Below are 56,969 nucleotides of genomic sequence, written 5' to 3' on the forward strand. Positions count from 1 at the left end.
ACGCTACTTGGCTGGTTCAGGCTCTCGCCCATTGACCAATATTCCTCACTGCTGCCTCCCGTAGGAGTTTGGACCGTGTCTCAGTTCCAATGTGGGGGACCTTCCTCTCAGAACCCCTACTGATCGTTGCCTTGGTGGGCCGTTACCCCGCCAACAAGCTAATCAGACGCATCCCCATCCATCACCGATAAATCTTTAATCCCATTCGGATGCCTTCGTGGGATATCATTGGGCATTAGTCTTACTTTCGCAAGGTTATTCCCAAGTGGTGGGCAGGTTGGATACGCGTTACTCACCCGTGCGCCGGTCGACGCCCATCAAAAGCAAGCTTTCGATGTCGTTTCCCCTCGACTTGCATGTGTTAAGCCTGTAGCTAGCGTTCATCCTGAGCCAGGATCAAACTCTCCATTGTAAAATATCATTTTTACTCTGCCCGTTCCGAAAAACAAGCGAAGTGTTTGTTGTCTGTACTTAGGACGAATATCCTTTTTCGTTTATTGAAGCTTAGTAAAGCTGATGTCAATTTCTTGACGGTTCGTTTCTTTTACCCAGTCTCTTCATACTCCTTATATATAATAAGGTGTAATCCAAAACCGCTTCTTGTACTACTTGTCTGTTTATGTAAAATCTTTCAAAGAACTCTTTCTTTTGTTGCTAAGAGAAAGCGTATTTCTCAAAAGCGAGTGCAAAAGTACTAACTATTTTCCATTCCGCCAAATATTTCGAGAAAAAAGTTTCAAAAATAGCATGATTTTAACATTTGATCACATATCATACTCTGAATTCCACAATTTCACCTCATAATATACATACACGCTTGTGCACCCGCACAGGCTCGTATACACATACACATGCAAATATAAAAATTGAAGAAATCGTATCAAATAACACCAAAGCGAACAAGAGCATTCTTTACCCCATCCTCATCAACAGAGGTTGTAATATAGTCTGCAACTTCTTTAAGATTATCACCAGCATTCCCCATCGCAACACCGATACCAGCCTTTTTAATGATGGAAATATCATTGCCGCCATCTCCGAAAGCCATGGTTTCATCTATGTTCAAGCCCAGATAATCAGCCATTGCCTGTAACCCTTTACCTTTATCAGCTTGAGCAGCAGTAATATCGGTAAAAGCAGGATGCCATCTTCCGGAAGTACAATTTTCCAATGACGGCATCAACTCACTCTCTTGTTCAACACTACAGAATGGAGTAAGTTGCAAGATATCCTCATCTTTCAAATCGTCAATATTCGTTTGAAAATCAAGGGAATCAACCCCTAATCCTTCCACAAATATTTTTTCGACAACAGGGGTTAAATGATGAATCGCCAGATGCTTTTCTCCTACAACTATGACAGAATAATCATCACAATCAGCCGCTTCAATCACTTTCTCCACATCAGAACGCAGAATAGGACACTGACAAACAGTATGATTTTCCACAAAACATCGCGCACCATTAGTCGTTATATAGCCATCTATCAGATGTTCTATCTGTCCCAGATTAGTAATAAGTATGATAGGGCGACCTGTAGATATATATATTTTGACACCATTTTGCTTCGCTTTTTCCAGCGCTTCAACAGTACTTTGAGGGATGCGATGTGTTTGAAAACTTACCAGAGTACCATCTATATCAAAAAATAAAGCTTTGATTTTTGAATTCTTGTCCATATTTTATCCTTTATCCATATTATACATACTATTTCGGTGTGCAAAGATAGCCATTTTTTTGAAAGAAAAAGCAAAAATCGCATGATTTCTTTGGAGTTACCGATAAAAAAACATACCTTTGCAAAGAGAAATTAAATCAATAACAAATAGAAGTATTACAATCATTGAAGAAGAGGAGTGAAATGAGATTTATCATTTCAATCAAGAATCTCTTTCAAATTATAGGCAATAAAGAAAACTTTGTAAAGACATAGATAAAAAGAAAGTTCTTGAAAGATATAATAAACTAGAAGTTTCTCAAAAAGATATTGACAAATATGAAAACTCTTTAAAAGATAAACAAATATGAAAACAATCCTATTTAATGCGATGTTAGCCATCACCATGATGATGTGCTCATGCGAAAAATTTACCTCCGAGGAAGAAAGTAGCAAACCAATTCCTGGAGAAAACAATGTTGGTCTTGAGATAAGTTCAAAAGACCAAGTAAAGAAAGTATGTAAGAAGGTTAGTTTTGGATTTTTCAAGGACGATGCAAAAGCAGGAACTATCAGTCAAACGTCAGACGATTCCGATTTTGGAGCCATCCATCTCAATTTGGCAGCAGGAACTTATGAAGTTGTTGCCATCGGTCACAATGGCTCCGGCACTACGATGTCTTCTCCAGAAAAGATTACTTTCACAAGCAATAAAGTAACAGATACTTTCTATTATTATGGAATTTTGGACGTCACCGACGGAGAAAAAACCACAGAAAGTATCACGCTAAAAAGAGCCGTTGGTATGTTTCGTTTAGTCATCAAAGATGAGATTCCAGAGCAGGCTAAGAAAATCAAATTTTATTATACGGGAGGCAGCAGTACTTTGAATGCCAAAACCGGTTACGGATGCGTGAACAGTAAACAGACTGAGATTTTGGACCTGGTGAAAAAACAGCAGGTTTATGAAGTTTATACCTTTCCTCACGAAGGAGATAAGAAATTGACTGTTTCCATCGACATCTTAGATAAAAATGATTTTACAATAGCCACAACAACCTTTTCGGATGTTCCCATCCTCAAAAACTATATAACGAAATATAGCGGTAAATTGTTTACTGGCTTATCGGGCGGAACAGGCGACATTGACATCGACTTTGTTTTTGATCCAGAATGGGCAGGCGAAAACGAATATGAATTTTAAAAGCCGTATCTATCTGATAATTGAAATCATCTGATAGTTAAAATCACCAGATAGTAGAAGCCACCTGGTAGTTGAAGTCATGAGCCCACTTTAAAAAGGGGCTCAGTTATTTTACATCGAAGAAAGAAGAAAAAATCAAAAAACAAGGAATAATTTTACACAAGAACAAACATAAAAAGAGGGCGTGTCGTAAATCCATGACACACCCTCTTTTTATGTTTATTCATACTTTTTGTGGAAGACCAGCAGGCAGACGGCTCCCATCAAAGCCATAGGTACACCGATAATAGCAGGGAAATGATAACCTAAGGCGAGTGCAAACAATCTAAAAAAGCAAATTGTTGATGGAAGGAAAAATAAATATCCATTTTTTTCGCAATGCCAATGGGTGACAGGGGTGACAGACCCCTCCACAAAAAAAACTGAAAACTCGTGTCACAGGTGTCACCCAACAAACAGGCTCCAATAAAAGGCTCGACAGAAAACGGTGACAGGTGACGCTTTTATATACTCTTTTTTTTATGACTTACCGCGCGAAAATAGATAAAAGATTGATAATCAGAGGGAGACATCCAAATTGGAGGGTAGAGTCTCCAATGCATAAAAAAAAGATGAAAAATAGGTGTCACCGTCACCTTTTGAAAATTTTGTAAAACTTTATGCTTTTCAGAAACAACCTATTTGCAGGAGCGAAATGACTTGTTTACGAGTCCTAAATGACTTGTTTGCGGGTCCTAAATGACTTGATTACGAGTCCTAAATGACTTGTTTGCGGGTCTTAAATGACTTGATTGCAGGTCCTAAATGACTTGTTTACTGGTGCCAAATGACTTGTTTCCAAACACACTTCTTTGGAAGAAAAGCATCAAAAAGGGATAGAAAAGCATCAAAAGGGATAGAAAAGCATCAAAAAGGATAGAAAAGCATCAAAAGGGATAGAAAAGCATCAAAAAGGATAGAAAAGCATCAAAAAGGATAGAAAAGCATCAAAAAGGATAGAAAAGCATCAAAAAGGATAGAAAAGCATCAAAAAGGATAGAAAAGCATCAAAAGGGATAAGTAACTCGGAGAATCTGTGTAACTTTGCGCCATCAATCGAAGGATTGGAAATATTAATAGAGCTCACTTTAAAAAGGGGCATATTTTGAATTCAGTCTGACCAGTGTGGTCATTCTGAGTGAAACATAGCAATCGGCTCCGCTGGTGAATATCTTTCGAGAAATCGCCTTGAAAGAGCCGAAAGCTTCTCTGATAGACCCCAAAAGGGCAAATATCGATCTTTGAAATGTTGAAACCTGGAATATTACCATCCATCGGAGGTTCATCCACATACATCTGCTATATGCATGCATACGATATTTAAGCATCCACCTTGCATCTTACCTGTCTTGAGCTGCAAGACATACGTCTTAACTCCTTAACTTCCTTAACTCCTTTAACTTCCTGATATGCGAAAGTTTAGTTCGTTATAATATAATCGTTCATCAATCTTAGATGTTCCATTTTTCCACAAATATAGATAATTTTCAATTATTAAGAATTGATAATACAAAAAACCTTTGATTTTTAAGAAATTATCCATAATTTTGCACAAAAATAATATAACTCATATAGTTTTTTGTGTAATGAAAAAGATTGTAACTTTTTGCCTGTTATTTGCCGCAATGCTCCCTATGAAGGCTCAAAATGTATTGAGCCTTGACAGTTGCAGAGCCATGGCATTGCGCAATAATAAGCAAATCAATGCGTCAAGACTCAAGAAGGATATCGCTTACAACCTGAAGAAATCTGCAAGAACCAAGTATCTCCCCAAAGTAGATGCACTGGGCGGATACGAATGGTTCAATCGTGAGATTTCCCTTCTCAACAGTAACCAGAAAAGTGCCATCAGCAATATCGGATCCAACTTAGGAGCTGGAGTTACCAACAACCTGAGCACCATGATGGGCGAACTTGTCAGTCAGGGACTTATCTCTCAGGAGGCAGCCCAGCAGATTGGTCAGGCACTCGGAAGCAAGTTGCCGGGAGTAACAGAAAAGCTTAATGGAGCTGGTCAAAATCTGGTAGATGCCTTCCGCACGGACACCCGAAATATCTGGGCCGGCAGCATCATGCTCCGTCAACCTATTTATATGGGAGGAGCCATCATTGCAGCCAACAAGATAGCTGATATTGGCGAGCAAATGGCTGCAAACGATATTGACATGCAGACGCAAAATACGCTTTACAATATCGACCAGGCATACTGGATGGTTGTTTCCTTGAGACAGAAGCAGAAACTTGCCACCAGCTATAGAGATTTAGTCAAGAAACTGGATGATGATGTGCATAAAATGATCAAACAGGGTGTAGCTACAAAGGCAGACGGTCTCAAAGTCGATGTGAAGGTAAACGAAGCGGATATGCAGATTATGCAGGTAGAAGATGGTCTGACCCTCTCCAAGATGCTGCTCTGTCAGCTCTGCGGTATTCCGATGAATCAGGACATTCAGTTGGCTGACGAAGATAAAGAATCACTTGCCCTTTCCGGTCAGGCGATAGATATTCATCAGCAAGAAGCGGCAGCATCCGATTCAGCCAAAAGTACCCGTCCAGAGTTGAAGATGCTTCAGAATACGATTGACCTTTCCAAAGAAAGTGTGAAATTGATACGTGCAGCTTATTTGCCACATGTAGCTTTGACTGGCGGTTATACGATTTCCAATCCTAACGTTTTCAACGGTTTTCAGAAGAAATTTTCAGGAGTATGGAATGTAGGCGTCCTCGTACAAGTACCGGTATGGAACTGGTTTGACGGCACCTATAAAGTACGTGCAGCAAAAGCAACCTCCCAAATTGCTCAAATGAATTTGGATGATACGAGCGAAAAAATCCATCTTCAAATCACCCAAAGTCAATTCAAAGTAAAGGAAGCTGAAAAGAAGCTCAATATGGCACAAAAGAACATCAAGAGTGCTGAAGAGAATCTGAGATGCGCTAACTTAGGATTCAAGGAAGGAGTGATGGATATTACGGATGTTATGACTGCACAGACTGCCTGGCAGAAAGCCCAAAGTCAGAAAATCGATGCTGAAATTGATGTAAAACTTACCCAAATCGGCTTGAACAAGGCATTGGGTATTTTACAATAAACAGGGGATAAACAGTTTGGATCATCCAAAAAAGAACTGTTAACTGTTAACTCTGTTGACAGCATATCTGAATTCAATTAAAAAAAAAAGAATTCTGAAAATTGAAATTCAATTGAAATAAGGATTCTGAAAATTGGGATTCGTTTGAAAAGGGATTCTTAAAATTGGGATTCAATTGAAAAGGGATTCAGAAAATTGGGATTCAAATAAAATATCAAACAAGAAATAGGATTCAACACATTATTATAAGGAATAAAGATTATGTCTAAGAAGTCACAACACAATAACATACTATTGGCAGTAATCGGTTTTACTGCTGTAGTCATCATCGTAGGCGTTATCGGTTTCTTCACTTTAGAGCACGATGACGAAACGATTCAGGGAGAAATCGAGGTTTCTGAGTATAGAGTTTCCTGCAAGTTGCCAGGCCGTATCGTAGAGATTCGTGTCAAGGAAGGCGACTACGTGCATGTAGGCGATACGCTCGCCATTCTCGAAGTACCAGAGGTAAAATCTCAAGAGAAAATGCTCCAGGCTACCAATGAAGCAACCATGGCGCTGCAGGATTTAACGGATGCCGGAGCCCGCAAGGAACAGGTACAGGGCGCTTATCAGCTCTACCAGCAGGCGATGGCTGCTGCAGAAATAGCCAAGAAAACCTACACCCGCATCCAGAATCTCTTCGATGAGGGAGTGATGAGCGGTCAGAAGCGCGATGAAGCTTTTGCTGCCTATAAGGCCACAGAAGCTCAGGTGCAGGCCGCCAAAAGCCAATACGAAATGGCCAAGAATGGTGCCAGAGAGCAAGAGAAGAGAGTGGCTGCCAGCAATACTAATGCTTCTAAAAATGCAGTGGATGTAGTCAAGAACTTGCTCAAGGAAACCATTCAGGTGGCACAGGTAGAAGGCGAAGTTAGTTCTGTCTATCCTAAGGTAGGCGAACTGGTAGGCTTGGGATCTCCTATCATGAGTATCTCCATCATGAACGATATGTGGGGCACATTCAATGTACGCGAAGACCGTCTGGCTGGTCTCAACAAGGGTGCAGAATTCACAGCATTCGTTCCTGCTTTCAACAAGGACATCAAGATGAAGGTATATTATCTGAAAGACCAAGGCTCTTACGCTACATGGAAGGCAACCAAGGATAATGGCGATTACGACCGCAAGACCTTTGAGGTAAAGGCTCGCCCTATCACCAAGTTGGATGGTCTGCGTCCAGGAATGTCTTTGATCATTAAAAAGTAAAGAGAAAAAGTGAAGAGTGAAGAACGAAGAGTGAAGAATTCAATTGTTTTATAACGAAGAATTCAATTGTTTATAACATAAATTCCAGACTGTTCGTTAAGTTCAAAGTTCAACTTTTAAAGTTCTATGTTTAAGAAATTATATCATATTGCCCTCAGAGAATGCGGCATCATGTGGAAGAATCCTATCTATTTCTTCTGCATGATCATCTTCCCCATCGCAGTGGTGATTTTCTTCACCACCCTGATGAAGGATGGTGTGCCTACCGATATGCCTGTGGGCATTGTAGATCAGGACCATTCTGCCACATCCCGCCAGTTGGTGCACAAGCTCGATGCCTTCCAGACCACAAAGGTTGTGTCTCATTACGAGAACATTGCTGAAGCAAGACATGCGATACAGAAGAATGAAATCTACGCCTTCTTAGTCATTCCAAGTGGCACGGAAGCCGGTCTGATGGCTTCCCGCCAACCTAAGATTTCCTTCTACTACAGTAGTGTATCTCTGGCAGCCGGTTCCCTACTCTTCCGCGATCTGAAGACCATCTCCACTTTAGGAGGAGCCGCTGCAGGAATGGCCAAGCTTTCAGCATTAGGCAAGACGAATGACGAGATTATGACCTTCCTGCAACCTATCGCCGTAGATTTGCACATGATTGGCAATCCATACGCCAATTACAATTACTATCTCTCTACCGTGATGGTTCCGGGACTCATCATGCTTTTCATCTTCCTGATTACACCTTATTCTATAGGTACGGAACTGAAGTTCAATAGGGCCAGAGACTGGATGCGAATGGCAGGCAACAATCCTTATCTCGCCATCGCGGGTAAGATGCTGCCCCAGACACTCATCTTCCTGAGCATCTTCCTGCTATTCGAGTTCTATATCTATTATGTATTGGGATTTCCTCATCCGGGTGGCGCAGCGCCTATCATTTTGTTAGGCATTCTGAGTGTATTATCCTGCCAGTGCTTTGGCATTTTTGCCTTCGGTCTGATGCCATCCCTGCGCATGTCGATGAGCATTTGCTCACTTTGGGGCGTGGTAAGTTTCTCCATCTGCGGAGCCACCTACCCACTCTTTGCCATGGATTCACCAATCGAGGCTATCGGACAACTCTTTCCGATGCGCCACTACTATATGATTTACCAGATGAACATCTTCAATGGGTTCCCGATGAGCGATGCAGTACTCCACTGGAGCGCCCTCGTTCTCTTCTGTGCCCTGCCTATCCTCACCATCTGGAACATCAAGAAGGCTATGCTGGTTTACAAATACTTGCCGTAGGAAAGTGAAGAACGAAGAGTGAAGAGTGAAGAAATCAACGGCTTTACTAATCATAAAGTTCAATGTTAAAAGTCCAATATTCTATGTTAAAAAGTAGTTTATTATATAAGATCATCAATGGCATCTGGGATATGTGCTACATCTGGAAAACGGAAATGCGCAATGTGTTCCGCGACGAAGGTGTACTCATCTTCTGCGTCCTGGTTCCATTAGGCTATCCGCTTCTCTACTCGTGGATTTACAACAACGAGGTGGTGAGAGAAGTGGATACGGCTATTGTGGATTTGAGCCACACCCATACCTCCCGTGAGTTTATCCGCGATTACGATGCTGCTCCGGACACCAAAGCCACTTACTATTGCAACAGTCTCGATGAGGCGAAGCAACTGGTACAGAAGCAGGCGGTACACGGCATTGTCTATATTCCTGCCGACTTTGACACGAAGTTGAACCGCGGCGAACAGGCACATGTGGGAGTCTATTGCGACATGAGTCTGATGCTCACCTACAAGGCGATTTATCAGACTGCCCAAGCTGTAGCAAGCCATATCAACTCAGGCATTCAGATTTCGAAAAGTGGTGGTTTTACGGATCGAGACGACGAAATCACTACCGAACCATTGGCCTTTGATGAGGTTCCGATATTCAACACCACCGTGGGTTATGGAAATGCCATTCTGCCGGGCGTGCTGGTACTCATCCTGCAGCAAACCATGTTGTTAGGCATCGGAATGGCGGCAGGTACTTCGAGAGAGTTGAACAGAAATCGCGAACTGATTCCTATCAGCAAGCATTATGGTGGTATTTTCCGAATTGTATTTGGTAAGGCGCTGGTTTATTTCATGGTTTATGCCGTATTGGGTATGTATCTCACATTGGTAGTTCCGAAGATGTTTGGCTTTGTAAGTATGGTTACGTGGACCACGATTTTAGGTTTCCTGCTGCCATATATTCTGTCGTGTGTTTTCTTTGGACTGATGCTCTCGTGCCTGGTAAGATATCGTGAGAATGTGATGCTTCTGGTAGTATTCACCTCCGTGCCTCTGCTTTTCATGACGGGTATTTCATGGCCTCAGAGCAATATTCCAGCCTTCTGGCAAGGTTTCGCCTGGGTATTCCCATCCACATTCGGCATCAGAGGATTCCTGAGAATCAGCAGTATGGGCGCAAGTCTTACAGATATCCTCCCAGAATTCAGAGCATTATGGTTACAGGCGGGCATCTATTTCCTTGCCACCTGCCTGGTATTCAGACAGCAGTTGCGCTCTGCAAGAATCAAAGCAAACCTCCCTGCCGAAGTTGCCGAAGAAGAGGATGAAGCGGAAGAGCTCATCAAAAATCAAGAGGTAAAAGTTACGGATTGACGATACAACCATCGAAAATCTAACTGTTAATTGTTGACTGTTGACATTTTCTAAAATAAAGGTCCTGAGTCAACTTGAAAAAGTCAGAGAACTATCCTCAGGCTCTGGAAAAACAGAAAGGAAAAAAAGGGAAAAGAGGGCGTGCATAAGTCCATGATGTACCCACTTTTATTTTTCCCTGCCCACGGAAAAATTCTTGCGTGGGCAGGGAGAAAAATATTACTTATGTGTACTAACAATCTTGGTAGGAGCCTTCTCGGCATTTCTACGATTAACCACCGTCACGATACTCTGGGCAAGACTCAGAAAAGCCTGACCGGTAACGGAATCAACCTTGGTTGCCGCAGGCGCACCATCATCACCACCCTCGCAGATGCTCTGAACGATAGGAATCTGAGCAAGCAAAGGCACATTCATCTCCTTAGCGAGATTCTTGCAGCCCTCCTTACCGAAGATATAATACTTGTTCTCTGGCAACTCAGCAGGAGTGAAATAAGCCATATTCTCGATAAGACCGAGGATAGGCACGTTCACCTTGTCATTCTGATACATGTCAATACCCTTGCGAGCATCAGCCAGAGCCACCTGCTGAGGAGTACTTACGATAACCGCACCCGTAATGGCAAGAGTCTGAAGCAGGGTAAGATGAATATCGCTGGTGCCAGGAGGAGTATCGAGGATGAAATAATCCAGCTCGCCCCAGTCAGCATCACCGATCAACTGCTTCAAGGCAGAACAAGCCATTCCGCCACGCCACAATGTAGCAGTAGTAGGGCTCACGAAGAAACCGATACTGAGCAGCTTGACACCATATTTCTCGATAGGTTCGATGAGATCTCTGCCATCCTTGTGAACAGAATAAGGACGCTCCTCCTCTACACCGAACATCTTAGGCATAGAAGGACCGAAGATATCCGTATCAAGCAAGCCCACCTTATAGCCGAGCTTAGCCAAAGCAATGGCGAGATTGGCAGAAACCGTACTCTTACCAACACCACCCTTACCAGAACTAACGGCAATCACATTCTTCACCTGAGGCAACAATTTGCCCACTTCAGGACGCGGAGCAGACTTATACTCAGTAACAATCTCCACCTCCACATCCGGAGAAATATGATAATGGATGGCAGCCTCAGCAGCCTTCACCGTACTCTTGAGGAAAGGATCTGTATCACGAGGGAAAAGCAAAACTACCTTCACCTTCATGCCATTGATACTTGGCGTATCTGCCAACATCTCACTCTCGATGAGGTTCTTCTTGGTACCAGGATAAATCACAGTAGCAAGAGCCTCTTCTATCAACTTAGGATATAATGTCATTATATTTATGTATTTGTTTTGTGCAAAATTACCAATAAAATATGTAATAAGCAAATAAAAACTAAATAATTTCAGATATTAAACACTTTTATGTATCTTTGCAGAAATCTGTATATACCAATGCAAGAAATATCAATTAAAACAATGATAAACATTAAGAAGATTTTATTGTCTGCTGCTTTTGTCGCTCTTGGCGGCATTTCAGTACTGGCAACCAGCAAGAGAAAAGAACCAGCCGTCCCTGCTCCTTCCACGATTTATTGGAACGATGTTTACGGCAAGGTTTACTTCAGCAAGAACGCCAATGTTTCCCCTGTTGTCAAGATAGCCCTCAATATGTTCTCAGACGACATGAAGGCCATCTTAGGTTATCCGGCAAAAGAGAAATCAAATGCCAACATTCAGATTTACCAGCTCGACCAGCTTTCCAACAAGGAGTTTTCTTCCATCGAGAAGCTTGGAGTTCCGCTCCACCAGTTTATCACCCAGAAAGATGCATTCTGGATCGGTACCCGTCAGGGCAAAATCATCGTCGTGGGAAGCAACGCCAGAGGAACTGCCTACGGCATCATGGAACTCTCCAGTCTGGCTGGTGTTTCACCCTGGACCAACTATTATCATGTGGCTCCTTTGCAGAAGAAGACGCTCTCCCTTGCCGCAGGATTTGAATCCCTGCAGGTTCCAGCCACAACCTACCGCGGACTCATGCTCAACGACCATGCATGGATGGGCAGAAAGAACCAGAGCCGTCTCTGCCGACTGATGCTCCGCCTAAGAGCCAATACGATATGGGAAGACGAAAAGCATGGGGAAACTTCGGGAAAGCATGAGACAAGTACCGGAAAGCATGATATGAACATCGACAAACAGGTAACTGACAGTTTCGACATTCTCGTGGCAGAGAACGGAAAGGTGACTGAGACCGTTATCGGCAAGAAACGCAACAAGAAACATAAGAAAAGTCTGGAACTCACCAAGCTGATTTGGGAAGACAAACAACTCTCTTTTTCTGACCTTTCGCCAGCTCTGATGCTCAACGAACTCGGTGCAGACAGTCAGGACAGCGGTTCCCGCAAAGGCAAGACCCACAAGTCGCACAGTTCCCGCAGTCATGAAGACGAGGCCTGGATAGCCGATGTCAACAATCCTCAGGCAGGCGCCTACCAGCTTTCCCTTTTCATGGAGCAGGCTTGGAACAGGAATGCAGCCACCGCTGCCAACCTGGAGAAGCACTATGAGCAATGGCTCAGCAAACTCTTCGGCGCTGCTATGGGAAGAAAACTGATGCCGCTCATGAAGGAATACTACCGGCTCACCAACATCCGTCCTACCGGATACATGACCATGCCTTTCGGCGAATACGAATTCCATTCGGGCGAATTCGGCAACGAACTGGAGCGATATCTGTATGATTACGACCTGCTGAAGACCAAGGCAACCAACGTTGGAAACACCCTCACGGCCTATCAGCAGCAAGGATTCCGCAACATGATACTCAATCCTATCCTCATAGCAGCCCTCACAGCCGAGAAAGAATTGGAGGCACAAGAGGCACGCCACATTGCCCGTCCGGGACTTTTCAGCAAGGATGATGAAGCCAAGGCTGCCGCAGCGCTGAGTCTTACCGCCTATCAGAAACTGAAAGCAATCGAACCTTCTGCCCAGCCACCAGTGCTTCCAGGCACGATGACGGCAGCAGAAATCAGGAAAAGTCTGCAGGATGCTTTCGACAGATCGGAAGACCTGAAGCCGTTCAGCTATGCGCTCATCAAGGATGTAATTGCGAAGAATGCCTACCAGTGGACTTCAGCCACACAGAGCAGCATACAGCTATTGCCTTTCACGGGGCACAGTACGCAAGCCGTCTCCATGAACAAGGGTGCCATCCTGAAATACGTGGTGAATACAGACATGGAAGGCGACGCCCGTTTCACCATAGGAGCGATTCCTGACTATACCAACCAGAAAGGAGATATGCGAATCAGCGTCATGATAGACGACCAGGAACCCGTTACGATTTCGCTCAAAGATGCGTATAATCACAACAACTGGAAGATGGATATTTGGCGCGGACAGACCCGAAAAAACTTCTTTACCACACTCAAAAAGGGAAATCATGTGGTAGAAATCAAGGCTTTGGATGATCATATTATTCTCGACCAGTGGATACTCGACTTTGATGTGGACAGAGAATATTACGTGATTCCAGTCAGATAAATGAGAAAAGATAACAGACTTTTAAGTTCTATTTAAACACAATTCGAGCCATCTATTACGACCGAGCTTGGTCGTAATAGATGGCTCGCTTTAATCTTAATAAAGGCTGTCAACTGTTAACTTTCTATTCCTTATTTTTCCAAAGGATTTTCTACAGGGAAAGGTTTGTCAGTCTTTGGCTTTTTCAGATACTTCTCGATACTTTCCACGATCATGGCGCGTGGAGCAATCACCGTAGTACCGACAGCCTTTCTCACGGTATTGAGCACATTCTCATCGCTGGAAGTACCCAATATGTGCATGAAATCAGACTTACCCAACTGTGGAATATCCTGTACGAGCACCATCTGCTCTGCACCGGTCTTTACATCCACCTTGTACAGGCAAGATGAGAATCCGGCAGGTTCTCTCACGATATAAGCAGTAGTGAGTCCCTGCGCCTTAGCCTCCTTCAGGAAAGCCTGCTTCATCTTGTTCATCGACATGGAACCTGTTCCTGTCAGGGCAACAACGCCCGGCACTGCATCCGTACCGATCACATTGGTAGGATCTGTATAGAAGCGGTCGTTGGCAGTAGTTTCCATGCAGTTGATAGAAGGCGTTCTACCACAAATCAGGTGCTCCAAGATACCATTTTTGATAATCGGCAAGTTGGCCTGAGGCTTCAGTCCGTCAGCATCATTCTGATAATAGCCCAGAAGACCCATACCCTTGTAGTTGGCAAGATCACCACGCTGGGTGAGCGAGAGTTTCTTATCGATGATGCGCTTGCCCCAAACAAGGCTTCCCATACTGCTGTTTTCCTGTACAGATCGGTAGGAAACGATAATAGGATAGATATAATTAGCCACAGCCTTAGCCACAGCATCGCCCTCGAAGAGCATCGGACCGATATAGAAATCGTTGAGCGGAGTAGCCTGCTTCACCTCCATCAGTCGCTCGGCAAACTTCTCGATGTCGGCAATCAAGGCAGCCTCATCCAACTCCTTATCAGACGTAACCATACGGTAATAGCGGTCGTTCAAAGTAGAACCGCTGGTGGTGCGCACATTAGCGTGAGCACTGATTTCAGCATAGCCATTGCAAGCCTTCTGCTTGATGCCTTCCGTATTGAGACGGTAGATGTCGCTGTTCTTGCAGTGGATGTTCACGTACGTATTGTAGAGAGCTGGATATTTCAGGAAGATAGCCGAGAGTTTCTGAGCCAGATTTTCCAGCTTCTGATAGCTGATAGGGTCCTTAGGCTGCGCATCTACATTCACATTTGGCTTCATCGCAAGCATATCAGGAATGCCCTTTTCCTCCTCCGGACGAGGATTGTTCTGCATGTAGTTCTGCTTGTAAGCCTGAGAATTCAGACTGTACTTATACATCATGTCAGAAGCCTTCCAGAGTTCACGGCGGATATTGTCGTAATCTACCTCACTGCTGAAGTAGAGGTTGGCAAACTGACCCGGTTTCATATCGCTGGTGTTCTGATAATCGCCCAATTTCAGAGAAATACCACCCATGGCAATGACAGGATTCTTCTGTGCCTTGACGATTCCACCTAAAGAAGCCATCACGTCGAATTCCTGGCTGCGGGCCATATTGTAATCCACGTAGAACGCCTTCGGATAGTTAGGATAGAAGAGTTTCTGCTGGGTGCGCTGCAACTCGTCAGCCATCGCCGCAAAAATCGTCTTGTCGTCTGCAGCACGCTTGGTCTTCACATCAGTAGTAGGTTCAGCGACCTTCACCTCTGTATTCTTCAGTTCAGGAGCAGGAAGGATGCGAGCCTGCTGATCTTCCTTCTGACGGCGCTGGGTTTCAATCTTGGAAACGAAGATCATAGGCGATGAAGCCGATACAGGAACCCAACCCGACTCTGCACCACACATACCGGTAAAGGTACTGATGCTATTGCCAGCCGCAGCGATATTGGAGAACATAGACAGAGGCGTACCGATCATATCCACACCTCTCACGAGTTCATCCTTTCTACCATCGACATACACACGATACACCTCGATAGGAGTCACATTGAAGGAGTTCAGACTACCGCCCTCACCAGTGAGCGTAAAGCCGCTGGTCACGGTCTTGAAGAAATAGCCATAAGGCTTGTGCTGCTTTTTGGCTTCATCGATGAGCATCTTTCTGAGCTGTGCATCTGTATAAGGCTTGGAAGTCTCTACGATGAGGTTAGACTGGCGAGAAACCGGGTCGTTTCCGCCCACCATACGTCCATGTCCATTGCTCTGAGGGAAACCCTCCAGCGGCACACGGCTCATCAGGAAGTTGGTAAGCACACCATTTGTGACATTCATCACTCTCTGCGCCTTCACACCCTCGTCATCATACTTGTAGTAACCATTCAAGGCATTGCCATGATAGTACTGCAAGGTAGGGTCACAGAACACATTGAAAGTCTCAGGCAAGAGTTTCTGACCTATCATCTTCTTGAAGGTCTGACCACCCGACTTCATGCGATGACCCTCCAAGCGGTGACCGAAAATCTCATGGAAGAAGACACCACTGGCAGGACCCGACATGATGGCAGGACCGGTATATGGGTCGGCGATAGGTGCATTGCGAAGAGCCTCCAATCGCTCCACCATGTTCTTGGCGTCAGCTATCATCTGAGCCTCGCTTGGGAAGTCTTCGAGAGTATAGGAGAGATAGTCCTGGTTGAGCGGACAGTTCATGCCATCGGGCGCCATCACCGAAGCGGAAATCATGACACGAGCCACACGACGGTTCTGCACGATTTCTGAGCCATCGGTATTGACGAAGTAGTTGCGATATACCTCAAACTGGATATTGGCAGTACCCTGCTCGATATTCTTATACTGCTTGAACACATTGGTAATCTTATTCAAGCGGTCTTGCCAAAAGTTGATGTCGATGTGCTTCTGTCCTTCTGCCAAGTCCTCCTCGTAATAGGATTCCACCGGAGCCTTGGAGAAACAAGGAGCCTTGTCCTCGTTGTCCTGACCTGTCAAGGTCTTCGACTTAGCCTGCTCCAAGTTGCCGAGCGCCACGTCATAGCGTCGGAGTGTCTCCTTCCAGATAGCCTGACGCATGGCAGGAATCACCTGTCCGCTCAGTGGGATGAGCACGCCCTGTCCATTGCGAGCATTCTGTCCGGTAGCGCCACTGCCCTGGTTTTTGTACTTGAAGTTGTCGAGTTCGTAGCTACCAAGTCGAATCTGTGGAGTCACCATTCTCTGTCGGCTACTATCGGCAGAAGCCACACCAAGGTTGCTCTGTACCACCACCATCTTGGAGTCCTGGAGTCGCAAACTCATGAAATAAGGAGCCGTCTTCTGCTTGCTGAGCGACTCCATGCTATACTTCAGTTCCTGCTTGAGGGTGGTGAGGAGCGAGTCGCTCCCCTTCCCTTGCGCTGAAACCTGCAATGTCATCCCCAAGGAGAGGATGGCAATGCCTATTTTATTAGCTTTCAAATTAAACATAAATATATAATGTTACTTATTTATCATCATCTTCCAACAAAGCAGCCACCTTGTTCACGTAAGACTTATAATAAGGTGAGTCTTGGATGTCAGGAGAGAAAGCATTTGAGAGACGCTGGTTATAAGCCTTGTCCAGAATGTTGAAGAAGTCTCTTTCCAATGCGTATGGAGCGAAAGAAGAGTTGTTATGGTCGAGGATAAACTTCAACTTATTCTCCAACATACTGATTGGAGACAAACCTTTCTGCTTGGCTATCTTCTCATACTCAGCTGCCACCTTCTTGTCGGCATCAGTAGATGCCACATACTTTGGCATCTCAACAGTAGGAAGTTCTACCTCCTTATTAGCAGTTACCTTCTTAGCCTTGAAAGGCTTGCTGAGGATGTCCTTCACTGTCTTCACCAATTCTTCGCCACGCAAGTTAAACTTGACGATGTTTCCCTGTGGGTCAATCAGCACGGTATGAGGTACACCACGCACATTGTACAGACGTACGATGTCGGAGCCCCATCCCTTCAAGGTAGAGACATGAATCCAGTTCTTGTCGGTCATTTGATTCTTGTTGATGCAGTTCACCCACTCGTTCTTCTTACTGTCGATGGAATAGCTGAGCACCTTGAAGTTGTCGGAAGATGCAGCCTCAGCCAATGCTTGCTTCACGAAAGGAATCTCACGGCGACAAGGCGCACACCAGGAAGCCCAGATGTCCAAGAAGACAAACTTGCCCTTCAACTGAGACAACGACAAAGACTTACCATCTAGACCTTTTGCAGAAAAGTCAGGTGCGGCACTCCCCTCTCCCATCTGGTTGGTAAGGAGCTGATTTGCCAATTCCTTGTAGATAGGATGCTCGTGCAATCTCTCAGGCATAGCCTTCATGAAGACATCATGCAGCACCTGTGGCTTATACATATAATAGAGGTCGTACTTCAAGATAAAGAGGGCAGCTTCGCTGTCGATGTGCTTCAAGAAGTAGTCCATCACATCTACCTTATAATATACGCCATTGGCATTGAACATCGCACTATGATATGGCATGTATTTCATGTCATCCTTGATGATGCTATCAGGCAAAGACTTGCGCAAATTGTCGATATTGCGTTTTGCATCATCAGCATTCTTGCCGTGCAACAAGACATACCCCTTGAATATGTCATTGTTAGTCGTTCCCTCTGCCTTGGCACCTGTAGGGAAATTGGCATCGAAAGGAAGCACCTTGATATTTCCTGGCTCCAAGAGAAGCTGTACTGCACCATTGTCAAAGCCCGTAATCATGGCAGCCTCCGTAAATTCAGGAGCAGTGCCCTCGAAATGGAAACGGCGATTCTTGACAATAGCAGAATCCAAGAGCACCTCCTCACCATTGACGATATGCTTGAGATACACCTTCTGGATAGCCTTCGGCTCATAACGCATAGAGTCACGAGTCATTTCACCATCGATGGTGAAATGTCGGGAGCCTTGCGCCATCAGTGGCAAAACGCCCATGATGCCAAGTGCTAATAACATAATCTTTTTCTTCTTCATAATTATTATCTTGTTAGTTATTTGTTAGTTTCTCATTGAGGAAAGCATCCAACTTATCTCCTCTGAGGTTGGTTGCGATGATATGGTTCTCGCCATCGAGGATGAAGATAGCAGGCACACTCTTCACATCGTAGGTCTGTGCCACCTCGCACTTCCATCCCTTCAGGGAACTGACATTGATCCATGGCAATCCATCTTGGCTCACCGCTTTCTCCCAACGGTCTTTCACGTTGTCGAGCGAAACACTGATGATTTCCAATCCCTTCTCATGATACTTCTCATAAATCTTCTTCAACGAAGGATTGTTGAGGCGACAAGGTCCGCACCAAGAAGCCCAGAAATCAACGATTTTCACCTTCGCCTTCACTTGACTGAGGGTAACGACATTGCCTTGTAGGTCTTGCAAAGTGAAGTCAGGAGCCTTCTTGCCTTGCGTCACCTTCTCCATGCGTTGGATGCGCTGCAACATGATTCTGCCGCTAGGGGTATTCTTAGCCCCCTCACCCATGGAGTTATATAAGCGACGAGTTTCCTCTAGATTCAACTCTGCCATCAAGGCATTGCTATTGTAAGTATAGGCAGCCAACACATCGTCATGCTTCTGCAAGAAAGCCTGCGTCTCGGTATGAACCGACTGACGAAGCGTTTGCAGAGAGTCGTTGGTAGCACTGGCACTGCGGAACTTATTGGCAGCTCTCAAAGCATCGTAACGCTCTTGCATTGCCTTGGCTTGCTCATGCAACTCAGCCGAGCGCTTGGAGAAAGCCGTCCACTCATCTTGCAGAGCGCCTCCCTTGACATAGGCTCTATTGTCATTGCAGAGGAAAGCTTGGTACTTGGCATTAGGTTCCGCAATGAAGTTGAAACCACCACCATAACCTTTCACAACCAACTGCGCCATGACAGGTTCCTTGACCATCGCTTTCAACTGAAACTTAGGTGCCTTGAAAGAAGCCGCACCCAAGGTATCCACTTGATTCTCACCCACCTGAGCCACCAAAACAAGTTGCCCGGATGGTATTCCCTCTATCTTGCCCGACACGGTCATATTAGACTGGGCGTAAACCTGAAAAGCACCACTCGCCAAAGCGAGCAGTGACATAGATATGCGTTGTATCATTGACTATCTTTACTGAATGAATACATGTGAGCGAACTGCACATCAAGGATTTTGCCGAAGGCATTGCCGTCAGCATCCTTGTCACAGAACATCGTATAACTCTCATCCACATCGGCAGAAGTAGTGAGCTTGATTTCTGCCACTGCACCATTGTCACCCTTGTTCATACCGATGCTGAGGTAAAGACCTAAATCACCGAAGTTGGACGACAACGTACTATTACTCTCTGAGTCATAAGTACGGAACTTGATGATGCTTACTGTATAGCCCACTGGAGCCGTATAGATTACTTCCTCATCACCATTCGACAGATTGTGACGAATCACTTGGTCATCCTTGGCATAGAAGATATAGTTGGTAGAGAACCAAGGGTTGTAAGTGATGCTAGCCAAGTTGCTGCCCGGATGGAAATCAGGAAGGCGCTTGCCTGTGATGGTATAGGCTGCCTCTGAAGAAGAAGCATCCTCATCGTCACCACCTCTTGTAGCCTTCGCCTTACTATTCTTTCCACCATCGACAGAAGTCAACTCATAGAGATAGAAGTTGTCTGCATTGTCCTTGAAGATGAATTGTGGCTTGGCATCCTCGAAGAACTCAGAGTGAGAAGCGATGAAAGCATATACAGCCTGCTTGCCCACTGGTGACAACGAACCCAAGGAAGAGAAATCTACATGAGCATCCTTGACCGCCATAGAACTCTGTGTACCAGCAAGGCCATCCATACTCCAAGCAGGAACATAGTCACCATTCGACTGATAGATGAATCGGTTGTTCTTGGCATCCCACAAGACGAAGTTGTCTGCCGTAACAGTAGCTGCGGTCACCTGATAATCACCAGGATGGAGTGTGTTATCATAGGAAGCAGCACCAGGCACCATGAAGTAAGGAGCCATCTTGCCAATATAGAACTGACCATCACGAGAAATCAAACAGTCAAACTTATTAAACGTAGCACTACTGCCCACATCAACGAGTCGGCTAGCCACAAAAGGGGTTGACCCTGTCGGAACCAATGGCACATCAAAGCGCTGGAGTCCTTTCAAGGTATTGTAAGAATAACCACGTCCATCAGCATTGAACACCATCAAAGCAGCCGTTGCCGTTCTGGAAGAAATATAAGTGGTGAAGCCCAACTTAATGGCATTAGAGAATACATTATCGGTAGTTGTTGGAAAGGCAGTCTGATAAGCATTGCTTCTACTCTCCAAACTGCTTCCTATCTTCTCCACGTTACCCAAGTAGGTCTCGCTACCCTTCTGATGCAAGAAGAACAAGCTATTCTTGAACAAGAGACGAGTCTTTACATTCAAGTTGGCATAGTAATCCAAATCGGTGGTCTTGTCCTTTACTACCATCATCAAGTTATAACTTCTATCGGTATTGGCAGGGAAATCCAAATCGACATAACCTCTTGTATGAAGTGTGTCACGGAGCGTCTTGGTTGTCTCACGACCTGTCATCGGATTGGTTTCCGTTACCTTATAGGAAGAATACCAAGTGAAGTCAAGGTTGTCATAGTTGTCAGCCAAGGTCTGCTTTAAATTGGCTTCCACTCTCTGCACCTTGTTTTCCGTCATAGGCATCTGGATTTCGATGACGCTACCCGACACGCCCGCGTATGCACTCGGCGTGTAGGTCACATCACTGATATCGACCTTGTTGAGATCATCGAAATGATAATCATAGTTGCCTTTATCCTCATAGCAGGAAGTGAGCATCAAAGCACTCATGGCAACATATAGTATTTTTTTCATAATCCTTCTGTTTTAGAATATTTATTTTCTCTTCTGGCTCTTGGCTTCTGGCTCTACTACACCATCAGGGAACAAGTTTGGTTCCGCTGCCTTAAACATAGTGTAGAGATAATAGATGACCTGCTCGCCATAGTACATACTATTCCAGTTGGCATTAGCGTCCCATACTGGAACATTCTGCATACTGGCATCATCCCATTGCAATGACACTGGGAAGAGTGTGAATGGCTTGAAACTATCACCTGCCTCTTGCTTGGCTATCTGAATCATCTTCTTGTACTTGTCTGCAGAGTAAGCACCATAATATTTCTCTATCATAGGCTTAGTCTGCTCATCTGTCCAGAAGGCTGGTTCCACAACGTCATAATCTACGCCATCCACCATTGGAACACTAAACGCAGAGTTGAATCCCCAGAAGTTGTAGCCTTGCTCAAACAGATTGTTGTAGTTCTCCATCATGAGGCGAACGGCATTTTTGTTGGCTGCCACAAGAACTTGCTCATTATTAGATCCCAATTCTTGCTCCTCATTCTGAGTATTAATACCCAAGCTTGAAGCCAAAGTACCAAAGCCATAACCATCATAATAGCCAAAGTACTTATCCTGAAGATCACCCCAATAATCTGGTCGGTCGTACTCACCATAATAGTAATCACCACCCAAGAAAGGAATGTCGTATGGAATCGCTTCGTTAGGATTTTCCTTATGCCACTCTCTTACGGCAGTAATCAAAGCTGGATTGTAAGTATTGCACTGCACGTCACTTCTATCATTGCAGAAATCAGCCTTTCTCAAAGTCTTGGCGATAAACTTATACTTATCCTTGCTATAAGCGCCATAGATGTCATCATCCCAATTGGATGGCTCGGTATATGACTCTGTAGTATAGATAATGAAGCTGTCGAAGTCCTTCATGCTCTTATCCCCTTGCTCAAAGGAAATCTTTGCCGCATAAGTGACATTTTCTTGTGCAGGGCGAGCTACTGCTACATACACGGTAGTGTCGTATGCACCTGCCTTCAACTCCACCTTTGGCAAAGTAACCGAAGCCTCATCATATCCATCTACAGCATCAGCCTTGAGGGTAATAGGAGTTACCTTGTCTGACAAATGACCCAAGAGACGGATACGAACAGGTACATATCCCACCTCTGGCTCTGTAACTACAGAGTCGGCGAAGTTGATAGTGGAAGTCAAGTCATCCTTAGAGTCATAATTGAAGTAGAAGCCATCCGATTCACCTCCAAACAAGGTTGGATCTTCCTTGCTACAAGCAGAGAAGACACCTGCGAGGATGACCATTCCCAATATGTATAATGTATTTAAATGTCGTTTCATAATTAATTGTTTGATGTATTGTTAGATTCCTCATCTGTCCATCCATATTCCTTCTCACCATCTGGCAATGGGAATACATAACGGTTTTCCGACATGCTCACGACATCATCGGTATTTACATCGTGAGAGTAATCAAGAGAGGTGATACCATGACGTTTCAAGAAATAGAAGTATTGACCCTCTGCATAGAACTCCTTACGATATTCCTTGCTCAAAGCCTCAGTTCTAGCATCCTCATTAGCAAATGAGGTATAAGCTGAAGAGTTGGAGATACCACGACGACTTCTTACGATGTTGATATATCGTGGTGCATCTGCCAATGGTGACATCTCGCAAAGGATGTAATACATCTCCGGAAGACGAACCAATGGGATGATGCCATCGTCATTCTTCAGATACTTACGACTGATGACACGACTCACTCCATCATATACATAAACTCCAGCACCACGACGGGCACGGATGTCAGCATCACGCTCGTTACCCTCTGCCTCGAAGATACGCTTATAGTTTGCCAAACTTGTCCAATACTGAGTAGTGAAGCTAGGTCCTTCGGCAAAATAAGACGAGATATTGTCGCTCATCTGATACTTGTTGATGCCAAAGAGTGTCTCTGTATATTGAGCAGGATCATTGGTATTGGAAGTCTGCAAAGCCAAACCACTATGGTTGATTACCTCCTCTGCACTGGCGATAGCCTTGTCTGCCTCTCCTGCATAGCAAGCCACACGAGCCTCCAAAGCTTTCACCGCATAATAGTTCATACGATTTCTACGCTCATTGTCTGCCAGGTTGGTAGCCTTGTCTGCTGCCAGGTATTGCTCGGCTTTCTCCAAGTCTGCCTCTATTTTCTGTACGATAGTCTCGGCTGAGAGGCGAGGAAGTTTCTCACTGTTTGCTACCTCACGATATGGAATTGTCAAGGTTGACTTACCTGTCTGATAATTCATAGGTCCCCAGCCACGCAACAAGTCGAAATGGAGATAAGCTCTCAAGGCGTATGCCTCACCATAGTAGAGGTTGCGAGTCTGTTCATCGAGAACTCGTGTTCCATTCTTATCCAACCACTTGATGAGGTTATTGGCATTGGCAATCAAGTTGTAAGACTTCAGCCAAATTGCTGCCAAACGAGACTTGGTGTAGTAGCCATCTGATTGCTGTTCATACTGATAGATTGCCTCACGATCGGTAGTTCCGTCTGGAATGCAGTCGTAAAGTTGAGCCAACTGGTCGATAAGGCCAAAGCTCATGTCGTGTCCGTAGCTGTCTTCATCCGTCAAGGAGATATAGATACCAGCCAAGGCACTCTCAAAACCCTCTGGTGTCTCAAACAACTCTTCTGCCTTCACGTCGGTCTTAGGACTGACATCAAACCAGTCTGAGCATGAGGTCAGGCAGGCAGAAGCCACTGCTATTACACCTATATATAATAATCTGAATTTCATAATTTACAATATTATTTGAAGATAAGTGACAGAGATAATGTATATGAGCGAGCGAATGGATAATCCAAACCTCTCTCCATCTTGATGCGAGACAGTCTGAACAAGTCGTTTGTCGTGAAGTTGAGCGACAAGACATCAATGTTCATCTTGCGCAAGAAGTTGAACTTCTCATAGCGCATACGATAGCCCACGCTCATGGTTGACATCTTCAACTCGTCATCATCCATGATGAAACGGGTACTCTGCTCTGTCTGACTAGCACTGGCATCCAAGGAGAACTTCTTGAAATAGGTAACATCTCCTGGCTTCTGCCAACGGCTGGTCATAGCACGCTTGTCCAAGTTGTAAGCGATGTTACGATTCTCAATCTTGTCCACCAAGGTAGAGTTATATACAATACCACCCCATTTATAAGTGAAACCGACATTGAAGGTCAAGTCCTTATAGTTGAGTGAGCTACTGATGGTACCGCTCACCTTTGGATTGGTATCACCTACTGGCACCTTGTCATTACTGTTCCATTCAAAGGTCTTCTGTCCATCACGTGTCAAGAACACTTCCTTACCTGTCACGGGGTCGATACCCAAGGAACGAACCGTAAACAAGGTGGTGGTAGAATAGCCCTCTTGCAAGATTGGCAGTGGCGCACTCTTGGAAGCCAACTGGCGCTCGTTGATCTTACGGAGATAATCCGAGATCTTACGAATCTTGTTCTTGTTATGGTTGGCGTTGGCATTGATGGTCCAATAGAGTTGCTTACGCAAGTTCTGGTAAGCGATGACATTCAAAGACACATCGAAACCGCGGTTCTGCAACTCACCTGCATTGATGTTCTGAGAGTTGAAACCGGTAGATGGAGCCAAGTCATACTGGGTCATCATTTGGCGAGTGATGTTGTTGTAGTAGTTGAACGAAGCATTGATGCGGTTCTTCCAGAAACCGATGTCAACTCCCAAGCTCAACTGGTCGGTCTTAGCCCACTTCAAGTCAGGATTGTTCAAACCCTGCAACATTGCACCCAAGGTTCCGAATGAGTTGTATGGTTTCATCGTATTGGTGAAGGTATAGAACTCAATGGTCTCGTAAGGAATAGAACTTTGCTCACCAGTCACACCATAAGTAGCACGGAACACCAAGTTGGAGATACGACCTTCGAGCCATTTCTCTCGATAAGCATTCCAGCGTACACCGGTTGACCAGAATGGGGTAAAGTTATTATTGGTATAGCGAGAGGAGTTCTCCTCACTCAAGTTGAAATCAACAGAGTATCTATTGTCATAGCTATATGAAATCTGTCCGATAAAGCTCATGGTACGTGATATGGCTTCCGAACCACTTGGATTGGTTGACATCTTGTTACCGAAGATGAAATCATCCATGTGACGGTCAGGATAACCAGTGGCAGAAAGGTTTACATAGTTATTGCGATCCTCATTCACAGTCCAGTTGGCAAACATACTGATCAAGTGCTTGTCGATAGGCAAGTTGTAGTTGATACCCATGTTGCTAGACCAAGAGGTGGACTCACCAGTGTTCTTGGTATAACTACCCTTCAAAGTCTTGTCTGTCTCGTTGGCAAAGTCTGTATGGTCAGCAGGCAAGAATCTCTCTGTACGTGCAGTTCCACGAGTATATTGCAAAGACTCCGTGAAGCGCAAGTTGTCGAGAATCATGTACTCGAAGTTCAAACTGCTGGCTATGCTGAGGCTTCTAGAGAAGTCCTTGACACCGATATTTGAGTTGTAAAGTGGGTTAGTTACGGTAGTACTTCCCGCAGCAGTAAAGTTATCCAATATCTGGTCATAACCTCCTTGCGCATTGGTCATGCGGTAGTATGGGTTTGCCTGACTATAAGATGAATAGGAACCGTATGGAGAATTGTTACCAGATGTTTCCGACAAGTTGATGTTGGCTCCTACGGTAACACGCTTTTTACGATAAGTCATGGAGAAGTCAACACCCTTGGTATTGTTGGATGATCCCTTCATCACACCTGGTTGGAAGGCTGCATTGACACCCAAGCTATATCTGAACACATCCGTACCACCTGCGGCAGTCAAGGAGTGACGTGTCTGTACGGCTGTACGCAAAGGTTGTGAGAGCCAATAGGAATCAACACCTGCCAACACATTGCGACGCAATTCGTTATAGCGGTTCATGCTGCTTACGCTATTAGGGTCATAAACACCTGCCATCCACTCAGTCTGCAACTTCTCGGCTGCATTCATCATGTTATAATCGGTCAAGTCTGGTGACTGAATAGTCAATGTTCCATTGTAAGCCACAGACAAGGCGCCATCAGGAGCCACCTTTGTAGTGATAACCACAACGCCATTACTTGCCTTCGAACCATAGATAGAGGTAGCGGCAGCATCCTTGAGGATTGTCACATCGTCAATACGCTCTGGGTCGAGGGAAAGGATACGAGTCATAGGTACTACGAAACCATCAAGTACAAACAAAGGTGTATTCGGACGACTTGATACGTTGTCAAGCAACAAGTCCATAGAATTCATGTTAGACACAGAACCCAACGATTGGTCACCACGCATCTGAAACTCTGGCTGCGCAGTAGGGTCAGAACCATTCGAGTTGTTCTCCTTCACCTTGAAACTAGGGTCAAAGAACTGAAGGCTCTTCAATATATTGTTTGGATCGATACGGCGCAATTCGTCACCCTTCACCGTAACATAGTTACCAGTAAAGCTCTTCTTGTTGCGTCAGCTGATACCTGTAACAACCACCTCATCCACATTGTTAGCATTGGCTGTCAACACAATCTTCATATCACGATTTGGACGAAGAATCTGGATAGACTTGGTCTCGTAACCGATATAAGAAATACTGATGGATGACTTACGGTTGATGCGCAAACTGAACTTACCATCCTCATCGGTAATACATCCAGAAGCGCCCTTCTGCTTGGTTCCATTGGTGACTGATACGGTAGCACCCACCAATGGTTGATGGTCGTCACCTCCAATGATAACACCACCAATAATAAAACTCTGCGCATCGTCTTCTTGTCGTTCGTAAGAAGATATGACGATGGCACGGTGTCCACCTTGGTAGTCGATGCGAACATTTTGGTTACCAATCAATTCGCCCAGCACCTTGTCAAGTGGTTTGTCCTTGACATTCAAGGTGGTGAGATCATTGATACCCACAAGTGTCACACCCTGGAAGATCAAATCGGCATTGACCGACTTGGCTACTTTCTTCAGCACACTTCCCAATGTCTCATTACTTACTCGCAATGTCACCTTTTCCTCTTTCCATCCATCATCAGAAGGACGTACTTTTTGCGCATTGGCTGAAAGTGGAGGGAACATCTGAACAGGCGCTCCTACCAAAAGGCTTGCGAGACAAGTAGATTTCAATAAGAATTCTCTTTGCTTCATGAACTTTTCGTTTAATTGAACTCTCTCTTATGTTGTTTATATTTATTATTTCTATTATTGCATCAAGGCGTCAAGGATGTCTGCATGATGTTTGTCTGTGCAATACTTTTCCTTGTAGGCTTTTAGCAGAGGTTCTACACGCTCTATGTTCTTGCCACCTTGAATATAATTGGTCAACACCGAATATAGTACAGCATCTCTTCGTGCTCCATCATAATAGGAAGCCAACTCATTGAACATAGCTTCCAACTCATTAGGACGCTCATATTTCTCTCCTTTCTTTTGAGCTGCCTTTGATTTCTCGTAAGCCATATTCAAAAGCAAGAAAGAGCAATAGTCAGGACAGTTTAAAGAGGCGGCATCATCACGTAAAGTAACGTCCTTCAATATGTTCCAATAATCGCCAACACCCTGCTGAGCAATAGGAAGTTTACGAGTTTCCTCATACATTGGAGGATACTCGATGAAAGAAGAAAAGGCTTGTCCTTCTGCCTCAGCCATTACGTAATTGGCTACCTCATCGGCTACCTTTGCCTTGGATTCCGCTACTAGTTGCTTGGCTTTGACTAACAACTTCTCGGAGTCCTTGATTCTATCCACAGGTTTCACATCCACAACAATACAAGCCAAAAGTTGTGACTTATAACGGATGCTCTTCTTGAAATCATTGAAGGCGGCATAAAGTTGGTTGGCAGCAACTGCACTCTCGCTTCCTGAGAAAGAAAGATTCTTCACTTGCTTTCCAAGATATTGCACATCCACATGCAAACTATCTCCTGGCATCAACAAGACGGTAGTTCGTCCATTGATAATCATCGATACCATCTGGTCGCTGTTGAATGAATACACATGCTCCTCACCTGGGTTGGTATGGAACTCTTGTCTGATAAATGGACTTTGCACACAGTCGAAATACACCATATCTCTTTGATAGCCATCAATATTGGCACTCAAAACGGTACGCTTGCCTTGTGCAAAAGAAACTAAGGAAAGACACATCAATCCCATTGTTAGGATGACTTTTTTTCTCATACAGATTCTTATGTTAAGGGGTTAATTAATAAATTAGACTTTAGATATAATATCGTAAGTCATCGTACATAAATCAAAAAAAGCGTCCCCTTCAAGCATCACAGCCCGAAGAGTGCGCTCTCATTCATTTTTTAATATTTTGCCTATAACAAAATTCTTTTTCATTATTCGATAACCACAGTTGTCCAACCATGCTTATCCTCGATGGTACCATACTGGATTCCACGGAGGGTATCATACAGATGCTTAGAGATAGGACCTGGCTTCTCACCGAAGTTGTAGCGCTTGCCTGTATCCAAGTCGTCGATGTAGCTGATAGGACTGATCACTGCAGCAGTACCGCAAGCTCCAGCCTCCTCGAATGTATCCAACTCATCCTCTGGAATCTGTCGGCGCTCTACCTTCAGACCCAAGTCTTCAGCCAACTGCATCAAACTCTTGTTGGTGATAGATGGGAGGATTGAGGTACTCTTAGGAGTTACGTATGTATTGTTCTTAATACCGAAGAAGTTGGCTGCTCCACACTCGTCCATGTATTTCTTCTCCTTGGCGTCGAGATAGAACTCGCAAGCATAACCCTTCTCGTGAGCGATAGAATTGGCTCTGAGAGAAGCAGCATAGTTGCCACCCACCTTATAGATACCTGTTCCGAGAGGAGCAGAGCGGTCGAAATCACGGATGATGACGTATGGGTTGGTAGAGAATCCACCCTTGAAGTATGGACCTACTGGGGTTACAAAAATCAGGAAGCAATACTCCTTAGAAGGATGCACACCCACCTGAGGACTTGTACCGATGAGCAAAGGACGGATATAGAGCGTAGCACCACTCTCGTAGGTAGGAATCCACTCCTGGTTGAGGCGAACCACCTTCTTGACCATTTCCTCAAACATTTCTGTAGGCACCTCTGGCATAAGAATACCACGGCATGTGCTCTGCAAGCGGGCAGCGTTCTCGTCCATGCGGAACACACGCACCTTGCCATCAGGGCAACGGTAAGCCTTCAAACCCTCGAAAGCTTCCTGACCATAGTGCAAGCAAGTTGCAGCCATGTGCAATTTCAAATACTCATCAGAGCAAACTTCTATTTCGCCCCATTTGCCGTCGCGATAGTAACAGCGAACATTGTAGTCAGTCTGGCGATAGCCGAATGACAAATTAGACCAATCCAAGTCTTTCATAACATCTTATTTTTAAATGTTCTACTAATATTTAGCCGCAAAATTACAAAATATTCCGTTAATCTGCAACTTTTTCGTCTAATATTTAGCAAAAACGTTATTATTATTCGTTTTTTCTTACGCAAAGTGCATATTTACATAGATTTATGTATGTTCTTACGCAACGCATTTATTCCTTCTTCCATTTTTCTTTCACTTTTGAAGATTCTTCTTATGATTCTTCGTTCAGCAGTTTCTTGATTTCTTCGTCGGCCTTGGTGAGTTTGTCCCTGCAAAGCTTTACCAGCAGTTTGGCACGCTTCAACTGCTCTGAGAGCTGGTCAATATCCAGTTCATCATTTTCCATTTTCTCTACGATTTCTTCAAGCTCTCTAACAGCCTGCTCGTATTTGATTTCTTCTTTTGCCATACGCTTTATCTGATTATTATGCTTTTATTCTAGTTAGTTTTTCGATACTTCCGACTTGACTGCTCCATCCGCAAATCTCGTTTCTATGATGTCTCCTTCCTTCAACTGCCCTGCCGAGCGCACGCTTTTCCCGTCTTTCAAGGTAATACTATAGCCGCGCTTGAGCAGCAATTCCGGGTCTTGCGCCTTCATGCGCTGGGCGAGCATCTGCAGTCTGTGACTTTCATTGAGCAGTTTTCTTTCGGCTATCGGCTGCACATTCTGCGAAAGGATTTCGAGATGGCGCTGCGCCCGCGACAGTTTTTCCTGTACATGAGAGGAAAGGCGAGCCATCAGTCGGTCGAGCCTTGCACCCTGTTTTGTCTTTACCAATGAGAACTGCACAGGAATTCCGCTGCTCAATCTTTCGAGCCTCATGCGCTCCACCTGCAGTCTGTGCTTCACATTCTGCACGATGGTTTCCTGAGCATCCATCACGCGAACATACACTTCCGTGAGATGGTCGATGAGGAAAGCCGCTGCTGCCGTAGGGGTCTTCACACGGCGGAAGGAAATCATATCGAGCACGCTTTCATCCCGTTCATGTCCGATACCCGTGATGATAGGCAATGGGAAATTGGCCACATTCTCTGCCAAGGCTAAGGTATCGAAACCCGACAGATCGCTGGTTGCACCTCCACCTCGGATGATGACCACGCAGTCCCACTGTTCCCACTCAGCATTGATCTGATTGAGGGCAGCAATGACGCTCTGCTCTACTCCCTCGCCCTGCATCGTGGCAGGAAAGAGGGATGTGACGAACTGCAATCCATATCCATTATCAGCCAACTGGTTGCAGAAGTCTCCATATCCGGCAGCCGAAGCACTGGAAATAACGGCGATGCGCTGACAGAACATCGGGAGCCTCAGCTCTTTCTGCAGTTCAAAGACTCCTTCTTCCTTCAAGGTTTGGATAATCTCCTGCCGCTTTCTCGCCATATCGCCCAAGGTATAGTTAGGGTCAATATCATCCACAATCCATGAGAAGCCGTAGTTTTCATGAAACTGCGCATGTACCTTGAGCAGCACCTTCATTCCGGCATGAATTCTCTGTCCGGTCACCCGTTCGAAATGTGGCTTGATCAGCATCCATCTGTTTCGCCAGCAGGAAGCATGAGCTTTAGCTATAGGCGTATTAGACCGTTCATCCTTCTCGATGAGTTCCATATAGCAGTGCCCTCCGTAAGCCTCACGGGCCTCAGAAAGTTCAGCTTCTACCCAATAACTGTCGGGCAATGACATCGAGATAATCTCACGGACTATCGAATTCAACTCAAAAAGTGATAAATGTTTCACCATACAATACTTCGCTATAGAATTCTTCACTCTTCGTACTTCACTCTTCACTTACTTAATCGCCTTTCCGATCTGGTAAGCCTTCCAGAAATCAGGCACCCCATATCCATAGATATTATCAGGATGCTGCTGGTTATTGCCAGCCATCTTCACCAGTTTGATGATCTGCTTGGCCGTCTTATGCGGAAGCGCCTGCCAGAGACAAGCCGTCATTCCTGCTATCAGAGGCGAGGAAAACGAGGTGCCGTTATCATTGATGATGGCCCCTCTGCCCGTAATCACGGAAGCAGGACTTCCAAACGCCATCACATCCGGTTTAATGCGCCCGTCGGCAGTAGGTCCCACGGCACTGAAAGCAGCATTCTTGCCCTGCTCGTTGATGCTGCCCACAGTAAGGATATCCTTGGCGTCGGCAGGAAAATTGATTTTCTTCCACACACCCATACCATCATTGCCGGCAGAATTCACGCAGATGATTCCCTTATCAGCACACATCGAGGCCGTATGGGAAATCAGTGCCGTCTCGCCATCCTGTTCCCAGTATAGATGATTCGTCTTCACATCATCAAAGTCGTGGTAACCCAAAGAGGAATTGATGACATCAACTCCCAAACTGTCGGCATACTCGGCAGCAGAAGCCCAGTAGTCTTCCTCGGCAAGACTTTCTGTACGCTCATCCTCGCAGCGTACCAGCACGTATTGCGCCTCAGGAGCCACGCCCACATAGAGATTGGGAGCATTGGCAGCCATCGTGGAGAGCACCATCGTGCCATGTTCCATCTCTTCAAAGATATTATTGGACTTAGGAACTACGAAATCCTTCAACCCAGCCAGTTTCACCCCATGCAGAGCAGGAATCCTGTCCGCATTCATAAAACCGCCATCTAAAACGGCTATCATCATTCCGTTGCCATAGAATCCCCGCTCATGAATACGCAGACCGCCTAAAGACTTCAGTTGCTCGGCAGCAGCCCCATAATGGGTAGGCCCAGACTCCCAGCTATTGAGTTCCTTGCGGAAACTGGAACGCTTGCGCTCGGTGATGGAATCGGGCGAGGAAAATACTTTCAACTTCCTGGTGATAAAAGAAAGGGAATTGAGCTTGTTGAGTTCTTTCTCCTTGTGAATCTTCACCAGCAAGGTATTGTTCCATTTGCTCTGCCCCACGATTTCAATCCCCGTCCTGCTCACAGAATCGAGGTAAGCAGGAGCGATAGGCAGATCTGTGACATCTACCGAAAGTCCCTGACGCTTACGGCGCTCTATCGAACGGGCAGAAAGAAACTGCTCCGGACGGCTCACCGAGAAGGGAGTATGCTGCAGGTCCTTATCACGAAGATACAGACGATACATCATACATTTGCCGCCAGGGAAGGAAACCATATCCGTCTCTGTGATACGAAAAGCCCTATCTTCGTGAGCCATCAAAGAAAGAGCCATTATCAGAAATGCATAAAGCATCAAATACCTTTTCATCTTTATCAGGTTTTCTTATTGTTCTATTGTTGTTTATGTTGTTTCTATTGTTGTTCAGTCTTTGTTCTACGGCCATTGTGTCGCAGTCGATGAAAGCCAACATTACAGTCGATGATTTCAGATCATCCAATCGTTGTTGCCAGCATTTCATCCGATAGAAATATTGTTGATTACGAATTGCAAAAGTAATGTTTTCAAATGAGAATGCCAAAAGAAAAGTAAAGTTTTTGAAAGATTGGTAAGTTTTTCCCTATATATATAATAAGGTATGGAATATTTTTTGTACTTTTGCAGTCAAAGTATTCAAACATCAATGGAAAATAAACAAGCAACATTAGAATTGGGCACCAAACCGGTGGGCAAATTATTGGTACAATATGCCTTGCCTGCCATGATTGCCATGACCGCCGCTTCGCTTTACAACATCGTGGACCGTGTATTCATCGGACAGGGTGTGGGAGCAATGGCGATTTCCGGTCTGGCCATCACCTTCCCGTTCATGAACCTCACAGCCGCTTTCGGAACCGGCGTGGGCGTAGGAGCTTCAACAGCCATCAGCGTGAAGTTGGGACAAAAGGATTATACTACAGCCCAAAACATTCTGGGTAACACAATTTCTCTGAATCTCATCATCGGTATCGGACTGAGCATTATCTGTCTGCTCTTCCTCGACCCTATCCTGAGATTCTTCGGAGCCAGCGACCAGACACTCGTCTATGCACGTGACTATATGGTCATCATCCTGCTGGGCAATGTGGTGAGCCACATGTATTTCGGCATGAATGCGCTGCTCAGGGCAGCCAGCAAGCCGCGGCAGGCCATGTACGCCACCATCTTCACGGTGATCATGAACGTGATACTGGATGCACTTTTCATCATCGTGTTCAAATGGGGAATACAGGGAGCCGCCATCGCCACCATCCTCTCGCAGCTGATGGCGATGATGTGGCAGTTCAAACTCTTCAGCAATAAGAACGAACTGCTCCACCTCAAGAAAGGTATTTACAGACTGAGAAAGAAACTGGTAGAGAACATCCTCGCCATCGGCATTTCGCCTTTCCTGATGAATGTCTGCGCCTGCATCGTCGTCATCTTCATCAACAACCAGCTGGTGCGTTTCGGAGGCGATCTCTCTGTGGGTGCCTACGGCATTGCCAATGGTATTGCCATGGTATTCGTCATGTTCGTGTTCGGCATCAACCAGGGAATGCAGCCTATCGCCGGCTACAACTACGGAGCTCAGAAAATAGACCGACTGATGAGGGTTTTAAACCTCAGCATCATCGCTGCTACGTGCATTATGGTAACCGGTTGGCTGATAGCCATGTTCCTGCCATACTACTGCGCCAGAATGTTTACTACCGACAAGGCGCTGATAGAATTAGGCATCAAGGCCATCCGCATCGTGATGTGCTGCTTCCCGATCATCGGTTTCCAGATGGTCATCACCAACTTCTTCCAGTGCATCGGCAAAGTGAAGATCAGCATCTTCCTCTCTCTGTCAAGACAGTTGCTCATTCTCCTGCCACTCTTGGGACTGCTGCCATTGTTCTGGGATATAGAAGGCGTCTGGTACAGTATGCCAATCTCTGATTTCTCTGCCGCCGTGATTGCCGCCATCGTCATGTCATGGTATATGAAGAAACTGAAAAGAATGCACAGAGAAAATCTGCTACAGAAGGAAATGACGGAAGGATAAAGCATCATCATACATTCATCAACTATAAAATAGAGAATTATGACTAAAATCATCATAAACGTAGGTCGCCAAATAGGAAGCGGTGGCCATATTATCGCAGAGAAGCTGGCAGAAGCCTTCGGTTGCAAGTGCTACGACCGTGAACTTCTCAATCTGGCAGCCAAGGAGAGTGGATTCTCAGAGAAATTCTTCGAGCAGAACGATGAGCAGAAGGGATTTTTCAAAGCACTCTTCCATACCCATCTTCCTTTCCTGAGCGACAGCAACTTCTATCACAATGATTTCTCACAGGAAGGTCTGTATAAATTTCAGAGCGATGCCATCAGAAAGGCTGCCGATGAGGGCAACTGCGTATTTGTAGGAAGAACAGCCGACTATGTGCTGCGCGACTATAAGAACGTGATCAACATTTTCATCACCGCCAATATCGACGACCGCATCAAGGCCGTTTGCAAGCGCAAGAACATCGACCGTGCCGCTGCCCGCAAATTCATCACCAACCATGAGGAAGAACGTGCTTCCTACTATGGCTACTATACCGGCAAGAAATGGGGACACAGCGAGAGTTACGATCTCTGCATCAACAGCAGCCTGCTGGGACTGGAAGAGACTGAGAAATTCATCGAAGAGTTTATCAGAAAAAAGTTCAAATTATAAGAAATCTGACTCAGAAAGAAATTCAACTGAATAAGAATTCAGACTCAGAAGAAAACTCATAAGAAATTCAATTCATAAGAAATTTAACTCACAATATAATGAAGAAGATTATGCTTTTGGGCTCAGGCGAACTGGGCAAAGAATTTACCATCGCCGCAAAGCGTGCTGGACAGTATGTCATCGCTTGCGACAAGTATGACAATGCTCCTGCCATGCAGGTTGCTGACGAGCGAGAAGTGTTCTCAATGCTCGATGGCGACGCATTGACCGCAGTGGTTGAGAAACATCACCCAGACATCATCGTGCCTGAGATTGAAGCTATCCGTACAGAGCGTCTCTTCGACTTCGAGAAAGAGGGCATTCAGATTGTACCTTCTTCCCGTGCCGTGAACTACACCATGAACCGCCGTGCCATCCGCGATCTGGCTGCCAAGGAACTGGGTCTGCGCACAGCCAAGTATTTCTACGCTAAGACATTTGAGGAATTCAAGAATGCAGCCGACGAAATCGGTTTCCCATGTGTAGTGAAGCCATTGATGAGTTCCAGCGGTCATGGACAGAGCTATGTACACAATGACGACGAACTCGTGGAGGCTTACAAGGAAGCTATGGAGGAAGGTCGTGGCGATGTGAAGGAAGTCATCATCGAGGAATTCATTGATTTCGACTCTGAGTTCACACTCCTCACCGTAACCCAGAAGGATGGTCCTACCCTCTTCTGCCCTCCTATCGGACACATCCAGAAAGGTGGCGACTACCGCGAGAGCTGGCAACCCTTCCAGTTGCCAGAGGAAGCATTGAAGAAAGCACAGCATATTGCAGCCGAAGTGACCAAGGCTTTGACCGGTGCTGGTCTCTGGGGCGTAGAATTCTTCCTGAGCAAGCAGGGCGAAGTGATTTTCTCTGAGTTGAGTCCACGTCCACACGATACAGGTATGGTAACTCTCGGTCACACCACCAACCTGAGCGAGTTTGAGCTCCATTTCCGTGCTGTGATGGGCTTGCCAATAGCAGGCATTCACCTGGAGCACGCCGGATGCTCTGCCGTTATTCTCTCACCGGAAGAAAGCACCGAGCCGCTCAACTACAATTTCATGGATGCGCTGAAGGAAGATCATACCCGTATCCGCATTTTCGGAAAACCAGAGGCTCACGTAGGCCGCCGTATGGGCGTCGTTCTCTGCTACGGAGAAAAGGATGCTGACCTCAATCAGCTTCGCGACAAGGCAAAGCGCCTGGCAAAGACCGTTTTAGGCACCGATCCTTATATGAAGAAATAATTCTTAAAAGAATAAGACACATCTAACCCTACAAACATTAGATGGTATATAATTCATTTTTATTCATTTGGTTGTTCCCTATCATTTTTATGGTAGGGAACAATCTTACTGTTCCCTATCGCAAATATTTTTTTCTGATAGTCTCATACGGCATTTACATCTATTACAACAAATGGATGACCCTCACTCTTATCGCCGTGAGCCTCATCTCCTACTTCTTTGCCAAATATCTGGAAAGGAATCAGAACAAGTATCTGGAGAAAGACCAGGAAAAAGATTTAGAGAAAAACCTGAGAAAAGACCCGGACAAGAAGAACTGCGGGAAAGAAGCTATCTGCGGGAAAGGAACAATCTGTGCAGGAGTCATTGCAACCATTCTTCCGCTTGTCGTTTTCAAATACGGGCACTTCATCTCGGAAAATCTTAGTTCCTTCACGGATATTTTCGGCTTCATCTCGGATGAAAACCATTTCTCCATCATTGCCCCATTAGGCATTTCCTTCTTCACCTTCCAGGCTCTGAGCTATGTATTCGATGTTTACCGCAAGAAATATCCAGCCGAGCAAAATCTGTCGAACTATCTCACTTACATGGCTTTCTTCCCTTCCATGATAGCCGGTCCGATCAACAGATACGACCAACTGATGCCCCAGTTGAACACGGTACAGGGTTTCAACCGTCCACTGGCAGAAAAAGGATTGAAAATGATACTTTGGGGAATGTTTCTCAAGGTAGTGATTGCTGACAGATTGCAGCTCTATATCGACCCGGTTTTTGATGGTTTTCTCCAGGAAAGCGGTTCATCACTCCTGATGGCAGCCATTCTCTATTCCATCCAACTCTATACAGACTTCGCCGGCTATTCGCTCATGGCCATAGGCGCAGCAGCCACATTGGGCTACAATCTCAAACAGAATTTCCACAATCCCTACTTCTCCATCGGAATCACAGACTTCTGGCACAGATGGCACATTACCTTGGCACATTGGCTCAGAGACTACATCTACATCCCACTGGGAGGAAGCCGTTGCTCGAAAAAACGGAACTATGCCAATATCCTCATTACATTCGCAGTAAGCGGAATCTGGCATGGAGCCAACTGGACCTTTATCGTATGGGGACTACTGCACGGACTGTTCCAGGTCATCGAAAAAATGCTCGGTTTACAAAAAAAGAAAGAATCCAAACTCTCTTCCACCGACATAGAGTCCTCCGCCCTCAAGCCGAGATATTTCTCCATGAAAAACAGAAGCATCCGGCTGGCAAGAATCGTCCTTACGTTTTTCCTCATCACATTCCTGTGGATTTTCTTCCGCATGAATACGATAGAAGATGCATGGATCGTGATAGAAAAGATATTTACCAGTCAGGACATGCATTTCGGAATCTGCGAGAAGTTTATCTATGTCTTTATCGCCATCGTATTCATCAAGGATCTGATAGACGAAATCCGTCCTTCCTGCAATCCGTTCTATCATTCAAAGACATGGGTGAGATGGGCCACCTATCTATTCATCTTTACAAGCATCCTACTCTTCGGAGTTTTCGATGCAGGTCAATTCATTTATGCCAGATTTTAAAGTCATGAGAAAGTTTTTTGGTAAAATATCGGTATTCATCCTGTTGATGGCACTCATCTATGTAGCCCTCAGCACAGGCTTTTACTTTCTGGAATCACATGCCAAAGGGGAAAGTGGAAGACTGAAATACATCCATGACCAGTTGAAAGCAGATCATCTGATCATGGGTTCATCGCGCGCCCTTCACCATTATAATCCCCATTATCTTACACCTTATTATAATATAGGGGAAGACCGCATGGGAATCATTTTCAATTATGGCAGGCTGCAACTGGTAGAAGAAAGGAACAAGGTGAAATCCATTATCTACGACGTGGAACCAGACTACGACCTGCTGGAAGATGACAACACGACGTATCTCGGCAATCTGCGTCCTTACTATTGGCGCAATCATATCAGCTCTATCTTCCATGACGTGGATGCAACGGAACGCTTCAAAATGCTATTTCCGTTCTATCCTTTCAACTCGCGCCTGCTGAAACTTCTTGCAGATACAAGAGCAGAAGACCTTACAGACAAAAAGGGATTTGTGCCCTACGAGGGTTGCCAGGACATCATACCGGAAAACCTGCCGCAAGACAAGCATGACAAACTGAAATATGAATACCTGCAGAAACTCATCACGACCTGCCAGCAACAGCAGATCCAACTGATATTTGCCGCCTCTCCCCAACTCTCATACCAGAGCGACTCGGTGTTCATACCTCTGAAAAAGATCTGCAAAGCCCAGAAGATTCCTTTGCTGAATCATTTCTGCGACAAACGCTTCACAAAGCACAGAGAATGGTTTCACAATGCCAATCATCTCAATGAAACAGGAGCTGATATTTATTCTAAAATGATAGCAGAAGAGTTACAAAGAATCAACGGCAAACAATAAACTCGCCGATTATGCGTTCTTTCTATAAATGCGAGTATATTAAGTCATGAAAGAATTAGGAAGAATCATACAATTAAATAAAAAGGAGGAAGAAGGTTACTGTTCCTGCACCGACAAGGATGCGGGTCTGCCGTTCGTGCCCAAACGCCTCTACTGGATATACGACGTGCCGGGAGGAGAAAGCCGCGGAGGACATGCTCACAAAAAGCTGAAGCAGATCATCATAGCCGCCAGCGGTTCCTTTACCGTTCATCTGGACGATGGACATGAGAAAAAGGACTACTTCCTGAACCGCCCTGAGCAGGGACTTCTGCTCGATACGGAAATATGGCGAACCATTGATGATTTCTCATCAGGTGCCGTCTGTCTGGTCTTAGCCTCCAGACTGTATGAGCCGGAAGACTATCTCTATGAATATGAAGACTTCATCGATTACATCCAAGAAAGAGAAGCCGGGAAATAAAAACTTCAGCCAAAATGATAGAAATCAGAAGATAATATGATAGAAATCAAAAGATATACACCCCAAGAGAAACAAGACTGGAATGACTTCGTGGCAAAATCCAGGCAAGGCACGTTTCTTTTTGACAGAAACTATATGGATTATCATCAGGACAGATTTCATGACCATTCCCTGATGATTTTCTATAACGGAAAACTCTGTGCTTTGCTGCCAGCAAATGAAGTTGTAGATAAAACCCTTGTTTCACATCAGGGACTCACATACGGCGGACTGCTGACCTGCAACAAAATGACGGCTGCCATCACCTGTCAGGTATTTGATGCTATCAATATCTATCTGAAAGAAAAAGGATTTCAGAAAGTCATATACAAAGCAATACCTTGGATTTACCACAACATTCCATCGGAGGAAGATCTCTATGCCATCATGCAAACATGTAAGGCCCGGTTGTTGGCAAGAGAAATCTCCACCACCATTCCCCTGATGCATAAACTGCGTTTTTCCGAACAAAGAAGAAGAGGAATTCATAAGGCCAACCGCTGCAACTTGTCTATCCATGAAGCAAACATGAATGATATCTGGGAGTTCTGGAACATTCTCAATACTAATCTCCAGCACAAATATCATACTGCTCCGGTTCACACCTATGAGGAATTGAAACTTCTGATGACACGATTCCCAGAAAACATCAAGGGCTATGTGGTAAAGGATGCAGAAAACCACAACGTTCTCGCAGGAAGCCTCATCTACATCACCCCGCAAGTGACGCATACCCAATACATCGCAGCATCACCTCAAGGGAAAGAAGAGGGAGCACTCGACCTGCTCTTTGATGAGTTGATCAACCAAAAGCAATGGAATACGACCTATTTTGATTTTGGAAAATCAACCGAGCAACAAGGTACTTATCTCAATGAGAATCTCATCCACCAGAAAGAAGGATTTGGAGGAAGAGGCGTCGTTTATGATACTTACGAATGGGAACTGTAGAAATTCTTCAAATACTTGAAAATAGAAACTTTAGAAAGAACAATATAAGAAAATCCCGGAAACATCTTGACTGAGTTTCCGGGATTTTCTTTATATATAGATTCTGCTAAATGAACTGCAAAAAGTCAACAGTTAACAGTTAACAGTTGTTTTTTATATACCTATGACATTTTAGCAAAGCACGATTGTCACACCTCTGGCAGCCTGCGCTCCCATAACAAGAGCCTGTTCAATATCAGCAGTCTTGCTCGGTCCACTAATAAATATACCGAAATTATATTTCGGATCCATCTCGATGCGGGCATAAGCCTCATGCATATTGTTTACCACAGACTTCTCATCAAGGATAATAACCAAGTATTCCGAAATGAAAAGTTCAGCCTTCTCCTTCATGGTCTGAGGAATCCAGACACAACCATTTTCAGCTACGCCCAACTGTCCACGGACTACGCAGACATCCGTACCATTCAGTTCGTTGGCCTCAGCCACAGTATCCGGATTGCGCAAAACGACTTCATCCGTTCCCCCATCAGGAGTAAAAGCCTGCAATTTTTCCAACTGAATATCTGGCAGATTGCTGGCAAACACCTTCGCCTGAGGATAAGCCATTCTCACAATCTCGTTGAGCATATCGTCATCCTTGCTGGCTCTCATCACATGAGCACCCACAGACTGGCTCATGGCAACAAACTGCTGCAAAGTATCCTCATACTGAATGCCTTTGATTTCTACAGAAGGCTTATCGAATTGAACATGCGTATTCTTACGCAACTTATTCAGGAAATCTTCTTTTTTCATTTTACTTTCCCCTCCTTCCATAATTGATGAAACGACTTCTTCGCAAACTCAGGCATGGCATGGCCAATACCCCAAGCATTCCAATTACTGAAATGTGTGCAACACTCTGGAATCAGATTGGCAAGTGGCGCAAATTTCAAGGCTGTGGTATAAAGTGAAGGACGGTCGAAGAGATATTCCATACCGCTGGACATCGCCTTCTTGATAGGATTAGCCTTGCCCAATCTGTCAAGGCTCTGACGCCAGACATAAATCTGGGAACCCGGACCCACCTTGGAAGGACAGACATTATCACACGACAGACACAAGGTGCAGGCAGAAACATTATCCGCATATTTCTGAGGATTCTTCAGCATACCCAAATTCACACCCACAGGACCAGGAATGAAATAAGTATAACTGTATCCACCGGAACGACGATAGACAGGACAAGTATTCATGCAGGCGCCGCAACGCATACACTTCAAAGTCTGCCAATGGTCTTTATCTGCCAGAATATCACTCCTGCCATTATCCACCAGAACCACATGCATTTCTGCACCCGGACGAGCCTGACGGAAATGAGAAGTAAAAGCAGTAGTAGGCTGACCTGTACCGCAACGGCAAAGCAGACGCTGGAATACCGCCAAAGACTTGTAATCAGGAACCAACTTTTCAATACCCATCGCCACAATATGAAGCTTAGGCATGGAAGTCGTCATATCAGCATTACCTTCATTGGTACAAACCACGCAATCACCCGTTTCAGCCACTCCAAAATTACATCCAGTCATTCCTGCTCCAGCCTCCATAAACTGGTCGCGAAGATGATGGCGGGCACAGCGGGTGAGATAAGTTGGGTCATAATTTCCTATTTCCTTAGAGATACCTTTCTCCTCAAACATCTTGCCCACTTCTTCACGCTTGAGATGGATGGCAGGCATCACGATATGGCTCGGTTTCTGACCCAAGAGTTGGATAATACGCTCACCCAAGTCAGTTTCCACCACATCAATACCATGCTTTTCCAGGTAAGGATTCATCTCACACTCTTCGGTAAGCATAGACTTTGATTTCACCATTTTCTTCACATGATGATCATTCAGAATGCCGAGCACAATCTCATTAAATTCCTGCGCATCCTTTGCCCAATGTACCTTGACACCACGACTCTCCAGATTCTTGGAAAAAACATCAAGATAATCTGCCAGATGGGTAATCGTATGCATCTTAATTTCAGAAGCCAGTTCGCGAAGATCTTCCCATTCCGGAAGTTCATGCGCCATCTTATCTCTCTTTTGTCTTACAGACCAGAAGGTAGCATCATGCCAGGTGGTCTTTTCTACATCTGCCGTAAACTTAGCGGCTCTCTTGGAATGTTCTGTACTCATAGTCCTGCAGCTAAAATTTGTACAACATGAATGAATTGAATAGGCATTTTCTCCTTCTTGGCAATGCCTGCCATGTGCATCAGACAGGAAGAATCCGGACCGGTAACATATTCTGCTCCCGTTGCCATGTGGCGTCTGATCTTGTCCTCACCCATACGGGTAGAAACAGCGGGCTCTTCGATAGAAAACATACCACCGAATCCACAGCATTCATCCTTACGTTCTGGTTCATGAATGGTAATTCCATCCACCATATTCAATAAATCAATAATCTTATTGAACGGCTGGACGTTTCTCTCTGAAGGTGATGACAACCCCAATTCCCTGACGCCATGGCAACTGTTGTGAACACTCACGGCATGAGGGAACTTGCCCGGCACATGATCTACTTTCAGCACATCATGCAGGAATTCCACTATATCCATTATCTTACCGGAAGATACACACTCATGCTTACCCTCCAGAATCTTAGGATAATACACTTTTACATAAGCTGCACACGAGGCAGAAGGAGCTACAATATAATCGTAGTCTCTAAAAAGATCATCAAAAGCCTCAATGACCTTCTCTGACTTGTTTTGGAAACCAGCATTCGCCATCGGTTGACCGCAACAAGTCTGTTTCTCTGGATAGTCCACATCCACACCGTAGTGTTTGAGCAACTTGTATGTAGCCACACCAGCTTCAGGGTATAAGGCATCTACATAACAAGGGACAAATAAACCGACTCTCATTATTATATTAAATCTTGTTCTATGTTAATTTCTTAAGCTACAATTTTGCATAGCGAGCGCAAAAGTAACAAAATTATCCGAAAAATCAGACATTATAAAAAAATAAAAAGTAATAATTGATATTATTTAACGAAGAACTGGCACAAGAAAAATTTGGTAAATTCAAATAAATGTCGTAACTTTGCAACCTAAAATAGTGTATTTGCCTTTTGTACCCAAATTGCAAAACTAAGCATAAGACATTTCAGATGATACTTATAGAATTTATTACTTATAGTTAGAATATACTTATAGTTATTAAATATGAAGAAACAGCTTAAGAAAGTCCTCGTTCTTGGTTCCGGTGCTTTGAAGATCGGCCAGGCAGGTGAATTTGACTATTCCGGTTCGCAAGCTCTCAAGGCTTTGCGTGAGGAAGGTATTAGTTCAGTCCTCATCAATCCAAACGTTGCTACAATTCAGACCAGTGAAGGTATTGCTGACAAGGTTTATTTCTTGCCGGTGACACCTTTTTTTGTGACTGAAATCATCAAGAAGGAGCGCCCAGATGGCATCATGCTCGCTTGGGGTGGACAGACAGGTTTGAACGTGGGTACTGAACTTTACCTCAGCGGTGTGCTCAAGGAGTACGGTGTAGATGTGTTAGGTACCTCTGTAGAGGCTATCATGAATACTGAAGACCGTGATCTCTTCGTGAAGGAGCTCAACAAGGTTGACCTCAAGGTTCCTGTAAGCCATGCTTGCGAGAACATGGAAGAAGCTGTGACTGCTGCCCGCAATATCGGCTACCCTATCATGATCCGTTCTGCCTATGCTTTGGGTGGTCTCGGTTCTGGTGTCTGCAAGACTGAAGAGGAATTCAAGGAAATCGCTGAATCTGCCTTCACTTTTGCGCCTCAGGTCCTCGTTGAGGAGAGCTTGAAGGGATGGAAGGAGATTGAGTTTGAGTGCATCCGTGATGCGAACGACCGTTGCTTCACCGTTGCATCGATGGAAAACTTCGACCCATTAGGTATTCACACTGGTGAGTCTATCGTGGTAGCTCCTACCTGTTCTCTTACCGACGAACAGGTGAAGATGTTGCAGGACATCGCTGTGAAGTGCGTTCGCCACCTCAACATCGTAGGTGAGTGCAACATCCAGTATGCTTTCAATGCTGAGACCAACGACTACCGTATCATCGAGATCAACGCTCGTTTGAGCCGTTCTTCTGCTCTTGCTTCTAAGGCTACAGGTTATCCTTTGGCTTTCGTTGCTGCTAAGATTGCGCTCGGTTATACACTCGACCAGATTGGCGAGATGGGTACTTCTAACTCAGCTTACGTGGCTCCATCACTCGACTATATGATCTGTAAGATTCCTCGTTGGGACCTTACCAAGTTTGCCGGTGTAAGCCGCAAGATCGGTTCTTCCATGAAGTCTGTAGGCGAAATCATGTCTATCGGCCGCTCATTCGAGGAAATGCTCCAGAAGGGTCTCCGTATGATTGGTCAGGGAATGCACGGTTTCGTAGGCAACGACCACACCAAGTTCGATAACCTGGATGAGGAGCTTTCCAACCCTACCGACCTCCGTATCTTCGCCATCGCTCAGGCTTTGGAGGAAGGCTACACCATCGAGCGCATCGAGGAGTTAACCAAGATTGACCCTTGGTTCATCGAGCGCATGAAGAATATCGTTGATTACAAGCATAAGCTTTCTGAATATAATACTTTGGAGGAGATTCCTGCTGAGGTTTTGCGCGAGGCTAAGGTATTGGGCTTCTCTGACTTCCAGATTGGCCGCTTCGTATTGAAGACTCAGAACACCAATATGGAGAAGGAGGTTCTCGCAGTTCGTGCTCTGCGTAAGAAGCTGAACATCCTTCCTGCCGTAAAGCGCATCCCTACTGTGGCAAGCGAGCATCCTGACCTCACCAACTATCTCTACATGACTTACGCCGTAGAGGGTTACGACGTCAACTACTACAAGAACGAGAAGTCTGTCATCGTTCTCGGTTCGGGTGCTTACCGCATCGGTTCTTCTGTAGAGTTCGACTGGTGTTCAGTAAACGCCATCAATACAGCCCGCAAGTTGGGATACAAGTCAATCATGATCAACTACAACCCAGAGACCGTATCTACCGACTACGATATGTGCGACCGTCTCTACTTCGATGAGCTTTCATTCGAGCGTGTACTCGATGTCATCGACCTGGAGTCACCACGTGGTGTGATTGTTTCCGTAGGTGGTCAGATTCCAAACAACCTGGCTATGAAGCTCCATCGCCAGTCTGTGCCAATCTTAGGTACATCTCCTGTCAACATCGACCGTGCCGAGAACCGCGGTAAGTTCTCTGCCATGCTCGACAAACTTGGCATCGACCAGCCAAAGTGGAGCGCCCTCACCTCTATGGAGGATGTTCAGAAGTTCATCGACGAGGTAGGCTATCCGGTGCTCGTTCGTCCATCTTACGTCCTTTCTGGTGCAGCCATGAATGTTTGCCACAATGATGATGAGTTGCGTCGCTTCCTGGAGGCAGCTTCTGAGGTTTCCAAGGAGTACCCAGTGGTTATCTCTCAGTTTATGACAGAGACCAATGAGATTGAGTTCGACGGTGTGGCTCAGAACGGTGAGATTGTAGAGTATGGTATTTCAGAGCACGTAGAGTATGCGGGTGTTCACTCCGGTGACGCTACCATGACCTTCCCTGCTCAGCAGATTTCCTTCGCTACAGCCCGTCAGATCAAGAAGATTTCACGTGCCATTGCCAAGGAGCTCAACATCTCGGGTCCTTTCAATATCCAGTACCTGGCTAAGGGTCGTGACGTGAAGGTGATCGAGTGTAACCTCCGTGCATCCCGTTCATTCCCATTCGTGAGCAAGGTATTGAAGCGCAACTTCATCGAAACTGCTACCCGCATCATGCTCGACGCTCCATACCAGAAGCCAGACAAGTCTGCTTTCGATATCGACCGCATGGGTGTGAAGGCTTCACAGTTCTCATTCGCCCGTTTGCAGAACGCAGACCCTGTTTTGGGTGTGGATATGAGTTCTACCGGTGAGGTAGGTTGTATGGGTGATACTTTCGAGGAGGCATTGCTCAACTCATTGATTGCCACCGGCTACAAGATTCCTTCTAAGGATAAGGGCATCATGCTTTCAAGCGGTGGTGCCAAGGAGAAGGCATCTCTGCTCGACGCAGCTCAGGCTTTGGTGAAGAATGGTTACACCATCTACGCTACAGCAGGTACAGCAAAGTTCCTGAACGAGAACAACGTGAAGGCTACAGCCGTAGGATGGCCTGATGAGGACCACAAGGATCTTCCTAACGTGATGCAGATGATTGCCGACCACAAGTTCGACCTCATCGTCAACATTCCTAAGAATCACACCAAGCGTGAGCTCACCAATGGTTACAGAATCCGTCGTGGCGCTATCGACCACAACATTCCTCTGTTCACCAATGCCCGCTTAGCTTCAGCCTTCATCGAGGCATTCTGCACATTGAGCCAGGATCAGTTGCAGATTAAGAGCTGGCAGGAATACGAGTAATCGCACGCGGGATTAATTTTTCTCACGCAGATTACGCAGATATTTATAAAATACGCCCTGTAAGGCAAGGCACAAGTTCCAGATTGTGCCCAAGCCTTACAGGGCTTTTTTATTCTCTGCCATGAGAAAAAAAGCCGAAATGATGGCTTTCTCATTATTTTATTGTACCTTTGCAAACAGAAAAGGAAATAATAAAGAATGATAGTTTGTATTGCAGAGAAACCAAGCGTAGCTAAAGATATTGCCCGGATTATTGGAGCAACAACTGCGCGCGACGGTTATATGGAAGGTAATGGTTACCAAGTAACCTGGACTTTCGGCCACCTTTGTGAGCTGAAAGAACCGGATGATTATACTCCAATGTGGAAACGCTGGAGCCTGTCCGCATTGCCTATGATTCCCCAGCGTTTTGGAATAAAACTGATTAACGACGAAGGAATCCGCAAGCAATTCAATACAATCGAAAGACTCATGCAAGCCGCTGACAGTATCATCAACTGTGGTGACGCCGGACAGGAAGGTGAACTCATCCAAAGATGGGTGATGCAAAAGGCACAAGCAAAATGCCCGGTCAAAAGATTGTGGATTTCATCCATGACTGATGAAGCCATCAAGCAGGGCTTCCAGGAACTGAAAGACCAGACCGAATATCAGTCGCTCTACCTCGCAGGCCTTTCACGTGCCATTGGAGACTGGATTCTCGGCATGAATGCCACCCGACTTTATACTTTGAAATATGGTCAGAATCGACAGGTGCTCAGCATCGGTCGAGTACAGACCCCTACCCTTGCCCTCATCGTAAACCGACAGAAGGAAATCGACAATTTCGTTTCCGAACCTTACTGGGTACTCGCCACCATCTATCGCGATACTCAGTTTACGGCTACCAGCGGCAAGTTTACCAGCAAGGAGGAAGGTGAAAAAGCATTCAGCACCATCGCAGGAAAACCTTTCACCGTTACAGACGTGAGCAAGAAAAAGGGAAATGAAGCTCCACCTCACCTCTACGACCTCACCTCACTTCAAGTGGATTGCAACAAGAAATTTGCTTACTCTGCTGATATTACGCTGAAACTCATTCAGAGTCTATACGAGAAGAAATACACGACTTATCCTCGTGTAGATACACAGTTTCTGACAGATGACATCTATCCGAAATGCCCACAAATACTCAACGGAGTAAGCCAGGCCAAGATCATGAGCCAGCAAAAGTACCTCCCGCTTGTCCAGCAGCTCGCCGCTACCGGCAAAAAGTTGCCAAAAAGCAAGAAGGTATTTGATAATAGTAAGGTGACCGACCACCATGCCATCATCCCAACAGGTGTTCCGCCTACAGGACTCACCGATATGGAGGCAAATGTCTATGACCTTATCGCCAAACGTTTTATCAGTGTGTTCTATCCGGATTGTAAATTCTCTACGACCACCGTATTGGGCGAAGTCATCAATGAAGATGGGCCTAAACCAGAGAAAATCGAATTCAAGGTAAGCGGCAAGGAAATTCTGGAACCAGGATGGCGAGTTGTTTATGCGAAGGATGCGAAAAATGCCGATGACGATGATACAACTGATAATGCCAACGGAAACGATGGTGGAAATAACGCCAAGAAGGAAGTGGTAGAAGAAAGAACGCTCCCTTCTTTCGTAAAAGGCGAATCGGGTGAACATACACCAACTCTCACAGAGAAATGGACCACTCCACCTAAGTATTATACTGAAGCAACCTTGCTCCGAGCAATGGAGACCGCAGGAAAATTCGTCGAGGACGAAGAACTGCGTGCGGCATTAAAGGAGAACGGAATCGGACGCCCTTCCTCACGCGCCGGCATTATAGAGACGCTCTTCAAGCGCCACTATATCAAGCGCCAACGAAAAAACTTGATGGCTACTCCTACCGGAATCGAACTCATCGACACCATCCACGAGGAACTGTTGAAAAGTTGTGAGTTGACTGGTATTTGGGAGAAAAAGCTCCGAGACATCGAGCATAAGACCTATGACCCAGCCGACTTTATCAATGGTCTGAAAGAACAAATCAACCAAATCGTCAATGACGTATTGTCTGACAACAGTGCTCGCCATGTGACGATTACAACGGAAGAGGACCTCAAGAAAAAAGAGCCAAGAAAGAAAAACGCTCCAAAGAAATCACCCAAACAGGGTAATACGGCAGAAAAAACGCCTAAAAATGGTGATACGGCAGAAAAGGCAGAGGCAAAATCTCAAAATCTTCCTGCAGATGACAGTATCATCGGAAAAACTTGCCCTATCTGTGGGCAAGGAACCATTATCAAAGGAAAAACGGCATATGGTTGCAGCAACTGGAAAGGCGGTTGTCAGTTCAGATTACCATTCAGTCAGCAATAACAACTGGAGTTTATTTAAAAACATGGAACAGAAGAATAAATCTCATATCGGCTTAGCATTTTTGTCAATATTAGTAAGTAGCTTACTATTGACCGCATGCGGTATTGATAAGAATATCAAAAAGGGAGAAAAGTATCTTGCTTTAGGTGAATATTATGATGCTGCCGACCAATTTAAGCAGGCATATACAAAAACGCCGACAAAAGAAAGAGAAAAAAGAGGGCAGCGAGCCTTAAAAATGGCGCTCTGCTATGAGAAAATCAATGCTACTCCTAAAGCTGTGGCAGCCTATAGAAATGCTATCAGATATGGACAAGCCAATATCCAGAATCGCTTAAATTATGCTCGGCAACTTCTTAAAAACGGCGATTACAAACTTGCTCAAACAGAATTTAAATCCATATTAGATTCTCTCCCAAATGAAGAAATGAGCAAAAGTGGCTATGATATTTTAGCACGAAACGGACTGAAATCAGCACAAACTGCACCAGAATGGAAGAAAAAAGGGAGCAGATATACGGTGAAGAAAATGGATATTTTCAATTCCAGAAGAGCAGACTATTCACCCATACTCTTTGGTGATGAATTTGACCAACTCTATTTTACATCTACCAGAAATGAAGCGCTTGGAGATGAACTGAGTGGTATTACAGGAACAAAAAACGGCGATATTTTCATATCTGAAAAAGATGACAAAGGAAAATGGAGCAAACCAGAAGCCATCAGTACGGGTCTGAATACGGAATATGATGAAGGAGCTTGCTGCTTTACACCTGATGGACGGGAAATGTATCTCACACAATGCACTACCGACCCATCTTCTCCAAGATATGCACAAATAGTAACCTCCCCACGTTCCGATGCGGCTTGGGGAAAAGCCACAAAACTGGAAATTACCAAAGATACCCTCAGCAGTTTGGCACACCCTGCCATCTCTCCTGATGGAGAATGGTTGTACTTTACTTCAGACATGCCTGGAGGAATGGGAGGATTGGATATCTGGCGAGTAAGAATTACAACTGCAGGCTTGGGAGGTGTTGAGAATTTGGGGGAACCTATCAATACTCCAGGAAATGAATCTTTCCCTACATTCAGACCCAACGGAGACCTTTACTTTAGTAGCGATGGACATGTAGGAATGGGTGGATTGGACATCTTTATTGCCAAAGTAGATCCAAAAACTAAAAAATATAAGGTTTTCCATCCTGGCTACCCTCTCAACTCGGAAGGTGACGACTTTGGAATGACTTTCGAAGGTCCACACAACAGAGGCTATTTCTCCTCCAACAGAAAGGACGGAAGAGGTTTCGACCACATCTATTCTTTTGAAAACCCGGAAATTGTAACAACCATCAAAGGCTGGGTTTACGAAATGGGTGGTTATGAGTTACCGGCTTCCCAAGTAATGGTTGTCGGAAACGATGGAACATATAAGAAACTACCAGTCAAAGGTGATGGATCATTCAGTATGGTCATCAAACCACAGGTAGATTATCTCCTGATGGCTTCTTGCAAAGGATTCCTCAATCACAAAGAAGAAATTCGAGTAGATTCTGCTAAGGAAAGTAAGGAATATACCTTACAATTCCCATTGGCTTCCATCACGGCACCGGTATTAATAGATAATATTTTCTATGATTTTGATAAGGCTACCCTTACTACCAACAGTACAAAAGCACTGGATGAATTGGTAAACTTATTGAAAGAAAATCCAAATGTCACCATCGAACTTAGTGCGCATTGTGATTATAAAGGAAGTGCAGAATATAATAAACACCTTTCTCAACAGAGAGCACAATCGGTGGTCAACTATCTGATCCAGCACGGAATTGCCAAAGACAGACTTACCCCAATGGGTTATGGAAAAGAGCAACCTAAGACTATCAGCAAAAAGATGGCTGCTAAATATCCATGGCTCAAGGAAGGCGATAAACTGACAACGGATTTCATTTTGAAACAGAATAAAGGAAATCAGGAAATCTGCAATCAAATGAACCGTCGCACAGAGTTTATCGTACTCAGAACGACTTATGGTTTATTTGATGAAAAAGGCAACTTAAAAAATCCTCCTAAGCCTAAGAAGCAGGAGATTTCCAAAGAAGAGGAAGATTTGTTTATATTTGAATAAGAATGAAGCTAACTGGTTGCAAAGAAACAAAATATTTTTTAAATTTGCAAATGATTTTGAATTAACAAGAAAATAAATGGCAAGATGACAACAGATAGAAGCACAAAATTACCAGAGGATTTCAAAACTTATACCAAAGAACTTATGGGGGAAAACCTCTTCAATCAACTGATGAAAGGAATTGATGAGAATGCAACTGTCAGCATTCGTCTCAATCCATTCAAATGTTCTGAAGAGACGGTTTTAAACGAAGGAACGACCTCAGAAATAATTCCTTGGTGCCCTTCAACAGGCAAATATTTATCGGAACGAAAGAATTTCACTTTCGATCCTCTTTTCCATGCGGGTCTATACTACGTACAGGAAGCCTCATCCATGATTGTTGATTTAGCCATCCGACAATATGTCAAAGAACCTGTCACCATGCTGGATCTCTGTGCTGCACCAGGTGGCAAATCTACATGCGTAAGAGCAGCACTTCCAGCAGGAAGTCTTCTTTTCAGCAATGAACCCATGAAGACAAGGGCTCAAATTTTATCAGAAAACATTCAAAAGTTTGGGCATCCGGATGTTGTTGTCACCAACAATTATCCAAAAGATTACAAAAAAACAAAATTGAAATTTGATGTGATACTTGCCGATGTCCCATGTTCGGGTGAAGGCATGTTTAGAAAAGATGAAGAAGCTATCACTGAATGGAGTAAAGCCAATGTAAATAATTGTTGGAAACTTCAACGGGAAATCATAAGTGACATTTGGAACTGCTTGAAGCCTGGTGGAATACTGATTTATTCTACCTGCACCTTTAATGCCCATGAAGACGAGGAAAACGTAGAATGGATAAAAGAGGAACTTGGAGCTGAAATTCTTCCTCTGAATATCGAAAAAAGTTGGAATATTACCAAGAGTCTTATCAATGATGAAGCCATGTATCATTTCTTCCCTGGTATAAGCCGTGGAGAAGGATTGTTTATTGCCGTATTGCGCAAAAATGGCATATATGAAGGCGATAAAAAGAAAAAGAATCTTGGCAAGAAGAACGCTAAAGGAAAGACCAAAGAACCTTTCACATTAAAAAATAACTGGTTAAGAAATAAGGATGAATGGAATTATACATTAACAGAAAATGATGTATATGCTATCAGCAAGAAATGGACAGAGGCTGTAAAAGAAGCAAACCAATCACTAAGAGTACTTCACGAAGGAATCAAAATCGGAAGTATAAAAGGTAAGGATCTGATCCCAGCACAGTCACTTGCCTTATCGACAGAATTGGATAAGACTGATATTCCACAAGTAGAACTCTCATACGAAGATGCAATCAACTATCTTCGTAAAGAAGCGATTACTTTGCCTCCTACAACACCTAAAGGATACATGATAGTAACTTATCAGAATGTTCCATTAGGTTGGATGAAAAATATAGGCAATCGTGCCAATAATCTGTACCCACAGGAATGGAAGATTAAAAGTTCTCACATACCAGAGGGTGATAATCATATCCTGAAATGCAAATCAATATCATAGCATGCCTGGACCAAAACGGTGCGATAGGCTACAAGAACCGACTGCTCTTCCATATCAGAAAGGACATGGAAAGATTTAAGCAACTTACACTGAATCATACCATAGTCATGGGGAGGAAAACATACGAATCTCTCCCCCATGGCGCACTCCCTTTGAGACGGAACATAGTGATAACACAACAGGAAATACAACTGGAAAACTGTGAGGTGTATCACTCATTGACAGATGCGCTTGAAAAATGTACAGACGACATCATATTCATCATAGGAGGCGAAAGTATTTATAAGCAATGTATGCATCTTGCCGATAATCTGTATCTCACGATAGTAGATAAAAAAATGCCAAAAGCAGACACATATTTCCCTTCTATCAATTCAGAAAACTGGGAAATCATAGACAAAGAACAGCATAAAGAAATAGATGATGCCAAAAAAGAAATTTACTCCTTTTCTTTTATTACATTCAGAAAAATAGGAAATAAAGAAACCACTTCACCACCGAAGCCATCACATACGTCTTGCCAGTACCCGTAGGCATCTGCACCAACACCGAGTAGTTTTCCGCATATTCCAAAAGAGAGAATCTGCTCATAACAGGACTCACCGGCAGCGGCAACTTTGGCTGATGCTATCAGGGACAGATTGGTGAATAGCAGTAATCTTATCAAACTGGAAGGATCGTCTATGCGCCGGAGAAGACAACAATCGAGTTATCTCCTCCATATCTTTCAATACTGGTTTCTCAAATGTTATATCACATTCCATTAGGCAATGTTCTTTAAGACTTCCAAAAATTTAGGGAGTTCCGAAAGTTGGAGGATGCCCTCTTTCTCTATCTCTCCATAATTGACATCATACACTATCCTATCACTAAGAATAGATAAACAGGCATCTCCTTTGGAGGTCTTCCATTGCATTAATATATAGCCATTGGTATTTGGGAATATTGCTAATCCCTGAAGCAATGATTCGCTACAGGATGAAACAACCTTCTGAGAATAATCACATGCTTCTGATGATATGGAAGGGGAACCTGCGTAATCCCAATTCGCTGGCAAATCTCGAAGTTCAAGAATTCGCTTCTCAAGTCGTTGCCTTAACGAAAGACTTGGCTTCTTTTTCAGCTGTTGCTTCAATAATCGCAAAGCTTCTGCCATAGCATCAGTTACACTGATGTTATTCTGCTCTGCAATTGTTGCATAGCCTTGATATAATGTATTATCGAGTACCAATGTTGCCATAATCGTAATATTCTAATTATTGTCTGCAAATATAAGGGTTTTCGGTGAGACTACCAAATTTTTGGGGGAGTTTTTGATTCTTGCCCTATCATCCTCTCCTGATACCCACATAGTTCATCTTCTTGCTATATTTGCCCACCTCCAGCAAGTTATTGGAAAGCATTATCCTCTGGGGCTTCATCATAACTATAAGAATCATGCTGCATTTTTTCACGGATGATTCCTGCCAAGCTCTAACGACCATTACGCATATCAGTTGATGTGGAACTCAAATAATTTGTGTTGGGTATTGTGGAGTTCCATAATGTATATTTGTGATAATTATTCTTAATTATTCACTTAAAAGTGAACAATCTATCAATAAAAGTATTATTTTTGCATAGCATATTAAAGAATTTCAGTTATGACACAAGTAACATTAAAGACAATAGAGCAGAATGACAACGTAGGCATGTTTTCTATCTGCTTCGATGGAAACTCCGAAAGCGAATTTGAAAAATTCCTGATGGAGTTTAAGGACAATGCGACATACAATAAAGACTTCAATGCCATATTATTGGCTTTATCCAAAATTATCGATAAGGGAGCATTAGAAAGATTCTTCCGTATCGAAGGGAGGATGAACGACCATGTCAGTGCTTTGTCTATAGATTCCCGCAAACTCCGCCTATACTGCTTAAGAATATCCGATCAGATACTTATCTTAGGAAATGGTGGTGTTAAACTATCACGCACATACCAAGAGAATGAAAAGCTCAGTGGATATGTCATGGATTTACAGACTTTTGACAAAGTTCTGCTCAAAGCCCAAGAGAATGGCATCATTACCATTGAAAAGAATATGATAACAGACATAGAAAGTGCAACCTTTGAAATTTAAGCATTATGATACAGAACAAATTATTCCGTGATTGCCTCTCTGCGATACCTGCCGAGCAAAAGGCAGAGTTCGATTTGTCTTTCGGTATTGCCGAGCGCATTAGTGAGATTCTGAAAGCCAAAGGACTCACCCAAAAAGATTTTGCCCGCTTACTCAACAAGCGAGACTCAGAAATCTCCAAATGGCTAACAGGCAGACATAACTTTACAACTCAAACCATTGCTCGTATAGAAACAGCTTTAGGAAGTAAACTCATCAGTATAGCCCATTGATTGGGCTATGCTAATAAAAAAACTAATGTGTTTTAAACACCTAACGCAATAATGATAATATATTCAACTATCCCAATTTTTCATTTAAGATTTCACACATTTTATTATATAAGGCAAGTTCCAGACCTCTACCACCAGTTCCACTGAAATCCCCTTTAAATGAAAACAAACTCTCAGATTTATCTTTAAGTGCAGATAAGATATTTTCAACCTTATTTATATAAGGTTCATAAAAATAGCCATCGTATTTATGCAACCCCTGTCTTATTTCATCATTAAGGAAGCTAACATGTATATACCCCATTAATCGAATCATAGCACCAACACCGGTTGTTTTGCTAAGAATAGAGCGATGTTTCATACATATTGGCCAATAGTCAGGAAAGCATTTCGTAACTACGGTATAAAAACTAATTAACTCTGAGGCCATATACCGATATCTAGGCTTCTCACTTATTTTTGAGAAATCTACATACCAAATTCCTTGGGGAGAAGACATATGTCTCATCAAAGCTTCTGCCATACATGCCTGTGAGACAAAACCTTGACCAGAACCCAACATCTTTATTTTTTGATAGAAAGGAGAATCTGGATTGGTATTCATGAACTTCACAAGATTGTGAGAGATATAAATAAAGTTTTTTTCTTTATCCGTTGAATCCTCAGAATAATTCATACCATATATATCATAATATAAAGAACGACTTACACGCTTTTGATTGAAATTAACCTCAGCAAAGACTTGAGCTTGTTCCCATGTATCAAAATTCATCATAATGGTACAATTGAAACGAAACTTTTCTAAATATTCTTTGACGATTATATCTTCTTCTGTTTTCATAAAACCAGAGACATCCTCATATAGTTTAATCATACTATAAAGACGATGTTGTCCGTCTACTATATAAAAATCTTGTGGCATAACAAGATCGGGAGTATCTCCTATAGAAAAACGAGTATCATCTATGGTAAAAGCCAACAGCATAGCTGTAGGAAAGATGACAGCAACGTTTTGTTTTCGGTAATCCCCAAGTATTGTAGTACGAATGTACTTTTTTATTTTACTAACACGATTTTCGTCTATCTTCCTTTGGTAATACTCGTCTTCTTTACCTGTACGTATTTTATAAGGATTTTGATTTGGATCTTCCCTATAGAAAAAACGCGCATTATCTTTTAAGTCCATGAAAGGGACACATGCCTGCAATAATAATTTTTGAGACCTTTCGTCTCCACTTAACACATTTACTTTCATAACCCATTTATTTTAAAACATACTTGAAGAATCATCACTATCTTGTGAATCCGACTTAGGCTGAACAGCCTCTGCACTTTCTTCTTGATTTTCACTATTCTGTCGTATATATTCTTTAAGATCTTTTTCAAGATTTGCAATTAAAGAATTTATATATTCATCATCATGTTTAATAGTTTCTTCTACGACCTTCGCCTTCATTGTCTCAGCTCCGATAGAATTAAAGATTTTCTCTGCAGCAATAGACACCTTTCCGCCCAACTTTTCATCCAAATAAGACTTATCCTTAATTCCGCAACACTATAGTTTAACATTATTTATAAGTGCCTGAGCAACAAAAAGTTGCCCAGGATTTTGCCATGTCAGAATTTTCACTTACCTTAGTGTTGCGAAAAGAAGACAAGCAAAACT

The 56,969-nt window shown here is 44.3% G+C and carries 40 protein-coding genes, 1 rRNA gene and 2 pseudogenes; 20 read left to right on the plus strand and 23 right to left on the minus strand.

Going from position 1 to position 56,969, the window contains the following annotated elements; all coding sequences use genetic code 11:
- Both EXN75_RS09245 and EXN75_RS09250 read right to left on the minus strand, forming a co-directional pair.
- A 16S ribosomal RNA gene (locus tag EXN75_RS09245) occupies positions 1-412 on the minus strand; the annotation flags it as partial.
- 468 nt (positions 413-880) lie between these two features.
- Positions 881-1,678, minus strand: coding sequence for a Cof-type HAD-IIB family hydrolase (locus EXN75_RS09250; protein ID WP_134843585.1), 798 nt, complete (start codon positions 1,676-1,678; stop codon positions 881-883).
- 345 nt (positions 1,679-2,023) lie between these two features.
- Between EXN75_RS09250 and EXN75_RS09255 the strand changes: the two genes are divergently transcribed.
- From EXN75_RS09255 to EXN75_RS09280, 5 genes are all read left to right on the plus strand, one after another.
- Positions 2,024-2,860, plus strand: a complete 837-nt coding sequence (locus EXN75_RS09255) for a FimB/Mfa2 family fimbrial subunit (protein WP_134843586.1) — start codon at positions 2,024-2,026, stop codon at positions 2,858-2,860.
- Positions 2,861-4,485: 1,625 nt separating this feature from the next.
- Positions 4,486-5,991: a TolC family protein gene (locus tag EXN75_RS09265; protein WP_187349082.1), complete on the plus strand. Its 1,506-nt coding sequence runs from the start codon at positions 4,486-4,488 to the stop codon at positions 5,989-5,991.
- 261 nt (positions 5,992-6,252) lie between these two features.
- Positions 6,253-7,239 carry an HlyD family secretion protein gene (locus EXN75_RS09270; protein ID WP_134843587.1) on the plus strand — a complete coding sequence of 329 codons (987 nt, stop codon included), beginning with the start codon at positions 6,253-6,255 and terminating at the stop codon, positions 7,237-7,239.
- A gap of 126 nt (positions 7,240-7,365) precedes the next feature.
- On the plus strand, positions 7,366-8,529 hold the full coding sequence (locus EXN75_RS09275; RefSeq protein ID WP_134843588.1) for an ABC transporter permease: 1,164 nt from the start codon (positions 7,366-7,368) through the stop codon (positions 8,527-8,529).
- Positions 8,530-8,612: 83 nt separating this feature from the next.
- Positions 8,613-9,893 carry an ABC transporter permease gene (locus tag EXN75_RS09280; protein WP_134843589.1) on the plus strand — a complete coding sequence of 427 codons (1,281 nt, stop codon included), beginning with the start codon at positions 8,613-8,615 and terminating at the stop codon, positions 9,891-9,893.
- Between the two features lie 219 nt (positions 9,894-10,112).
- Here EXN75_RS09280 and EXN75_RS09285 read toward each other — a convergent pair whose 3' ends face one another.
- Positions 10,113-11,213 (minus strand): Mrp/NBP35 family ATP-binding protein, encoded by a 1,101-nt coding sequence (locus EXN75_RS09285; RefSeq protein WP_118117738.1) that lies wholly within the window; start codon positions 11,211-11,213, stop codon positions 10,113-10,115.
- A gap of 144 nt (positions 11,214-11,357) precedes the next feature.
- On the opposite strand from EXN75_RS09285, the gene EXN75_RS09290 reads away from it, so the two are divergent.
- Positions 11,358-13,430, plus strand: coding sequence for a glycosyl hydrolase 115 family protein (locus EXN75_RS09290; protein WP_167639485.1), 2,073 nt, complete (start codon positions 11,358-11,360; stop codon positions 13,428-13,430).
- A gap of 131 nt (positions 13,431-13,561) precedes the next feature.
- Here EXN75_RS09290 and EXN75_RS09295 read toward each other — a convergent pair whose 3' ends face one another.
- The 13 genes and pseudogenes from EXN75_RS09295 to EXN75_RS09350 all read right to left on the minus strand — a co-directional run bounded on the left by EXN75_RS09295 (position 13,562) and on the right by EXN75_RS09350 (position 32,904).
- The gene (locus EXN75_RS09295; RefSeq protein WP_134843591.1) at positions 13,562-16,885 is read right to left on the minus strand and encodes a metallopeptidase TldD-related protein; all 3,324 of its coding nucleotides are present in this window, start codon (positions 16,883-16,885) and stop codon (positions 13,562-13,564) included.
- A gap of 16 nt (positions 16,886-16,901) precedes the next feature.
- Positions 16,902-18,413: a TlpA disulfide reductase family protein gene (locus tag EXN75_RS09300; RefSeq protein ID WP_134843592.1), complete on the minus strand. Its 1,512-nt coding sequence runs from the start codon at positions 18,411-18,413 to the stop codon at positions 16,902-16,904.
- 13 nt (positions 18,414-18,426) lie between these two features.
- Positions 18,427-19,533 carry a TlpA disulfide reductase family protein gene (locus EXN75_RS09305; RefSeq protein ID WP_134843593.1) on the minus strand — a complete coding sequence of 369 codons (1,107 nt, stop codon included), beginning with the start codon at positions 19,531-19,533 and terminating at the stop codon, positions 18,427-18,429.
- On the minus strand, positions 19,530-21,287 hold the full coding sequence (locus EXN75_RS09310; protein WP_134843594.1) for a PKD-like family lipoprotein: 1,758 nt from the start codon (positions 21,285-21,287) through the stop codon (positions 19,530-19,532). Before EXN75_RS09310 ends, EXN75_RS09305 begins: the two co-directional genes overlap by 4 nt.
- Before the next feature lie 21 nt (positions 21,288-21,308).
- A complete protein-coding gene (locus EXN75_RS09315) occupies positions 21,309-22,625 on the minus strand; it encodes a DUF4843 domain-containing protein (RefSeq protein WP_134843595.1) in 1,317 nt (438 codons plus the stop codon).
- A gap of 2 nt (positions 22,626-22,627) precedes the next feature.
- Positions 22,628-24,070 (minus strand): RagB/SusD family nutrient uptake outer membrane protein, encoded by a 1,443-nt coding sequence (locus EXN75_RS09320; RefSeq protein ID WP_118117752.1) that lies wholly within the window; start codon positions 24,068-24,070, stop codon positions 22,628-22,630.
- A gap of 11 nt (positions 24,071-24,081) precedes the next feature.
- A pseudogene (locus EXN75_RS09325) lies at positions 24,082-26,775 on the minus strand (SusC/RagA family TonB-linked outer membrane protein); the annotation flags it as partial.
- Positions 26,776-26,790: 15 nt separating this feature from the next.
- Positions 26,791-27,471 (minus strand): carboxypeptidase-like regulatory domain-containing protein, encoded by a 681-nt coding sequence (locus tag EXN75_RS18230; protein ID WP_246031346.1) that lies wholly within the window; start codon positions 27,469-27,471, stop codon positions 26,791-26,793.
- A gap of 54 nt (positions 27,472-27,525) precedes the next feature.
- The gene (locus tag EXN75_RS09330) at positions 27,526-28,503 is read right to left on the minus strand and encodes a hypothetical protein (protein WP_118117754.1); all 978 of its coding nucleotides are present in this window, start codon (positions 28,501-28,503) and stop codon (positions 27,526-27,528) included.
- 164 nt (positions 28,504-28,667) lie between these two features.
- Positions 28,668-29,684 carry a branched-chain amino acid aminotransferase gene (locus EXN75_RS09335; RefSeq protein ID WP_134843596.1) on the minus strand — a complete coding sequence of 339 codons (1,017 nt, stop codon included), beginning with the start codon at positions 29,682-29,684 and terminating at the stop codon, positions 28,668-28,670.
- Positions 29,685-29,895: 211 nt separating this feature from the next.
- Complete coding sequence (gene xseB, locus EXN75_RS09340) at positions 29,896-30,093, minus strand: exodeoxyribonuclease VII small subunit (protein WP_118117758.1); 198 nt, start codon at positions 30,091-30,093, stop codon at positions 29,896-29,898.
- Between the two features lie 33 nt (positions 30,094-30,126).
- A complete protein-coding gene (gene xseA / locus EXN75_RS09345) occupies positions 30,127-31,431 on the minus strand; it encodes an exodeoxyribonuclease VII large subunit (RefSeq protein WP_134843597.1) in 1,305 nt (434 codons plus the stop codon).
- A 48-nt stretch (positions 31,432-31,479) separates the two neighbouring features.
- On the minus strand, positions 31,480-32,904 hold the full coding sequence (locus EXN75_RS09350; RefSeq protein ID WP_134843598.1) for a S8 family serine peptidase: 1,425 nt from the start codon (positions 32,902-32,904) through the stop codon (positions 31,480-31,482).
- Between the two features lie 313 nt (positions 32,905-33,217).
- Here EXN75_RS09350 and EXN75_RS09355 point away from each other — a divergent pair, with 313 nt between their 5' ends.
- The 7 genes from EXN75_RS09355 (at position 33,218) to EXN75_RS09385 (ending at position 40,453) form a co-directional block, all read left to right on the plus strand.
- Complete coding sequence (locus tag EXN75_RS09355; protein ID WP_134843599.1) at positions 33,218-34,603, plus strand: MATE family efflux transporter; 1,386 nt, start codon at positions 33,218-33,220, stop codon at positions 34,601-34,603.
- A 39-nt stretch (positions 34,604-34,642) separates the two neighbouring features.
- A complete protein-coding gene (locus tag EXN75_RS09360) occupies positions 34,643-35,260 on the plus strand; it encodes a cytidylate kinase-like family protein (RefSeq protein WP_022110739.1) in 618 nt (205 codons plus the stop codon).
- Positions 35,261-35,358: 98 nt separating this feature from the next.
- Positions 35,359-36,540, plus strand: coding sequence for a formate-dependent phosphoribosylglycinamide formyltransferase (gene purT, locus EXN75_RS09365; RefSeq protein WP_134843600.1), 1,182 nt, complete (start codon positions 35,359-35,361; stop codon positions 36,538-36,540).
- Between the two features lie 89 nt (positions 36,541-36,629).
- Positions 36,630-38,120, plus strand: a complete 1,491-nt coding sequence (locus EXN75_RS09370) for an MBOAT family O-acyltransferase (protein ID WP_167639486.1) — start codon at positions 36,630-36,632, stop codon at positions 38,118-38,120.
- Between the two features lie 4 nt (positions 38,121-38,124).
- Entirely contained in the window at positions 38,125-39,000 is an 876-nt protein-coding gene (locus tag EXN75_RS09375) for a hypothetical protein (RefSeq protein ID WP_134843602.1), read from the plus strand.
- 46 nt (positions 39,001-39,046) lie between these two features.
- Positions 39,047-39,463: a sugar 3,4-ketoisomerase gene (locus tag EXN75_RS09380; RefSeq protein WP_134843603.1), complete on the plus strand. Its 417-nt coding sequence runs from the start codon at positions 39,047-39,049 to the stop codon at positions 39,461-39,463.
- Between the two features lie 36 nt (positions 39,464-39,499).
- Entirely contained in the window at positions 39,500-40,453 is a 954-nt protein-coding gene (locus EXN75_RS09385) for a GNAT family N-acetyltransferase (RefSeq protein ID WP_134843604.1), read from the plus strand.
- Positions 40,454-40,624: 171 nt separating this feature from the next.
- On the opposite strand, the gene EXN75_RS09390 is transcribed toward EXN75_RS09385, so the two are convergent.
- The 3 genes from EXN75_RS09390 to EXN75_RS09400 are packed head-to-tail and all read right to left on the minus strand — an operon-like array spanning position 40,625 to position 43,355.
- Positions 40,625-41,251 carry a LutC/YkgG family protein gene (locus tag EXN75_RS09390; protein ID WP_022110733.1) on the minus strand — a complete coding sequence of 209 codons (627 nt, stop codon included), beginning with the start codon at positions 41,249-41,251 and terminating at the stop codon, positions 40,625-40,627.
- The gene (locus EXN75_RS09395) at positions 41,248-42,621 is read right to left on the minus strand and encodes a lactate utilization protein B (RefSeq protein WP_134843605.1); all 1,374 of its coding nucleotides are present in this window, start codon (positions 42,619-42,621) and stop codon (positions 41,248-41,250) included. The genes EXN75_RS09390 and EXN75_RS09395 overlap by 4 nt, the downstream gene beginning before the upstream one ends.
- Entirely contained in the window at positions 42,618-43,355 is a 738-nt protein-coding gene (locus EXN75_RS09400) for a (Fe-S)-binding protein (RefSeq protein WP_134843606.1), read from the minus strand. Before EXN75_RS09400 ends, EXN75_RS09395 begins: the two co-directional genes overlap by 4 nt.
- 303 nt (positions 43,356-43,658) lie before the next feature.
- Here EXN75_RS09400 and carB point away from each other — a divergent pair, with 303 nt between their 5' ends.
- From carB to EXN75_RS09425, 5 genes are all read left to right on the plus strand, one after another.
- Positions 43,659-46,889, plus strand: a complete 3,231-nt coding sequence (gene carB / locus EXN75_RS09405) for a carbamoyl-phosphate synthase (glutamine-hydrolyzing) large subunit (protein WP_134843607.1) — start codon at positions 43,659-43,661, stop codon at positions 46,887-46,889.
- Positions 46,890-47,087: 198 nt separating this feature from the next.
- Positions 47,088-49,256, plus strand: coding sequence for a DNA topoisomerase 3 (locus tag EXN75_RS09410; RefSeq protein ID WP_134843608.1), 2,169 nt, complete (start codon positions 47,088-47,090; stop codon positions 49,254-49,256).
- A gap of 22 nt (positions 49,257-49,278) precedes the next feature.
- Entirely contained in the window at positions 49,279-51,384 is a 2,106-nt protein-coding gene (gene porE / locus EXN75_RS09415; RefSeq protein ID WP_134843609.1) for a PorE family type IX secretion system protein, read from the plus strand.
- Positions 51,385-51,468: 84 nt separating this feature from the next.
- The gene (locus EXN75_RS09420) at positions 51,469-52,911 is read left to right on the plus strand and encodes a methyltransferase RsmF C-terminal domain-like protein (protein WP_134843610.1); all 1,443 of its coding nucleotides are present in this window, start codon (positions 51,469-51,471) and stop codon (positions 52,909-52,911) included.
- A complete protein-coding gene (locus EXN75_RS09425; protein ID WP_134843611.1) occupies positions 52,893-53,444 on the plus strand; it encodes a dihydrofolate reductase in 552 nt (183 codons plus the stop codon). Before EXN75_RS09420 ends, EXN75_RS09425 begins: the two co-directional genes overlap by 19 nt.
- Here the strand turns inward: EXN75_RS09425 and EXN75_RS18650 are convergent.
- Together EXN75_RS18650 and EXN75_RS09435 are read right to left on the minus strand one after the other, a co-directional pair.
- Positions 53,434-53,502: pseudogene (locus EXN75_RS18650) on the minus strand (hypothetical protein); the annotation flags it as partial. The gene EXN75_RS09425 and the pseudogene EXN75_RS18650 overlap by 11 nt on opposite strands.
- A 172-nt stretch (positions 53,503-53,674) precedes the next feature.
- Positions 53,675-54,151 (minus strand): hypothetical protein, encoded by a 477-nt coding sequence (locus EXN75_RS09435; RefSeq protein WP_134843613.1) that lies wholly within the window; start codon positions 54,149-54,151, stop codon positions 53,675-53,677.
- A 403-nt stretch (positions 54,152-54,554) separates the two neighbouring features.
- Here EXN75_RS09435 and EXN75_RS09440 point away from each other — a divergent pair, with 403 nt between their 5' ends.
- Both EXN75_RS09440 and EXN75_RS09445 read left to right on the plus strand, forming a co-directional pair.
- Positions 54,555-55,031, plus strand: coding sequence for a hypothetical protein (locus tag EXN75_RS09440; protein WP_134843614.1), 477 nt, complete (start codon positions 54,555-54,557; stop codon positions 55,029-55,031).
- A gap of 5 nt (positions 55,032-55,036) precedes the next feature.
- Complete coding sequence (locus EXN75_RS09445; protein ID WP_134843615.1) at positions 55,037-55,303, plus strand: helix-turn-helix domain-containing protein; 267 nt, start codon at positions 55,037-55,039, stop codon at positions 55,301-55,303.
- A gap of 67 nt (positions 55,304-55,370) precedes the next feature.
- Here EXN75_RS09445 and EXN75_RS09450 read toward each other — a convergent pair whose 3' ends face one another.
- Together EXN75_RS09450 and EXN75_RS09455 are read right to left on the minus strand one after the other, a co-directional pair.
- Positions 55,371-56,558 (minus strand): DGQHR domain-containing protein, encoded by a 1,188-nt coding sequence (locus EXN75_RS09450; RefSeq protein ID WP_134843616.1) that lies wholly within the window; start codon positions 56,556-56,558, stop codon positions 55,371-55,373.
- A 12-nt stretch (positions 56,559-56,570) separates the two neighbouring features.
- Complete coding sequence (locus EXN75_RS09455; RefSeq protein WP_134843617.1) at positions 56,571-56,831, minus strand: hypothetical protein; 261 nt, start codon at positions 56,829-56,831, stop codon at positions 56,571-56,573.
- Positions 56,832-56,969: the final 138 nt, after the last annotated feature.

It is taken from the genome of Segatella hominis, from assembly GCF_004535825.1.
GTDB lineage: Bacteria > Bacteroidota > Bacteroidia > Bacteroidales > Bacteroidaceae > Prevotella > Prevotella hominis.

What these genes read in the sequence shown, in the direction of transcription:
- EXN75_RS09250 (WP_134843585.1), bottom strand. Translation starts at nt 1,678, where the DNA reads ATGGACAAGAATTCAAAAATCAAAGCTTTATTTTTTGATATAGATGGT.
- EXN75_RS09255 (WP_134843586.1), top strand. Translation starts at nt 2,024, where the DNA reads ATGAAAACAATCCTATTTAATGCGATGTTAGCCATCACCATGATGATG.
- EXN75_RS09265 (WP_187349082.1), top strand. Translation starts at nt 4,486, where the DNA reads ATGAAAAAGATTGTAACTTTTTGCCTGTTATTTGCCGCAATGCTCCCT.
- EXN75_RS09270 (WP_134843587.1), top strand. Translation starts at nt 6,253, where the DNA reads ATGTCTAAGAAGTCACAACACAATAACATACTATTGGCAGTAATCGGT.
- EXN75_RS09275 (WP_134843588.1), top strand. Translation starts at nt 7,366, where the DNA reads ATGTTTAAGAAATTATATCATATTGCCCTCAGAGAATGCGGCATCATG.
- EXN75_RS09280 (WP_134843589.1), top strand. Translation starts at nt 8,613, where the DNA reads ATGTTAAAAAGTAGTTTATTATATAAGATCATCAATGGCATCTGGGAT.
- EXN75_RS09285 (WP_118117738.1), bottom strand. Translation starts at nt 11,213, where the DNA reads ATGACATTATATCCTAAGTTGATAGAAGAGGCTCTTGCTACTGTGATT.
- EXN75_RS09290 (WP_167639485.1), top strand. Translation starts at nt 11,358, where the DNA reads ATGATAAACATTAAGAAGATTTTATTGTCTGCTGCTTTTGTCGCTCTT.
- EXN75_RS09295 (WP_134843591.1), bottom strand. Translation starts at nt 16,885, where the DNA reads ATGTTTAATTTGAAAGCTAATAAAATAGGCATTGCCATCCTCTCCTTG.
- EXN75_RS09300 (WP_134843592.1), bottom strand. Translation starts at nt 18,413, where the DNA reads ATGAAGAAGAAAAAGATTATGTTATTAGCACTTGGCATCATGGGCGTT.
- EXN75_RS09305 (WP_134843593.1), bottom strand. Translation starts at nt 19,533, where the DNA reads ATGATACAACGCATATCTATGTCACTGCTCGCTTTGGCGAGTGGTGCT.
- EXN75_RS09310 (WP_134843594.1), bottom strand. Translation starts at nt 21,287, where the DNA reads ATGAAAAAAATACTATATGTTGCCATGAGTGCTTTGATGCTCACTTCC.
- EXN75_RS09315 (WP_134843595.1), bottom strand. Translation starts at nt 22,625, where the DNA reads ATGAAACGACATTTAAATACATTATACATATTGGGAATGGTCATCCTC.
- EXN75_RS09320 (WP_118117752.1), bottom strand. Translation starts at nt 24,070, where the DNA reads ATGAAATTCAGATTATTATATATAGGTGTAATAGCAGTGGCTTCTGCC.
- EXN75_RS18230 (WP_246031346.1), bottom strand. Translation starts at nt 27,471, where the DNA reads ATGAAGCAAAGAGAATTCTTATTGAAATCTACTTGTCTCGCAAGCCTT.
- EXN75_RS09330 (WP_118117754.1), bottom strand. Translation starts at nt 28,503, where the DNA reads ATGAGAAAAAAAGTCATCCTAACAATGGGATTGATGTGTCTTTCCTTA.
- EXN75_RS09335 (WP_134843596.1), bottom strand. Translation starts at nt 29,684, where the DNA reads ATGAAAGACTTGGATTGGTCTAATTTGTCATTCGGCTATCGCCAGACT.
- xseB (WP_118117758.1), bottom strand. Translation starts at nt 30,093, where the DNA reads ATGGCAAAAGAAGAAATCAAATACGAGCAGGCTGTTAGAGAGCTTGAA.
- xseA (WP_134843597.1), bottom strand. Translation starts at nt 31,431, where the DNA reads ATGGTGAAACATTTATCACTTTTTGAGTTGAATTCGATAGTCCGTGAG.
- EXN75_RS09350 (WP_134843598.1), bottom strand. Translation starts at nt 32,904, where the DNA reads ATGAAAAGGTATTTGATGCTTTATGCATTTCTGATAATGGCTCTTTCT.
- EXN75_RS09355 (WP_134843599.1), top strand. Translation starts at nt 33,218, where the DNA reads ATGGAAAATAAACAAGCAACATTAGAATTGGGCACCAAACCGGTGGGC.
- EXN75_RS09360 (WP_022110739.1), top strand. Translation starts at nt 34,643, where the DNA reads ATGACTAAAATCATCATAAACGTAGGTCGCCAAATAGGAAGCGGTGGC.
- purT (WP_134843600.1), top strand. Translation starts at nt 35,359, where the DNA reads ATGAAGAAGATTATGCTTTTGGGCTCAGGCGAACTGGGCAAAGAATTT.
- EXN75_RS09370 (WP_167639486.1), top strand. Translation starts at nt 36,630, where the DNA reads ATGGTAGGGAACAATCTTACTGTTCCCTATCGCAAATATTTTTTTCTG.
- EXN75_RS09375 (WP_134843602.1), top strand. Translation starts at nt 38,125, where the DNA reads ATGAGAAAGTTTTTTGGTAAAATATCGGTATTCATCCTGTTGATGGCA.
- EXN75_RS09380 (WP_134843603.1), top strand. Translation starts at nt 39,047, where the DNA reads ATGAAAGAATTAGGAAGAATCATACAATTAAATAAAAAGGAGGAAGAA.
- EXN75_RS09385 (WP_134843604.1), top strand. Translation starts at nt 39,500, where the DNA reads ATGATAGAAATCAAAAGATATACACCCCAAGAGAAACAAGACTGGAAT.
- EXN75_RS09390 (WP_022110733.1), bottom strand. Translation starts at nt 41,251, where the DNA reads ATGAAAAAAGAAGATTTCCTGAATAAGTTGCGTAAGAATACGCATGTT.
- EXN75_RS09395 (WP_134843605.1), bottom strand. Translation starts at nt 42,621, where the DNA reads ATGAGTACAGAACATTCCAAGAGAGCCGCTAAGTTTACGGCAGATGTA.
- EXN75_RS09400 (WP_134843606.1), bottom strand. Translation starts at nt 43,355, where the DNA reads ATGAGAGTCGGTTTATTTGTCCCTTGTTATGTAGATGCCTTATACCCT.
- carB (WP_134843607.1), top strand. Translation starts at nt 43,659, where the DNA reads ATGAAGAAACAGCTTAAGAAAGTCCTCGTTCTTGGTTCCGGTGCTTTG.
- EXN75_RS09410 (WP_134843608.1), top strand. Translation starts at nt 47,088, where the DNA reads ATGATAGTTTGTATTGCAGAGAAACCAAGCGTAGCTAAAGATATTGCC.
- porE (WP_134843609.1), top strand. Translation starts at nt 49,279, where the DNA reads ATGGAACAGAAGAATAAATCTCATATCGGCTTAGCATTTTTGTCAATA.
- EXN75_RS09420 (WP_134843610.1), top strand. Translation starts at nt 51,469, where the DNA reads ATGACAACAGATAGAAGCACAAAATTACCAGAGGATTTCAAAACTTAT.
- EXN75_RS09425 (WP_134843611.1), top strand. Translation starts at nt 52,893, where the DNA reads ATGCAAATCAATATCATAGCATGCCTGGACCAAAACGGTGCGATAGGC.
- EXN75_RS09435 (WP_134843613.1), bottom strand. Translation starts at nt 54,151, where the DNA reads ATGGCAACATTGGTACTCGATAATACATTATATCAAGGCTATGCAACA.
- EXN75_RS09440 (WP_134843614.1), top strand. Translation starts at nt 54,555, where the DNA reads ATGACACAAGTAACATTAAAGACAATAGAGCAGAATGACAACGTAGGC.
- EXN75_RS09445 (WP_134843615.1), top strand. Translation starts at nt 55,037, where the DNA reads ATGATACAGAACAAATTATTCCGTGATTGCCTCTCTGCGATACCTGCC.
- EXN75_RS09450 (WP_134843616.1), bottom strand. Translation starts at nt 56,558, where the DNA reads ATGAAAGTAAATGTGTTAAGTGGAGACGAAAGGTCTCAAAAATTATTA.